This is a genomic window from Paenibacillus sp. FSL R5-0923 (assembly GCF_038009145.1).
GTDB lineage: Bacteria > Bacillota > Bacilli > Paenibacillales > Paenibacillaceae > Paenibacillus_AQ.
Window position 1 is genome coordinate 5,477,208 of sequence record NZ_JBBPAT010000001.1, and the last position, 57,671, is coordinate 5,534,878.

Below are 57,671 nucleotides of genomic sequence, written 5' to 3' on the forward strand. Positions count from 1 at the left end.
CCAGCGTTAACGCCTTGAATTCATTTAAATTAAAAAAGGTCGTCAGAATCATAGAAACTTGTTCTTGGACAAACAAAGAAATCGTCTCATCTTCATGATTGCCAGCAAGATATTTAGGGAAAATCTGATGGTTGTTCACGAGCCTACTATATACACTGAGACTATTTGCCGTCTCCGGACTAAGTGTGCGGTGCTCGGTCCCGTCTGCCACGGTTTGAATCCCGCTCTGCAGCAGGAATACAGAATAACGGTTCTCGGAAGCAGGCACAAAATAAATAGCATGGCGTCCACGTTTCTCTGCCAACTGACGAGCCGCCTCAATCAAGTCATCCCAGGTCCAATAGCTATCCGGCTCAGGAAGATCCGCTTCCCGAAAATGAGCCTTGTTGTAGCACAGCACCACGGGGGAGAAGGAAATCGGATAAGCATACAACTGTTCTTCATGATAGAAAGCTTCAGTCGCGATTGGATATAATTCAGGATCAGGATCAAGCGATTCCAGCAGCTCAGCCGAGCCATTTTCAGCCATTTCCTGAAATTGCGTGCTATTCAGAGATACGGCATCAAGCATCCCATTATTGATCATCTCTACGGCAGAATTCACATGGTCAAAATCATTCAGCGCCAGCGGAAGAATATGAATACCGGGATGCAGTCGATGAAATTCACCAATTAGATCATCCAGCAGAAAGTCCTTGGACAGCGAGGCACTGCAGCCAAAATGAATACGGATTCTCTCCTGCACGGACTCCATAACCTTGCTTCCGACACGGTCAATTTTGACGATAAGGCCTTCTTGGACTAAAACATCCAGCCCTCTTCTGACCGATTTATTGCTTAACTCAAATTGCTTGGCTAGCATACTCTCTGCCGGCAGATAAGCACCTGGCTGTAGCACTCCACTTAGGATATCCGTACGAATCTTACCCACCATATGATCCAGTCGCTCTCGGAAGGAATGACGACCTGATTTATTATTCATGTACAATTCTCCCCGAAAAATTCAAATTTACATCATCTCCCTCTTATTTTGCGTCAACTCTGAATTGAAGTCAAATGGAAATTCCAGCAAATGCCATAAGAAAAGCCACCTGATTAGAGGTGGCAAACTTCCAAATTATCTATACGTAGGAGATTTCGCTATGCTAATTGTGTAATAACGAGATGAGCTGAAACAGATCTTGTTCCTCCAGCAAGAGGAGTAATAGTAAGTGCGGTGGAATTGCCAGCAGGATTCCGAACTGTCAGTATGGTGTTAATGACCGTTGTTTGCACTATAGCCATTTCTACGATTTCTGATGTACCTGTCGCACGTCCAACTACCGTATAGGCCAGATCTGCGCCATTAAGAGTCAAGATGAGTTGGCCTGCTTCGGTTACACTAACCTGAAACAACACCTGATAAGTCCCTATTGCCGCTAAATTAAAAGAACTAGGGCCCGTTCGTGCAATCGTCGTCCCGCTGGTAGGGCCATTTTGAGGAAAACTCACGTCTGTACCCGGTGCTACAGTTGCTGCATTATCAGGGGGCATCAGGGCAAAAAAATCAGCAAAACCCAATACTCCTCCTGCTGCTCCGGTCGCTCCGGTTGCTCCTGCGACTCCTGTCGCACCGGTTGCTCCGGCCGCTCCTGGTGCCCCGGTTGCTCCTGCTGCTCCGGCTGCTCCGGCTGCTCCTGGTGCTCCTGGTGCTCCGGTTGCTCCTGCTGCTCCGGCTGCTCCTGGCGCTCCTGGTGCTCCTGCCGCTCCAGTTGCTCCGGTTGCTCCCGCTACCCCTGGCGCTCCGGCTGCTCCTGGTGCTCCGGTTGCTCCTGCCGCTCCGGGTGCTCCTGGCGCTCCGGTTGCTCCCACTGCCCCCGGTACCCCAGGTGCTCCAGTCGATCCGGTTGCTCCTACAAAACCTTGTGGTCCTATTGCTCCTGCAGGACCAGGTAAACCTTGCGATCCCTGAGGACCTACGACTCCTTGTGCACCCGGCACTCCTTGCGCACCCTGAGGACCAACGGGTCCCGCTACACCCTGTGGACCCATTGCTCCCGCTGGCCCAGGTTGACCTTGCGGTCCTTGGGGTCCTGGGGGCCCACCGGCGGGACCTTGAGGTCCTTCTGCTCCTTGAATTCCTCGTGCTCCTTGGGGTCCTGGTACTCCTTGGGCCCCTTGTACTCCTTGGATTCCTTGTGCTCCTTGAGGTCCTGTAGCACCAACGACTGTTGGAGTGGTAACGTTCACTTCAGGCGGAGGACATGTGACTTGTACAATCTTCTTAATAACTTTTCGACGATGTTCTTTTCTTTTTCTTTTCGAAGGATATACAGTGGCGATTTTTTTCTTATGACATTTTTTATCGTCTGGACAACTCAATACGTACACCTCCCTATAAAGATAGTTCAGTGTACGCATCTTATTAATTTTAGTCATGGACCAATAACTAGTTTTCGCTAGACTGGAATCTATATCCAGAAAAAAGGGCTATAATTATAGGGTGCCGCCCTTGAGCATACTACAATGTCCACACCAACTTGGATTGCTTTTCGTATTTTATCACTAGGACAACTGACATTTCCCTATTAGACCCATATCTATGATTTGGGTCTTTTTTTATTTTTACAAATCATCCCTCAAACTCAGTTTATATCGCTTAATTCGCTTTCTGATTTCATAAAAAAACAGCCCCCAAATCCCGGGGGCTTCTAACCATTAATTATTATATTTTATCAGCAGGCTTACAAATCGCATTGCCCACCTTCACAAGAATATCAGACATCGAAGTCTCATCATTTACATCATAATCATCAATGTTCAAACGAAGCACTGGACAAGCTGTAAACTCGTTGATCCATTTCGAATATCTGCCATGCATATGTTCCCAGTAGGAAACATCCGTTTGAATTTCCATCTCGCGGCCACGTTCATTAATTCGAGTCAGGATGGAAGGCAGGCTGCCTTCGATATAAATCAGCACATCAGGGTGCGGGAAGTATGGCGTCATAACCATAGCTTCATACAAGCTAGTGTAGGTTTCATAATCTGTTTTGGACATTGTACCTTGATCTGCATGCATTTTCGCAAAAATACCGGTATCTTCATAGATGGAACGGTCCTGAACAAAACCACCGCCGAGTTCGAACATCTTCTTCTGCTCTTTGAAACGTTCAGCAAGAAAATAGATTTGCAAGTGAAAGCTCCATCTCTCAAAATCATGATAGAACTTTTCGAGATAAGGATTGTGATCGACCTGCTCTAGCGAGGTTTGAAAATTAAGTCTTTTGGCCAAGGCGCCTGTTAAAGTGGATTTCCCCACCCCGACAGTTCCAGCCACGGTAATTATGGCATTTTCCGGGATATGATATGAATTCATTTCATTAGCTCCTTTATATAAGAGACAATTTCAGTGAAGTGTTCTGGATTCTCCACGAAATCGACTGCATTTCCATCAATGGTAATAATTACGGTCGAAGGCTCCTGAATGGCAAGAGCGGCCATCGCGTCATCATAATCCTTAATTAATTGCTCCAAATATGCAGTATCCATCCCCTCTTCAAAGGGCCGCCCACGTTTTTCAATTCTGGTTAATAACGTATCTAAATTGGCTTTAATATAGAGGATAATATTTGGCTTTGGCAGGTCATCCGTAAGCACATGATAAATTTGCCGATACTTTTCACGTTTCGTTCCATTCAGCGTTCGTTCTCCAAAGATCAGGTTCTTATAAATATGGTAATCCGAAATGACCGGGATCCCTTTATCTATGTATTGTGTAACGGTATCTTCAAGCTGTTTATACCGATTACAGAGAAAAAACATCTCCAGTTGAAAGCTCCAATCGTCCATGTTCTCATAAAATTTAGCTAGAAACGGATTCTCATCGACAATCTCTTTAATGATCGGTAAATTTAACTCCTCTGCTAGCATAGACGCTAATGTTGTTTTTCCAGCCCCGATTGGGCCTTCCACTGCAATAAACGGTGCATGTCTCATTGACGCTGACTTCCTCCTCAGATACGAACCTTTCAATAGCTAATCAAGCATAAACGCCTTAGGCGTCTTTATAAGGACGGTAAGTGTGTATGCGAGAAATATAAGGATAAAGTATAGTGTGAAACTTATACTTTCTTTATTTAAAACAGACTAAATTATTGTATCACATGAGACCTTTCTTGTGAGTGGATAAATATGAAGAAACTTTTCCAGTAGTTCTAGCGTCTAAATGTAAGATAATGGATTAAATCGTGAACATATCAAATTTATCTAATAAGAAAAAGAGAGGTATTCCTATGAAAAAAAAATGGATCAGCATGGTTAGTGCTCTTCTAGTATTAAGCCTCGCCTGTAACGTAAGCGCAGCTGCAGCTGCAGCTGCAGAGAACACAACCACGACTACCAACCTCACTTCGTATGGCGCGGATTATCTGACCAAAACAGATGGTTCCTTCTGGGTATGGGGCGGTAATCGCTCCGTCCCCACGCAAATCCATGACCTGAATGAGGTACAAGCATACTTTGGTTCCCAATATGTAATGAAGAAAGACCTTTCGGTCTGGCAATGGAGAACATCGGCATACTCTGAAGCTGTTAAAGTGACCCCCGTTCAAGAGCTAGACAATCTGGTCGATATGTTCATGACGGGAAATAGAACGATAGCCCTTAAGGGAGACGGGACGATTCTAAGCGCCCCCCTTTCGTCCGATGGACTCACTACCTCCGCGTTCACACCCGTTTCCGGCGTCGATAACGTGGCTGCTGTGGGCGGTTACTATGAGTCTGATCTTCATAAGAGCTGGACACGTTACGTGTTCTTAAAGAAAGATGGAACTATTTCTACTACACGCGATGACTTCGAAAGCTTCGAAACCATCCAGAATTTAACGGATATTATTCAAATCAAAAACAATCTTGCACTTAAGAAGGACGGCTCCATATGGAGTTGGCCAGTCCAAGATTATTACAAGAACCAAGGAGCTCCAATAGATCTATCTGCGACCCTTCTCAAGGGAATCAGTAATATTAAAAGTTTAAAAGGAAATCAGAACAGCCTATTAGCCATTGATGGGGCCTCTCAATTATGGTTCTGGGGTGATACCATTACAGGTTCTTCAGACGGAACAACCTATCATGAACAACCACCGATTCTTCTAAAAGGGATCAAGAATGTAGTTGATGCTTACATCGTAGAGCGCTCTATTGTTGCATTAACCGGGGAAGGAAACGTCTATCAAACTTCTATTGAAAACGAAATGATGCCCGCAGATTCAAAATTTACACTTCTCGAAAAAGAAGTAAGTAGCCTAAAGAAAGGTGGACGACATATCATCATGCAAAAGAAAGACGGCTCACTCTGGGGCTGGGGCGTCAATAAGGACGCACAGCTGGGCTATGGCGACTATGAATTCAGCCATGCCGGGCCCGTTCCAGTGCAAAAGCCTATTTCGATCTCCTTAAACGGAGAATCTATCCCACTCTCAAATGGAGTTATTACTCGAAACGGACAAAATTTCGTCCCGCTTCGATCGCTGTTCGAAAAATTAGGAGCCACAATTACCTATAAAGAGAACATTACAGCTGCGAAAACAATAGATAAACAAATTATGATCACACGAACCACTACAGATAAACCGGCTCTCGCCATCAGTATTAACGGTGTAACTGGAGCGACAATGGTGAACAATAAATCCGTGAATCTTCCTACACTACCCTTCATCGTAAACGGTTCGATGTATCTGCCACTTCGCTTTATAAGTGAGCAGCTCGGAGCAAATGTCGAGTGGCTCCCACAGGAGGAGCGCATCGCCATCACGATGCAATAAGGAGTAATCAAAAAAAGGTGTCCCATCACGGGACACCTTTTTATTAATCTTAAGATAAACGTTCGCTGAAATCTTCGAAAGCGAACTGTTTGATTACTTTGATTCCCTCTTCTTCATTGTAACTAACAATAGAAGGCAGATTCACACCGTTAAACATATGATTCTTCACCATGGAATAATGGGCCATATCAAGGAATACGAGTCTGTCGCCGTATTTCAAAGGCTCCTTGAAGGAATAATCTCCGATAACGTCTCCCGCAAGGCAAGTCATTCCACCTAATCTGTACGTATAAGGAAATTCCCCAGGTTGTCCAGCATCGATAATGTTCGGACGGTACGGCATAGCCAGTACGTCCGGCATGTGGCACTCTGCTGAGGTATCGAGAATCGCAATGTCCATTCCGTTATGCATCACATCAAGAACGGTAGCTACCAGATATCCGGTATTGAGAGCTACTGCCTCTCCCGGCTCCAGATAGATTTCCACACCGTAAGTCTCTTTCATGTGTAGAATACACTTGACCAGGGTCTCCAGATCATAATCAGGTCGTGTAATATGGTGACCGCCACCGAAATTAAGCCATTTCATTCCTTTGAGATAAGGTCCGAACTTCTCTTCGACTACTTTGAGCGTACGCTCAAGTGTATCCGAATTCTGTTCGCACATTGTATGGAAGTGTAGTCCATCAATGCCCTCAAGCTCTTCCGGTCTGAAGTTAGGGAGAGTTACTCCCATTCTGGAATAATTGTAGCACGGATCATACAGCGGAACTTCGATCTCGGAATATTCCGGATTCACTCGAATGCCGCAGCTGATGTGCTTCGGTGCATTCTTAACGCGATCCTTGAATCGATTCCACTGGTCAAAAGAATTGAACACAATGTGATCGGAGTATCCAAGGAGCTCATCAAACTCACTATCTATATAAGCTGGTGCGTACACATGAACCTCTTTGCCCATCTTTTCATAGCCAAGTCTGGCTTCGAACAAGGAGCTTGAGGTTACACCATGCAAGTACTTCCCAACTAACGGATACAAGGAATGCATGGAGAAGCCTTTTTGCGCGAGCAAAATCTTTGCTCCAGTGCGTTCCTGTACAGAATTCATAATCTCAAGATTACGTGTAAGCAATCTTTCATCTACAAGGTAACATGGTGACGGGACCGCGCTGATATCTATATCCATTATCGCGCCTTAGTCTAACAGCGTTGGCGAGAAATCTTCTTGCCAAGGCAGACCATGTTTATTTAAAGCTTCCATGAATGGATCTGGATCGAACTCTTCAACGTTGAATACGCCCGGCTTCTTCCAGATACCTTTTATAATTAACATCGCTCCGATCATTGCAGGAACGCCTGTAGTGTAGGAAATGGCTTGGGAGCCAACCTCTGCATAGCACTCTTCATGATCGCAAACATTGTATACATAATAAGTTTTTGGCTTTCCGTCTTTAGTTCCTTGGATGATACATCCAATGTTCGTTTTGCCTTTTGTTCTTGGTCCCAAGGAAGCGGGGTCCGGTAAAATCGCCTTCAAGAACTGCAGAGGTACGATCTCTTTTCCTTCATACATGATAGGCTCGATAGAAGTCATGCCCACATTCTCAAGCACTTTCAAGTGAGTCAGGTAATTCTGCGAGAAGGTCATCCAGAAACGGATCTTCTTTACACCCTTGATGTTAACGGCCAAAGACTCTAATTCTTCATGATACAAAAGATAAATATCTTTTGGTCCAATTTCCGGAAGATCGTATACTTTTTTCTCGGAAAGCGGTGCAGTTTCAATCCACTCGCCATTCTCGAAATAGCGGCCATTGGCTGTAATTTCACGAATATTGATTTCAGGATTAAAGTTTGTTGCAAATGGATATCCGTGATCACCAGCATTGGCGTCTACAATATCAATGGTATGAATCTCATCAAAATAGTGCTTTTGAGCGTAAGCTGTGAACACGCCCGTTACACCTGGATCAAATCCACTACCAAGCAACGCGGTAAGGCCTGCTTTTTCGAATCTTTCTTTGTAAGCCCACTGCCAAGAGTATTCAAATTTCGCTGTATCTTGTGGTTCATAATTGGCAGTATCCACATAGTGCACTCCTGTTGCCAGGCACGCATCCATGATTGTCAGGTCCTGATATGGGAGAGCGACATTAATAACGACATCCGGCTCAAAGCTCTTGATCAGTTCAATGACTTCGTCCGTATTATCTGCATCGACCTGAGCAGTAGAAATCTTCGTGCGGCCTCCGGCTAATTTATCTTTCAGAGCGTCACATTTCGCGACAGTTCTGCTAGCTATGCAGATCTCTTCAAATACATCCGGGTTCTGGCAGCATTTGTGAACAACAACACTGGAAACACCGCCAGCGCCAATAATTAACGCTTTTCCCAAAATAAAAACCTCCTAAAATTCCATTTGCAAAATCAACAAGGCTGATTATACATAATATTTTTGAATAAATCAATAAAAACCGACAAAAATTGATGTTTATTGTGTAAAATCTTCAAGGATTCTTGTTAATACTCTTGAATGCTCATATTTCCTCGATTATCCACCTATATATCTAATGAAAATCGCTGGAATGGAGTAAATTTCCGGAAACTTGGACAACTAGATTATTCTATCACAAGAGGGGGCTACTTCATACGTTTATTTTAAACTCAATGAGAAACCTCACCACCCTTTCAACTCCGCGTAGAGACGTTCAGTTTCAGTGGCATCCTGAACGGCCATTCACCAGTTCCGATCAACAGCACTGCAATGAATATAAAGAGGGCCGTAATGTATACTCTTACCCGTTTTTGTCCCAATATTACCGTTGTTCCTATGCCCATCCGTTTCAAGATCCTAATTGAATGATCATTGGGGTTATTATACGTTGTCCCATTGATCCAATATTCATCAGCATCATGATTAAGAATTTCGAGCTGTTTTTTATTGGTTTGAATGGATTTGAACAGCGTAAGCTTCGGCATCCCATTCTACCTTAGCGCCTAACATTTCACTCACCAATCTTAAAGGTACATATACACTATCATTAATAAAGACTGGCTTTTGATCTGTGGCTATTACTTTTCCATTCACTGTCGTTTGTCCATTAATCGAATTTAAGATCAGCGTAGTAGATGTAGATTCCTTCACGGCAATAACTGATCTCGAAGGAACGTCCCAACGTACATCCACTCCCATTTGCTGAAATATTCCTCTTAAAGGAACGTAAGTAGAATTGTTGAGCAGTAAAGGAGGCATAGTCAGATCCATTTCACTATTGTTCAACAGGACCTGTATCGATTTCTTCACTGGCTGAGGCGTGTCAATCATAAAATCTCTAACCCCCAACCCAGTCTGTCCAAATTCATTCGTTCCCCATGCAAGAACATGACCGTCTTTTAAGAGCACATAATGATTTCTGTTCCCGCTGGTAATCGAAACTGCATTTTGAATACCACTAATCTGTTTAACATTCATCTTATTCTTATCGCCAACTCTCCACTGCCATACGGTTCCATCGGCTTTTACAGCAGAGTCCGTTGTCATCGATACGACATCAGTGAGTCCTGGAATCTGAATCGGCTGTAAAGTTCCACCCGGATTCATATCTGTGTAATTATTCCATAACCAAACGGTACCATCCCATCTCAAAGCTACTCCATTCCACCCATCAGTATCAACAGCTCTATACTCCCCGCCGCCTTTAAGTAGGGTAGGCTTTAGAACCGCATCCTTTTTAATGCCTCTAGTTTTAGATGAGCCCCATACCCACACCTCTCCGCCGTTCCCAAGTGCCACTGAATTATTCGATCCTGCAGCTATAGCTAAAATGGAGGGTAGTCCTTTCACCTGCACCGGTGTTAGCCCGTTTTTCCCCGAATTATCACCGAGTTCTCCTTGCTCATTGCCTCCCCACGCCCATACCGTTCCGTCTTTGCGAAGCGCTAAGCTAAATGTGTCTCCTGCTGAAACAGAAATCACATCCGTTAGCCCCTTCACTTGAACCGGCTCTAGAAGGACTGTCGAGGACTGCGCTCCAGTGCCAAGTTGTCCATGTTCGTTCCCCCCTACTGCCCACACTGTTCCATCATCTTTCAACATCAAATTATGACGGTAGCCACCTGAAACTTGCTTAACATGATCGATGCGCATTTTGACTGGAGTATACGCTGGTGTGGTTGCCCCATTACCAATAGAGCCGTATCCACCACCCCAAGCCCAGGCTGTTCCATCCGCAGTGATGGCATAAGCGCTTCTATCCCCCGCATCCAGTCCTGTGATGCCAGACAATAACTTCTTTTCATCCGGGAAATTCACAACACTTTCCGCTCTTACGAATAATGGTGAGGCTGTAGCTAGGATAATAGCTGCCCCAACAACTACAATACCTATTCGTCTTATCTGAATTTTAATGCTTGAAATTTGTCTTCCCACTTAAGATCACTCCTTTTAGAATCGGTAGGGTCAAACTGTTGATCTGCAACAATAGAGACCCCCACTGTATTCAATCTTCTTATATAGACTGTGGAATATTATGTAAAGTTGCGAGAAACTGTAATTTTTCAAATCAATTTATACGCTTTAACCTGTAGTTTAGGATTGAAGCTGATTTTAACTGTTTATATGGCATAAATCGCTTGTTGCTGCGCTCTAGGTCTCTCGTCCGTCTTTTGACACACTAAAACTTCAAGAGCATAATAAGCATCGGCATATTGCAACGGATTCCCACAACATACAGAGTTATGCAGGATTTTAGTGTGTTTTGCACCAGAGAGGATGATTACGAGTGAAAAAAGATTTTCAAATAAAAAATAAGCCCTTTCTAATTTTTAGCTTCATCCTGCTCTTAAAATGCGCAGTGGCCTGGTTCGTAGTATTTAGTGACGGCCCTAATTGGAGCATGCTGCTCACAGAGATCCCGTTCTTCTTTATCGTCTTTGGACTCATTGAGTGGATGGCTTCCAAACGGAAGTTTCTGTATTACATGATTGCGAACTTATTAATTTCAGTGATTTATTTTGCCGTCCTGATGTATTACAAGTATTACGGCGTAATTGCTACTTACCATGCTTTGGAACAGGCAGATAAGGTAACCAAGGTCGGAGAAAGCACATACTCCTTGCTGGATCCTTACTATTTGTTCATTTTTGTGGATATTGTAGTCTTCATGTTCTTTATGTTCCGTCCCAAATATATTGCGATCTGGAAAGAAAGAGGCATGAACCGGCGTATGAACCGAACCGCCTTACTTGGGATCATCAGTGTTTCACTTGCGATATGTGTCTTTAATATTTGGCCGAATCATGCCAGTATGAACGAGAACAAAAAGGCAGAGCGTATGGGGATTCTCAATTACGAGGTATATACCATTTTTGCCGACACCACAGAAAAGAAAGAAATGATCGACAGCAAAGAAATTACGCAGCAGTCTGTGGACGCTACAAAGGGAATTACGGAGCCAGTCTCACCAAAGTATTGGGCAGCGGCTCAAGGTAAAAATCTCATTGTAGTGCAAATGGAATCTTTTCAGAATTTCCTACTTGGCTTAAGCATTGACGGACAGGAAGTAACTCCCAATCTAAATAAACTTATTTCAAGCGAACATTATTTCAATAACTTCTATACAAATGCGGGGCAAGGAACAACATCGGATGCTGAATTTGTAGTGAACACCTCGCTATATGTTCCTCATCACGAAGTAGCCACTTCGTCCAACTATATGACTAAGGAGCTTCCGAGCCTGCCCAAGCTGATGAAAGCTAATGGATACAATACGGCCACCTTTCACACCAACAGCGTGGAGTTCTGGAACCGCAAAACCTTATACAAGGTGCTAGGCTTTGATAAATACTACGATCAGTCCTTCTATGGAGATGATGATCATATCGCATTTGGATCTTCTGATGAGGTGCTGTATGCCAAGACCGTTCCTGAATTAGTCAAAATGGATGCTAAAGACGATCCTTTTTACGCGATGGTCATTTCTATGAGTGCTCATCACCCTTATAAAATGCCAGAATCTAAATTTAAAATGACGTTGCCTAAACGGTACGAAGGGACCTTAGTCGGCGACTATGTTTTAGCCCAAAATTATGCGGATTACGCCATGGGACAATTTCTAGACGAACTGAAGTCCAGCGGGTTATGGGACGATAGCGTGATTGTCTTCTACGGAGATCATCAAGGTGTATCCCTGTATTCCCTTGACGGCAATGAGAAATCATTAATGGAGGAAATGGTCGGACACGAGTATGGATATACCGATATGTTCAACGTTCCTTTCATCGTTCATGCCCCGGGCATAAACCAACCTACTGTGTATACCCAAACTGGCGGTCAGATTGACATCTTACCAACTGTAGCTAATCTGTTAGGGATTTCTATGAAGGACCAGCTCCACTTCGGAGAAGATCTGATGAATCAGCAGACCAATCTGCTACCTGTTAGACATTTTCTTCCTACTGGTTCTTTTATTAATGACACAAGCTTGTACTTGACTGGTGTCGATTACGATGATGGAAATAACTATAACCTAATCGACGGTTCTGAAACTGAGGGCGGTTCGACACAAGCGCAATTTGATGCCGTTCAGCGGCTCTTGAATATGTCTAATAGTTATATTCTGCAACGGCCGGATTTATCTTCTACGGATGATGGCGAACAGAGCAAATAATTGATATTTAATAAAAAGAATGCCCTTCAGCCATTGGCCGAGGGGCATTCTTGCGTTTATTAAAATAATTAAACCGTTGTTGCAGGCACACTCTCAAGAATTGCCTCTTGCTCTACAGGTGCGTTAACCAGCATATACACACGAGATTCGTAAGGGCGTAATGCCACTGTCTCGATCTTCTCGGCAGGGTCAACTTCATAGTTATTCAACAGCAACTCACTGGAGTCAAATTCCAAATCAAACGGAAGGTCGAACAGCGCTTCCTCTGAAGTCAGGTTTGACATGACCAGCAATTTCTCATTGCCAAGTGTACGAGTATAAGCGTAGATTCGTTCATCTTCAGGCAGGATCAAATCATAGGTTCCATAAACGGTAATAGGATTAGCGGCCCGAAGTGCGATTAGCTTTTTATAATGATGGTAGATGGAATCAGGGTCCTGCTTCGCACGCTCCACATTAATCTCCGTGAAATTAGGATTGACCTTCATCCAAGGCTTGCCGCTACTGAAACCAGCGTTCTCAGAGTCATCCCATTGCATTGGCGTTCTAGAATTGTCGCGACCGTTCTTCCAGATAACCTCCATGACTTCTTCATGTGATTTTCCGGCTTCTGTCTCTAAACGATACAGGTTCTTCATCGCCACATCATCATAATCATCCATGGAATCAAATCGTACATTAGTCATCCCAATTTCTTGACCTTGATAAATAAACGGTGTTCCTTGCATTAGGAAATACATTGTAGCCAGCGATTTGGCCGATGTCTTCCAATACTCGCCATCATTTCCCCAAGTGGAAACTGAACGTGGTTGGTCATGATTCTCGATAAATAATGCATTCCAGCCTCTACCCTCAAGACCTTTTTGCCAGCGGGAAAGTGCTGATTTCAGCTGCAGAACATCCAAGCCACCCGTAACACTCTTATTCCAAAGAGCTAAATGCTCGAATTGAAAAATCATATTGAATTTGCCCTGCTCCTCGCCTACCCACATTTCCGCTTGATCGACACTAACACCACTCGCTTCACCAACGGTCATAATGTCATAACGATCAAATGTTTCCTGTTTCAGCTCCTGAAGAAAATCGTGAATTCCTTCCCGATTCATATGACCCGCGCCGGACGAAACGAACGGAAGATTATCTGGATTTGGCAGATCAGGAAGACCTGGAATTTTCTTAATATGTGAAATAGCATCCACTCGGAAGCCGTCGATCCCTTTATCTAGCCACCAATTGACCATACCGTATAATTCCTGACGCACTTCAGGATTCTCCCAGTTGAGATCAGGCTGTCTTTTGGAGAAGACATGCATGAAATATTGCTCTGTAGCAGGGTCAAGCTCCCAGATCGAACCGCTAAAAATACTCTCCCAGTTATTCGGTTCCTTTCCGTCCTTAGGATCTCTCCAAATATAATAATCGCGTTTCGCATTGTCCTTGCTGGAACGTGCTTCTACAAACCAAGGATGTTCGTCAGAAGTATGGTTAATGACAAGATCCAGAATCAGCTTCATACCCCGTGCATGAACCTCGCTTAATAGCTGATCGAAATCAGCCATACTGCCGAACTCCGCCATAATATCCTGGTAATCCGAAATATCATATCCATTATCATCGTTCGGGGATTTATAAATAGGACAGATCCAAATGACATTGATGCCAAGGTCCTGTAAGTAATCAAGTTTTGAGATGACTCCCCGCAGATCTCCAACACCATCGCCATTGCTGTCCATAAAGCTCCGTGGGTAAATTTGATACGCTGTGGCTTCTTTCCACCATGTTCTGTTCAATGTATGCAGCTCCTTCGTATTCATATACCCTCTTAGGAAAATATTTTCCTATTTAATTCACGAATTAGTGATTTTCATAATAAAACTTAAGATTATCGACTAAAATACTATCTATTTAGGGTTTATTTAAGGAAATTATTTTCCTATGCGATCATTATAGGATCTTTTATTTTCCCGGTCAATAACAATCTTTTGGATTCTTGAAGCTATCCGTGATATGCTTGCAATATATTCTAGAACGAATACAAGATTGGAAAGTTATGGTGATATTCTTGAAGGTAAAAATTAAAGATATAGCCAAAATGGCTGACGTTTCAATAGCTACCGTTTCAAGGGTTGTCAATAACAGCAAACCGGTAAACGAGGAAGTTCGTAAGCGTGTATTGGAAGCCATGAAACAAATGAATTACCGCCCTAATGTCATCGGTTCAGATGCAGGTAGATCGGATACACCTCTGATTGGTGTCATTATTCCGCAGAACAGTAATACCGTGCTTGATGATTTCAATATTGGCATACGTGATCTCGCCGAGCTATATGGTTATGATGTTTTGGTCGGGTTAACAGACGGAAGTGTTAATAGTGAACTTCATTATTTGAACTTATTCCACCATATGGGGACTGAGGGTTATATATATGTAGGCTCGGTTCCGAGTAAGGAGCATTTGGAGATTATCCAGAAATCCGGGTCACCTTGCGTGTTAGTTGGAGAACAATCTCAGATTGATTCGATCCCTTCTGTCCATCTGGATAATGTTACCGCCTCCTATGAAGCCGTTACTTATCTGATTCAAAAAGGACATAGAAGTATCGGCATGATCCGGGTATCTGGAGATAATGCAGTGGGTGGCGATCGATATCGCGGCTATCAACAAGCGCTTATGGATGCAGGCATTACCTTAAGAGAAGAATGGGTAGTAGAAAGTGGAATGGCCGTAGAAGATGGAAGTGACGCTATGCGCCGGATTAAGGATAGCGGGGAGCTACCTACTGCGGTTTTTTGCTCCACAGATTGGATAGCTGTAGGGGCGATGAATTTTCTGATTGATAACGGTATTCGGGTGCCAGAGGATGTTGCGGTGTTCGGATTCGATAATAGCTTTATCGCTTCTGTCGTTCGTCCCAAGCTGTCCTCGGTGGAATACTCTGGAACGGAGATTGGAATGACTGCTACCCGAACTTTAATCAAGCTGATTAAAGGGGAGACAGGTATTCAGCATCATGCAAATGTAGCTCATTATTTGGCAATTCGTGAAAGTACGGGTTAGGGAAAGCTTCCCTAACCCTATTTTTAAATCTGATAATGGTTATTGTGTAAATCCTACACGGGCGCGTTCCCGTCCTTTAGTATCTAGTGTGATGGAACAGACGGAAGTCATGGGAATATAAAGCTCCTCAAATTCTGTCCGATATTTGATAAACTTCTCAGTTACCGTTTCCAAAATGCCTTTTCTAGCGTTAGAGCCATCTACAAAATAAATGGTTACCTCTTTGCCCTGCAAAGCTTCCAGCATCATTCACTTCACTCCTTCGACTTACAGATTTGTGATAACTTTGTCGATAATCCCGTACTCCACTGCTTCCTCGGCTGACATGAAATAATCCCGATCCATGTCTTGTTGTACCTTCTCCACCGTCTGTCCGGTTCGGTCCGCTGTAATCTGGACAAGCACTTCCCGTAGCTTCAAAATACGTTTGGCTCTAATCGCAATATCACTGGCCTGCCCCTGCGCACCACCATGTGGCTGGTGAATCATAATCTCACTATTCGGCAGCGCATAACGTTTACCTTTAGCCCCAGCTAACAATAGAAGTGAACCAAAGGAAGCCGCCATACCTGTGCAGATCGTATTTACTTGCGGTTTAATGAGCTGCATTGTGTCATAAATACTTAATCCCGCTGTTACGGAGCCCCCTGGACTATTGATATACATGTGTATATCTTTATCTGGATCCTCAGCTGATAAGAACAGCAATTGGGCAACAACACTATTCGCTAATTGATCCTCAATCTCCGCCGCTACAAACACAATTCGGTCCTTTAAGAGCCGCGAATAAATATCGTAGGATCTTTCCCCTTGATTCGTTTGTTCAATGACATAAGGAATGTACGCCATGCGTATGCGACCTCCATCCGTTTATTTTATTTGAAATCTACCCTGTAAACGGATTAGTCTATGGATAGGATACGTTAAGCGGGCAAAATATTATTTTTATTATTGCGTATCTTAATTTGGAGCTCATTCGTTTATTATTAGAAGTAACCGAAAGCACTTTACCGGAAAAGGGGTTATGCAGAGTGACCAGCCTTGAGAAGCTTAGCGCCGGCCATGAACCGGATGAGAATCATACCACGTCTTTGCAAATGGCCCTGAAGCGGTATTGCCTTACACTGACACAATCCCCGTGGGAAGCCGAAGATTTGGCTCAGGATACGTGGGTCAAAGCACTGGGCTATATGAAGACTTCCAAACATTCGAAGCTGAAGAGCGATATGAACGATACAAGTCAAATGAACAATAATTCAGAACATACAAGTCGTACGAATTTCAGCTCGCTAACGAATCATCCGAATCCTGAGGCGCTACTCCTGCGGATTGCCAGAAATACCTGGACAGATATTATGCGGCGAAAAGCCACGTTGTCACGAGTGCTGGAAATGGATCAACCACGGACAGAGGAAGCAGCAGAGTATGGTTTATTTGAGATTGAGGCTGCTTTTCAAGCCTTACAGAAGCATCTGTCTCCACTGCAGCAAGCAGTGTTCCTGCTCCGCGATGTATTCGAGCACTCCGGAAGCGAAGCTGCCGAAATCCTCGACACCACAGAAGGAGCCATCAAAGCTGCTCTGCATCGAGCCCGCCAAGCCCTCCCTGCAGTCAGACAAGAGCTTCTTCAATCTAACGGCCCCTCCATACTGCAGGAGACGGAACTACAGATTGCCTTGAATCGTCTTGCATCCGCCTATGAACAAGGACAAATCGCCGAGTTGATTGAGCTTGTCCTTGCAGATGAAAGTCAAGAAACTGTAATGGCCGTGTCCAGCCAAAACTTCCAGAGCTTCCAAAGCGTTCAACCTTTCCAATCTGGCGGATTCAGCTCTATGGGCTGGAACTATTCCGAGCCAGGAATGCGGATGGTGGCTTAGTCTTTCGTGACGCTATTTCGTAATACTGGAGTAAGCTTAGCCAAATGAAGCACATTACGTTACGTTATAACCGAACAAATATTAGTTTTGAAAAGTGTGAGTTTGATGAGATAGGTATGTTTTGTGAGTTAGGTCAAAAACGAATCTACTGCACTATCTGCAATAGATTCTTAATAAAAGTGACTTTTAAGTCGATTTCTCATCTTTTGATTGTATAAAGTGCAATAGAATCAAATTATGTCCTATATAGTTTAAATTCTATTGCACAAAGTACAATCACACTAATGAAATCTCCTCACATATCTTTATGCTTCATTCATCACCACTCATCACTCTTTAAGGTACAATTCCCCTGCTTTCTATGGAAACCTTTAATTAGACTTATAAATAAACATTAATGTTAGTTAGGAGTGATATCTAATGAGGAAAATTCTTATCTTAGGCGGCACGCGCTTTTTTGGAAAAAGGTTAGTTGAACGATTGCTACAAGATTCCGTAAACGACGTAACAATACTTACACGCGGGGAAACTAGCGATTCCTTTGGAGATCACGTTCACCGTATCCATGCGGACCGTTTCCAAGCAAACGAGCTCGCTCAGGCGGTAGGAGATACACTATGGGATGTCGTGTTCGATAATATTTGTTATTCACCGGACGAAGCGGATCAGGCACGCCGGATTTTTGATGGTAAAACGGAACGGTATATCCTCACCTCAAGTTTATCCGTTTATGATTTCAGTGAAGAAGCGCTGACCGAGGACATTTTCGATCCTGAAACTTACCCTATCCGCCACGGAGGGCGAAATGATTTCACCTATCAAGAAGGAAAAAGACAGGCGGAAGCCGTCTTCATGCAGCAGGCTAGCTTTCCAGTCGCCACGGTTCGCTTTCCAATTGTGCTGGGAATAGATGATTATACGCGAAGACTTCATTTTCATATTGAGCATGTCCGTAATGAGTTGCCTATTGGTATACCGAATCCCGAAGCACATATCTCCTTTATCCGTTCGGATGAAGCTGCTGATTTCCTATATTGGCTAGGCTGTAGCTCTACTATGACAGGACCGTTCAACGCTTGCTCAGACGGTACGGTTAGAATTAAGGATATTCTCACAATGATTGAAGAAGAAACAGAGAAACACGCCATCATCCAGAAGCAAACCGCAGACGAGCATATGTCACCCTTCGGAATTGAACAATCCTGGTTTATGGATACGACAAAAGCCCGGTCGGCGGGGTACAAGTTTCTCAATCTAAAGAACTGGCTCCCAGAACAAGTTAGCTCTCTGAACAAAACCTACGAGTAATATACGCCCTCATCCTCCCTCATTTATCTAAACGACAAAACCTCTGCGAATATTTAAATAATTGCACTCTATACAACTAAATCAGGCCAATCAGGCTTAGGTTCAACTTTAGTTGTATTTTGTGCAATTAAAATCTAGCTAAACACCACTAACAGCCAATTCTCGTAGAAATAATTGCACTAAGTGCAATTAAACACTCATAGCAGAAAACACAAACTTTAATAGCTGCATTAAATACAACTAACCACAAAAAAGGCAACCAGAAGTCTCCCTCTTAGCTACCTTTTAACATTACAGAACTAGCAAATCAAGTCACTCCCTATATGTGTGCATCCGATCAAGAAGCAAACCTCTCCCTACCTATGCGGAGATTGTCAAATAAGAGCGCTCCTCAGGCGTTTCAGCGCCAGGTGAGTCACTGTCATCCCCAGCGATAATCTCGTCTACTATGTCCGAATTAATCTTGAAGACGTTGATTTCCTTGAATAATTTTTGCGAAATCTCATTAATCTCAACAGCTTGGCGGGCAATGTCGTGGATCGCGTTGTCCTGTTGTACGCTAGAGGCATTCACCTCCTGAACCCCTGCCGCAGTTTCCTCAGCAATGGCAGCCACGTTGTGAACAGACTCTGCGAGTCTACGATTCATAGTCTGTGTCATATCTACCTTGTCATGGATTTGCCCAATCTGCTTACTAATCTCAACGATCGACTGATCTATCGCTTCAAAAGACGACAACGTTTCTGCCACTTTTTGATCCTGCTCTTCAAAATTTCCTTTGGTCTCCAGCATATATTGCTGAAATTCATCCATCCCTGCTTGCAGCTCGTTAATAATCTGACTGATATGTACGGAGGACTCTTTGGTCTGATCAGATAATTGTCTCACTTCATCTGCTATGACAGCAAAGCCCTTCCCATAAACTCCCGCCCGCGCTGCTTCAATCGCTGCATTTAGTGAGAGAATGTTGGTCTGGTTTGAAATGTTTGTGATCGATTTGGTAATTCTGGAGATATCCTTCGATTGGTCGCTCAATTTGGTTAAAGCAAGATATACTTTATTCACAGACTCACGTGAGTGCTCTGATACCTCGCGCAAAGCGATGACGGCCTCGGAACCTTTTCTAGTATTGTGATTAGCCGTTTGACTTGTCGAGAGCATAACCTCGGTATATTCCGTAATTTCATGAACTTCCCGTTCCAATTCCTGAATCAAGCTTGCGCTCTGCTCCGATTGTCCGGCTTGCTGCTCAGCGCCTACAGAGATTTCCTGTATTGTGCTTACGATTTCTTGGTTCGTATGAGCGGTAATCGATGAAGATTGTTGAAAAGAGTGCGAATAAGTCGCAAGCGAAGAAGCTACCGATTGGGTCTGCTGAAGCATTTCTCGTACCCGCAACACCATATGGTCGAAATGATGACTCAGACTTCCTAGCTCATCGTTATATGGCGAATTAATCTGCTGCCGCAAATCTCCCTCAGCAATTTTACGTAGAGCATCTTGCAGCTTATTTATAGGGTTCAGGAAGGAATGAATAAGCATCACAGCAATAATAAGTGTGAAAATGAATACTAGTATTGCTGCATAAGCCCCCATAGAACTAGTCAGATTTAACAAATCAAAAGAATAGTCTTGAGCCTTCTCTGCGTTCTCTGCTGCTGCTGTATATAGTTTCTCATTGGTCTCCAGCATAGCTTTATTCATAGCCAATGCCTTCGTATGTAATTCATCAATTCGTTCCAGAACGGCCATGGGATCAAGCTGCTCATCCTTTAGGGTATTCACTAATCCGTCAAAATAGCCTGTATATCCTCCAACTTGATTATGTAACTGTTCTAACTCCTTAGACGCTGGCGAATCTGCTTCAAACTTCACTTTACCCAATTCTTCCATTAGCTTTGTCTGCTTGTCCTTAAAAGGTTGGGTAAACTCTAAATCGCTAGAACCCGCTAGAGAGGTCTCCACACTGTTCATTTCTTGAAGCAGTTGAGTAATGGTGGATACTGTAATTCTTTTTTCCATCTCCATTTTTTGTGTTTCCATAGAGATTTCTACTTGATTGATTTTATAGTTTTGGTATAGCGCTACCCCTAGAAAGAATAGTACCACGGCAGAAAAACTCAAGATCAACTTCCACTTCATTGATAGATGCATAGACCTAGCCTTCAACAATATCATCCTCCGTATAAAGCCTCATATGGCAATAGGTACTTTTTACTAATATCTAAATTGTAGAAGCTGTACATTAAATACCGGACACAGTTTTGTATGAGAAATGTAAATTTTGTCGAGTACACGTTCACAACTATCCTATTGCAATTGACGTAACGTTAAGTGCTAAAATACTTCTCATAGGGCGCCTTATCAATCAATAGAACGGGAGTTGTCTATGAGTGGATTTGTGACCATTGATAAGCTTTCTACGCAAATCGGACTGACGAGTCGGACGTTGCGTCACTGGGAAGCACAAGGATTATTTGAAAGTCACCGTGAGGCTAGCTCGGGTTGGCGAATTTATGATGAGCACGCAATCCTTGCCATTCAAATCACTGCATTATTAAGAAAGCTTGATATTAGTATTAAAGATATCGGAACCGTTCTAAAGAACATGTCCGTACAGTCCTTGTATGAAACACTTCTTCAGCAATCCGCTTCAATTCATAATGAGAAATCCAAGCTAACACAAAAAGATCGCGAAATCCGCTTCTTATTACAATTAATATCCGCACGTACGGAGGAGTCCATAACTAACCATTTGTTATTAGAGCTGAATGAAGAATCATGCAATACATTGGATGATTTGAATGAGAATGAGGAGGTTCTATCTATGACAACAATTAAACACTCTCCACCTATCCATGTAAGATTCATTACACTTCCAACTATGAGATTTGCTTATAACATTGCAGTCAGTACATCCCCAGAGGATGAAGCTATGCTACCTGTCTTGGAATGGTTGGAAGTTAAACACCTCTTGGGGACGGCACGTTTATTTGGCGGGAATACAAATCCGCATCCTAGTGGTGAGAATAACCCTTATGGCTATGGATTCTGTGCCTCCATTCCTGAAAATGTAGAAATACCAAGCCACCTTAAAGAGATGCGGTTCGACGGCGGTCTCTATGCGATGACGGAAAGCAGTGATGATATCTACGGCTCATGGCAAGCACTGATGAGTTTTTTGGATAATAACCCTGATTATCAAGCTGACCACGATTCAAGATTATGTCTTGAGGAGCATATCCGTAACGATAGTCCCAAAGGCAGCGGAAATGAGTATGTATTAAATCTGCTCGAACCTGTAAAAAAGAGAGCATAAAACAAGACGCTCTCCTTTGCCCATCATGGCATTGGAGAGCGTTTTTATTATCATCAAAAAATATGATGATCGCTTATGATTGACTCAGCTTTAACAGCTTCGCTAACATTTGAGCTATTTCTTCACGAGTCGCTGTATCTTTTGGAGCAAAGTTAAGCCCCGTACTTTCTGCAACAGGCTTGCCTGAAATAATTCCTGCCTGCTGAGCAGCTGCGGCTGCTTCAAGAGCATAAGAGCTTATCGACTTCTGATCCGCAAAAGCTGAACTGTCGCCACTTACAGGCAATGTCCAGTTCATAGCTTTCGCTAATCGCACGATCATGACAGAGAGCTGCTCACGAGTTACATTTGCCCGAGGATTGAACTGTCCATCACTTACTCCGGTAACAATTTCCTTGCGATTAGCCCACGCTACCGCTGCCGCATAATAATCGTCAGCCTTAACATCTGTGAAGTTTCCTGCTCCTTCTGCGCCCAGATTAACACCAGCCAATCGTGCTAGGAGCAAGGTAACATCTGCTCTGGTTAGTTGACTCTTAGCTCCGAACTTACCTTCACCAATGCCGGTAATTACATCACGAGCTGCCAAATACGTAATAGAATCTTTAGCAAAGCTGCTGCCAATATCAGAGAAGCTCACTTTGTTGTACCCTACTGCATACGTGGAGAATTGTGAAGTTTGGAAATTCAGTTGTCCCTTTGCTGCGTTATAGCTACTGCCTGCTAGTACAACCGCTTGCCCCGCATTCGTCAAATCATAAGCTACGACTGCATTAGCATCTTCATTTGCTCCTAGTGTATACGGCACTGTTATTGTCGCAAAACCAGCACCTAGGTTAGAGAGACGCTGACTGCCAGCGGAAATCGCCAGGTTTATTACTGGACGACTGCCAACCACAGCCTGAGCTTTGCCTTTCCCATCCGTGTCCACACTGCCGATGGACAGCTTAATGTCCTCACCCTTTGCTGCTGTGTGCACAGCCGAGAGTGCATTACGATCCAACGTTATCGTACCAGCTCCTGCTTCAAATACAACTGACTTTGCAGTACTACCTGTCAGTGCCGCAAAAGCACTCGATGGGAAGTTAAGTAGAACTTCACCTGAAGCTGCATCAACCTTAGAGCGGAATATCAACTGACCATTAGCATTATTCGCCAGAGACTTAAGTCCCTCTGTAACCATATCCAAAGTAACGGAGGCAACTAACTTACCTTCTGCATCCGCTGAAGCCTTAACCTCTACGATAATCTTATTACCTTCTGTGGTTACAGCTGGTGTTGTCGCCTGTTTAACTGGATCTTTAGTCGTTACCGTTGTACCAGGTCCCGGATTTGAAATCACCGGATCTGCTGCGGATACGGTCACAGTAGATTCAGCTACACCATAACCATCTCCGCTATAGGCGGAGATAACCGCTGTTCCCTTTGCCAAGGGAGTGACCTTTCCGTTGTTATCAACGGAAGCAACACTTGGATTCGAAGAACTCCAAGTTACCACATTCGATCCACCCTCAGTAGGAACTACGCTAGCCTCAAGCGTTGCTGAAGCTTCGCCAACCTTCAATGACAAAGAAGTCCGATTCAGTGTTACCTTCGATACATTCAATTGATAAATGGCCACAGTACCACCAACTTCATTCGCTACGAGTACTAATGGCAATCCAGTCGGGCTTGATGTTGCCGAAATAAATTCGATACCTTCTGGACCAGTGTCCGTTTCAATGGTGTTCGCAGGTGTGAATTGACGTGTATTAATATAGTTCACAAAATTCGGTTCCTCTGGATTCGTCACATCATAAGTCATCAGACCACCGATTCGCTCAAGACCAATAAAGGCCAGCGCTTTTTGTCCAACCTTGCCTACCTTGACATACTCAGGCTCCGGTCCTTTTTTGGTACTACGGTTATCCATGGTCGTGTTACTGTTGCTTGCATTGAAATATTCTGGCAGGCGTTCTCCGGTAATCTTTTCAAAGTCGCTGCCACTATCGTAGACCTGTTCCATAGAATCTGCTTCCCAAATGGAAAATGAACGGCCACCGTACAAGTAAATTCCATCATTGCCCATGTCAGACATAACTTCTACACTATCATATTTATCTTTATTTTTATTCAGAAACTTAGCCGCATCTGATTCCGGATCTAATGAGCCCTTCATTTTTTTGACTGAGCTCACGTTCACTTTACTATCCCATTCCGTTGCGTCACCTTCGTTGGCCGTGAACAGATAAGTTTTACCTCCGACCGTGTACTGATCTATACCATCAGGCATATACGTACCGAAGAATGGAACATTTTCTAAATTCACTTTATTATCTTTTACCAGGTCCAGAGCATTGTTAGGAAGGCTTAAATCCTTGAAACCTAATCCTTTAACCCATAGAACCTGCTTGGAGGCAATATCGATGGCAGCAATAGCATTATTCTCTTGAAGCGCTACATAAGCAATGGTCTGGTCATCAGAAAGCACCACAAACTCCGGCTCCAGATCACGTATCGCATCCTTTTTTTCGCCTTTGCCCGTAATCTGTTTAGTTACCGGATCAGCTACTCCACGAATATGGACAAGATCGTCAATTACATCAGGGTTATCGAACTTCACCTGAATCGAAGTGTCCTTGAGCGTATCAATGATCGTTACACTACCTTCAGGATCACCGACAGTCGTGCGTGGTTCAGCTTCGTCCGCTGTCAAAATGTAACGGCCATCATCGGTATACTTCACCATGTCCGGTTGTACTCCAGCTTCATAAGAAGCCAACATTTTACCATCATAATCGAGTACAAGAACCTTACCGTTCTTCATAGCATCTTCTTCTTGAATGGCTACAGCGATCCGTTTAGTAGCGGTGTTGATATCTACACTCGTCAGGTCTCCGTATGTAAATCCATCCACTTCGGATAGCTGTTCTACATTAATACTATATTCTTTTTGCGGATTAGAAGGGTCCTTGAGATTCACAATATCGACTGTTGCAGGGTGAGATGAACCATTAACGAGGTAGAACTTGCCGTTATCACGGTTAAACTTCACGATCTCCGCCACGCCGCCATCTTTATTGGTCACGCCTACAGCATATCCGCCGATCTTAGTTACACTAAGTAGATCTGGAGTCAAAGGTGCTGCGGCTTCCGCCACATTCAGTGGCACTATAGCTTCTGTCTTCTTCCGGGGTGTCGAACTGTCATACACTGCGATACTTACGGTGGCCGCCCCTACTTTCGTAGGAGTTCCACTAATATTCCCAGATGCTGCATCCAGTGATAGTCCGTCCGGTAAACCCGTAGCTTCAAAAGAATAAGGTTGTACTCCCCCATAAACGGACAATGTTACCGAATAAGGCGATCCGAGTTTTGCTTCTGAAAGATTCTGAGTTGCGATGCCAAGATCGCCTACATTTATTCCCCATTGTCCATCTGCGCTGTTATGTGGCTTTGCCAAGGCCAAAGCTGAAGCATCTAAGGCATCAAAGCTAATCTGTTTGAAATCTGCTTTATTGTTGTCTGAATCTACGAAATCAACGCGTCGAACGGACTTTTGTTTAGAAGTACCTTCCGCTTTCCCCGTAGGATAGTCCGTCTCGTATCCATCTATCTTAGCATTATCATCATTTGCTGCTACACCAATCATGTCCACGTAACTACTTGACATTGTTTGAAATGGATTCACAACCTGCAGCAAGTCTGTACTGCTTAGCAGAACAACCTTCATGCCTTTGTTATTAAAATACATCCCCGGCCAGGACTGATCGCCTTTGGCACTGATATCGTTTTTGTGATCCTTGTTGTTGGCATCATCGGTTATGAGATAAGAAGAATGAGCTTTAATGGTTCCGTTCAAATCCAACTTGCTCCATTGTCCAGCGAGCTTAGGATCCGAATATTGTACAGACCAACCTACTAAACTCACATCGGAATCGGTTGGGTTATATAATTCAATGTAACCTTTCGAGAAAAATCCACCTGATGCATCGGCAGTGTTGCCCCCACCATAAACTTGATTAACAATAATATGAGGAATCTTCACATGGTATTGACCGTCTGCCGTATAAGGCGTACCTGATTGAACGGATGCAGCCACTGCTGGACCTGCCATCCAAGCGGAACCTAACAACATCTCAGCTGTTAGCATAAGAGAAACAATAGCTTTACCTGTGGGTTTCAAGTAGATTTTCACTCCTATTGATAGTTTCTATCAATATAGAGTAATAGTATTACCTAACCTGCAGATTTGCGTAATGGTGATGTAAACATTCTCTATGCAGTAGCAGGAGTAATTTTCACAAATATAAATCGTGTAAGAGGCCCGACTAATAGAATTTGCAGTGGAAGTGCAACAATGAAATTCTTACCTATCGCAGACAGATAAGCCATCGGTAGTTCTGAGGTGAACCCTACATGAAGAACTGCGCCATAGAAGGACATAAACAGCACCATTCCGGTCACCATAAAAAAGGAGATGAACATGATTTTTTTGATCATCGGATCATTCTCTTTTACCAGCTTATGTGCGATCCCTTTCGCAACTTTCCCTACAACAAAGACATCCAGAATAAATGCAACTACAAACGCAGGTATGTAGCCGATGATCACATCTTTAACTAACGTACCTGACCAGCCCTCCATCAGCGCTACATTGTAAATGCTCATACCCAGCACCATCAAAGCACACATGATGAATGTAAATAATAATGCTTCTTTTTTGTTTCTTCCCATCTTCAAGCTCCTTTTATCTTTCAGTATTGTCAACCTGGATTACAATATCACAGCCATTCCAACTAAGTCAACCAAGTTGACAATGAATACAAATGACTTATACTTGGATAATGAGCGATGATTTAGGAGTGTTCACATGGATAACCATCTGCAAGAAATGAATCTTATTGATTTACTTAGTGAGAAACATCTAGCCCTACGTAAAATAGTGACTGACCAAGACCCGGATCAAATTAATAAGACTGAATCCCATATCCTAGCAGTTCTTGAAACACATCAAATGCTCACGATCTCGGAAATCAGTAGAATTATTCATATTTCAAGACAGGGTACGCATAAAAGTATTCAAGGACTGTTATCCCGCAACTATGTAGAAGCCGTGGAGGTCAAAGGAAATCAACGTGACAAAAACATCATTCTTACCCAGAAGGGTATCGAATGCAATCAAAGAATGATGATCACCAAAATCGAATTAGAGCAAAGAATCGCTAACAAGCTTGGGGCAGCAAACGTAGAGCATCTCAAATCTTTGTTAAAAGAGGAATGGCTCTAAGCTCCAGCAAAAAAAAAAAGACGCAGGGCTCTCCACTCTGCGTCTTTAAAAATCTTCAATTATTTTCCGGGAAATTGTCGTTAATTAGCTTTCAAAGCACTCTTTGCCGCGCTCTCCCCGCCAAGACGACCCGAGGTAAAGGAGTACCCAATACCAACGCCGTTTCCAACATAAGTATCGTTAAACAACACGCCTTCAGATTCAAGACCTACAGCAAACAATCCTTTCACTGGCGTCCGTTTATCATTCAGAACTTGGAACTTTGTATTTACTAGCAAGCCCCCAACAGAACCCAAGTTATTGATTTCAGCAATGATTGCATAATATGGACCTTCTTCACCCATAGGTTCTAAATACTCAGCAGCTTTACCAAATTCAGAGTCAACACCAGTTTTTGTCGCTTCTTTATAACTATTGTAATTTTCTACAAACACGTCAACATCCATTCCTGCATTCGTAGCTAATTCTTCAATCGTATTTCCTTTGAAGCCATCTCCGTTCTCCACCATCGAATCAAATACTTTCCCGACATTTGCCCAAGGGTTCTCAAGTGTAAATTGATCCGTAAATTCAGCATAGAATTCCGGTGGCATTCCTGGAAGACTTGGTGCATGAACACCGTTCATTCCTTTGGTCTGAAGTGCTTCCAATTGGGATTTCGAGACAATAACCATATGATAGGGTCCATTAAATGCACTTGTATTCGCTGCTGCAACCGAAGTTAGAGTCGCTGCTTCATCTCTGAATCTTGCGCCAGAAGTACCTACATTCATGAAATTCGGAAGATAAGTCAGCATTAGTGGATAACTTGCTTCAAAAGGCTCATATTGTGCTATTAGGCCTTGTGTTGCTCTAGCTAATGTTTGGTGAAGCATTTGTCCACCGAAGTTGTCCGGTACCTTAGCTCCAGCTTCCCATGCCATTTCGAGACCTTCCCCTACGTTTTGTCCTAATCCACCGTTAACCCCTTCGAAACCAAAAGCCTCTTTAACCATCTCTTTATTTGCAGCATAACCACCCGTTGCCATTATGACACTCTTCGCTGAGATTTCTAGCGTTGTACCGTCTGCTTTCTCAGCGACTACTCCCGTAACTTCTCCAGCTTCATTCGTAATCAGCTTCTTGGCAGTCGTTTCTGTGATCACTTGTCCGCCATGTTGTTCAACCGATTCGGACAACATTTTCCGAAGGGTCTCTTCACGGGTTTCATAAGCCGGCAGCACATGTAATTGTTCACCGAAGAAGTTCAGGAAGCTAGTTTTATATCCTTTTTCGGCTAACCAATCGTAAGTTTCACCGGATTTAGTAACATATTGTCTAATCGCTGCTGCATCCACTCTCCAGTGATTGTTGACAATCCAATCTGCAATTTCTTTTTCCACATTTACTTTTAGATTATTACTAGTAGCAGCAGAGGAGTTGTAGAACTTACCTGCCCAAGACAGATTACTTGCTCCCCCGATGACACCAGTTTTTTCTATAATAATAACCTTCGCACCTTTATCAGCTGCTGTAACCGCCGCAGATACACCGGATGCTCCAGCGCCCACTACAACAACGTCGGTTTCCAGTTTTTCTGTTTTCCCTTCACCGGCTTTTTTGACACCTCCAGCTTTGAGGACTTCAAGATTACCTCCACCTTTGGTTACGGCATCCTCTACAGCGGCAAGCATGGCTTCACTGGAAAGACTGGCACCACTAACAGCATCAACCGCCAAGGTTTGTCCTTCTAGAATTTGTTCTTTCATTTTTTCAAGTGCGCTATCGCCTAGGCCCCCTGTTTCCGATTGGCTTACAATCTTAATATCTTTAATTTTATCGGGCTCATCCATAGTTACTTCTACCTTAATAATTCCCTCTTTACCTTCCGCTTCCCCAGTGAACGTACCCGCTTTAAAGGACGATGACGACGAATTAGCCGACTCCCCATTTCCCGTACATCCGCTCAGCATGGAAACGATCAGCACCATACAAAAAGATAACATGAGCATTTTCTTGACGAAATTTCTGTTACGCATTCTGTTCTCCCCCAGTGTCTAAAATCTTATAACCTGAAACTGAAAACGTGATAATTTTCACAAACTTAATTGTTAATCAACAACGTAATCCGACAGGCTATATACCGAAGTGTAAACCTTGGTGCAGCACCAAGGTCAATGTATACTTTTTGTCCAACTAGAAAAAAACACCCGCTCAAAGAGCAGATGTTTAATAAGAGAAGCTATTGGATTGGGATATTCACTTCCAAATAAGATCTATTCTGGCCTTCGATTTTCTCAGTAAGCAATAATTTCCCGACCACATCTCCCGCTATGGCATAATGATTAGCCTCGATATAGTCGATCATGAACTGCAAAGAGTTCTTCGTGATATATTTTTCATCCGGACATAATATGGTAGCTGAGATACAATGACTTGGGCTAATATACTCTGCATATTCTTCGCTATCCATTTCGAATTTTTGCGCTTCTTCCTCTAGTAAGGTAAGGCCCCAGCTGTAATCAAAATTATTGTTTTCGCTGACAAAGTTATCTGTATCTTCAATTCTAAAAGAATAAAATGCATAAGGAAGTAAATCCATCCAAGTGTTGACCAAGCTTTTAACCATATCATTTTTTATTAATGCATTCTTATCCGTTTGCTTTAGTCTGTACATACCTGGCAGTTGTTTAAGTTTACACGTATATAAAGAGGACTCTAATCCCCTGAGTTCTTTATGAATTTCATTCATCTTATTAAGCAGCATCGTCTTCTGCTTGATCTCTTCTTCTAAATTCAACGCTGTTTCTTGCATCCTACCCATAACTTGCTTTAAAGAAGACTCCTTCATGAGGTTTGCCACTTCCGGTAATGGAATTCCCATACTTCTGTACCATCTACTCATAAGCAAATCTCTTGCATCTAAATCATTAAAATATCTGTAATTATTGCTGTTATCTTTAGTGGGTCTAACAATATCATGTTTCTCGTATAACCTCAGCGTATCCGCAGTCACACCGAGAATGGAAGCAAATTCCCCTATGCAATATTTCAACTGATGTCCCTCCATCCATATCATGCATACCCAGCCACATGAAATGATACACAGAAGGACCATTTTTAGATATGAAGTAGTTCATTTCTTACGATTCTAATGTATGCAAAAGATCACGCCAGACCAAACCAGTGAACTAATGTAAATCCAACTAAGGACAACAAGACCGAACCTATAAGCCCTGCTGCAAAAGACTTCATCCCCAGTCGTCTAAATGCCGCCAAGTCAACGTTTAAACCAAGTCCAGCCATCGCCATAGCGATTAGCATATAAGCTATCGTTACAATTCCATTTGCCACTGATGCTGATACGATCCCTAATGAATTCACACCACTGACGAGTAAGAAGCCTAGAATAAACCAAGGAATAGGAATGCTTTTCCATGAGGCTTTAGACTGTCCACCTTGCACTTTTCTTTCTGCACGATTGGTCCAAACCCCAATTAAGATAGCGACAGGAACGAGTAAGGCCACCCGAGTCAATTTGACGATAACCGCCATATCTACTGCTGCACTCCCACCTGCATCTGCTGCTGCAATGACGTGAGCAATTTCATGTAAGGTCGCTCCAGAGAAAACCCCATAGCCTAGATTCGATAAGCCTAGTAAAGGATACAAAAATGTGTATAGCAACGTGAATATTGTACCTAAAATTGCAACTATCGCTGCGCCAATCGCAGTTTCGTCGTCTTTGGCTTTGATTTGTGGAGCAATCGCCACCACCGCTGCCGCACCGCAGATCGCTGTTCCACAGGCTGTTAAGATACTGAGTCGCTTATCAACCTTGAATAGTCGGGCAAGTCCGTATACAACAGAGATCGTAAATACGATCACAATCACAGCCAGTAGAAATACCCGTGGACCTGCAGCAACAATATCCATTAAATTCAACCGCATACCGAGCAGGATAATCCCTAGACGTAGCAGCTTTTTGCTGGAAAAATCAGTGCCATGGGTGATCGTACCCGGCACTCCAACTGTTGCCCGCCAAATAATTCCGATTAAGATAGCAATGACCAATTGGCCCATAATAGAGAGAAAAGGAAAGCCTGCTAAATATTTTGCGACTAATGCAATGATTAAGGTTAACCCAATGCCAAGTGCAAAACCAACTTGTTTCTTATTGTTCGATTGGTATAATCCCTGTGAATCCCCCATGTCGTGTACACCCCTTGTATGAATCTCTAGATGACGGAGGTATGTATTTCCCTTCCCCCATGAATCAACAATAATACGCCATGGCTCGAAAGTTAAATACCAATATACTATCCGTAAGATTAGTATTCCTTATGCTTGAATCCATGCAAAAACTCATTTATGTACATGAGCGCCATTTCATTATTAAATGTTATTCGCTCTCCCCATCTGCGACTGACAATGATCCGGCATACACTTATCCAATCCATGACCGAATTAGTGAATTCCTGCTAAAGTACATCAAATGTTCTGATATCCTCTTTCACATCGGTAAATACTGCAAAAATACAGCAATCCCCCCGCTTATCACTTGAAAATGAATTCTGACGCAAGTATTACTGCAGATCCGCATGAATAAGTCGGTTAGCGATTGCTTATATCAATAAAAGATGTATTTTTGCAGGTTTATCCTCTACCCGTCATCTCAATTAGCTACTTTATTTCCTCACATTCACACAAAAAAACTCCTTCGAGAAGGAGAATACCGAAGCATCCACCTCTCCAAAAGAGCAATTGTGTTCCTATATTAATTTTTTAAAATTTACACTTCAAGCTTCTGGAGCTTAGTTCCCTTCGGGAGTACAGAAGTTATATACTCGTGAACGGGATGTTGTCCTTCAGCTTCCGCAAGTACCGTCACAATTCCTTGGTCCGTACCCGTTCTGATCAGACGTCCCATTCCTTGTTTAAGTCTTAGCAGCATGTAAGGTAAATCCACATCTTCAAAAGGATTGGAAGTCTCCGCACGTTTTGCCATAAATACAGGGTCAAGCGGAGGATAAGGCAGCGACCAAATGATCACATTAGATAGTGAAGGTCCTGGTATATCTAATCCTTCCCACAGCGTCACCGCACAAAGCACACTATGCTCATCCCGCTGAAAAGCTGAGATCAGATAGCTGATCTCCTGATCCCCTTCATAGAGGAAAGAATACTTGCTGGATTCTGCTCTCTGCGAGCTGAGCTGCTTGAACTGCAGAAGTTCTTCTCGAGTACGGAATAACAACAGGGCTCTTCCTTCTGTCTGCTGGATAAGCTTCAGGGAGATCTTCATTTTCTCAGCAAAATCACCGCTCTGAAGCTCAGGTACATAGATATTCATCTGGTGCTCATAATCATAAGGTGAGTCTACAGAGAAAGACAGGAAGTCGTGTATTCCAAGACTATCCTTCAAGTATTGGAATGATTTATCCACGGATAATGTAGCCGAAGAGAATACGATTGGCATTTTTTGCGTGAATAAGCTGTCTTGAAGTACTTCCTTAACATTACGCGGCATGACCGATAGCGTTAAGCCATCGCTATCTTCTGTCGCCCAGCAGATTAATGCACCTGAATCCTCAAACAACCTCAATGCGATCTCTATGGTCTCCAAACGTTCTTCCACAATCCGCAATTGATATTCATCAATCGTGTACAGTCCACTTTCGAATACTAATTCTTCTTCAATAGCGGCAATTACACTACGCATGCGATGCACCTCACGGATTAGCGATGCATTTAGCTCAATGCTTTTTCGATCCGATCCAGGAATGGTGCGGCATTGACGACGAATGTGTTTAAACATTTGCTCACTTTGCATAATCGCTTCATCGATAAGAACAGCAAGCGTTTCACGAATCTCATTCTGTAACAGACGAGAGATTAGTTCTTCAAAGACAACATGCTTCATTTTATAGCCTAACGCCTTCATGGCGGCAGATTCTAACAAATGCCCTTCGTCAAACACAACTGCACAATGCTCTGGAAGCAGAGGAATTTGACCCTCTCGTTTACGCGCTTCATAAGTCCAGACATGCTCCATGTAATAATCGTGGGAACAAATGATCAGATCGCTTGATTTCCGGTAATGATCACGGGACAACGTTTGTCCACAGCGATGACGCATATCACAAGTAAAACAATCCTGAAACGTATCCCAATTGATCTTATTCCATTGTTCATCATTCAGATCTGGATAATCCCTACGGTCGCCGTAGGCATGGAACTGCTGCATCGGTGCATGAGAATGTACAAAATCAGGTAAAGTACCATACAAACTCTCCAGCGGCAAGCTCCCATCATCATTGTTGCGAGCATGATCCAGCTTTTTCAGACACATATATTTATCTGGAGATTTCGCTAGTCTGGCATCAATATTCATATTCAGATGCTTCGCAAGCTTGGCAATATCCCCCTCTGGCTTCACCAACTGCTCAATCAAGGACTCGTCCGCACAAGCGATAATCGCAGGTTTACCCATATACCGCGCATAACAAATGCTATATAACAAATACACTAAAGTCTTACCCGTACCGACCCCTGCCTCAGCAAAAATCGTCTTCTTCTCAGCAAAAGCTCGCTCCACCTGAAACGCCATGTAAATCTGTTCATCACGAACTTCAAATCCTGCCTCAGGAAGAATTTCATAGAATACATCGCCGACCCATTCCCCTACTTGCTCCATAAAAGGTCTGGTCCGATCATATTCAAAAGGATACTGTGTCGCCAACAAGCCTACCTCCAATATTTGATCAGGCATATCACGTTATGCCATGAAAAATAGAATCAACGGAAAAACTCTATTATCTCATAAGATTGGAGTAATTACAAAGTAGTTCATTCGAAAATATGTTAGATATCGAGTTTACGAGTACCAATCCATTTCACCATTTCAGGATCCCGATGTGAAAAGAACAAACTCTGATTCGTATCTAACGTAGCAATGGATGCCATATCCTCTTGGCTTAATTCAAAATCAAAGATATTGAAGTTTTCGATAATTCTTTCTTTACGAACTGACTTCGGAATCACAACGATTTCTCTTTGTGTGAGCCACCGTAAAATCACCTGAGCCACGGATTTATTATACTTTTCAGCTATGGATACCAGTAACTCATTCTGGAACAAATTATTTTTCCCTTCAGCAAAAGGTGCCCATGACTCGATTTGAACATTATTTTCAGTCATAAATTCCGCATTTTCGATTTGCTGGTTGAAAGGATGCGTTTCAACCTGATTCACAGCTGGGACTACTTCATTATGAAGAATTAAATCAATCAAACGATCCTCATGAAAATTACTAACGCCGATAGCACGGATCTTGCCCTCACGATATAATTCCTCCATAGCTCGCCATGAGCCAAACACATCGCCAAATGGCTGATGAATTAAATACAAGTCCAAATAATCAAGCTGTAATCGGTTCAGTGATTGTTGAAATGCTTTCTTTGTGCGCTCATAACCCGTATCTTGAACCCAAAGCTTCGTAGTGATAAATAATTCCTCTCTTGCCACGCCACTCCGTTTAATCGCCCTGCCAACTCCTTCTTCATTTAGATAAGAGGCGGCAGTATCAATCAGGCAATAACCTGCCATAATAGCGTCATAAACGCTTTGCTCACATTCATTTGCATCTTGAATCTGATAAACACCAAAACCGAGTATAGGCATTTCAACATTATTGTTCAAAACTACTTTTTGCATAATATTACCCTCCAAGTTTTCAATGATTATTTGTAAATCCTCTTTCTGTTTGCATATCCTTATTATGTACCTGATGATAAAGCTACCGTTATCCCATTCTTGCCAAATGTTTGCCTAATTCTCTCACTAACACTTATGTAAGGGATGAATATAGACTATAATCAGACTATAAAGAGATAACGAAATGAGAGGATCAAATGCCTGAAATAATGACTAAACAGCAGAATGAACTCGTAAAAATCATTGACCATTACACAGAAAAAGATGGTGTTCACCAAACTGCTATTCCCTCTTTATTTTTCATGCGTGACTCGAATGCGTCCATACCAAAGCATGGAGTTTACAAACCTTCCTTATGTTTGGTGGTACAAGGGGCTAAGGAGGTATGGCTGGCACAGGAGCGTTTTAGATACACCCCCTCCGATTACCTCATTGCATCCGTTCACCTGCCAGTTACCGCCCAAGTCACTGAAGCCACTTCCGATGTTCCATACTTAGGGTTCAAGCTTGAATTTACACCAAGTCAAATTTTAGAGGTTTTACAGGAATCTGAAGTTCGAGTTTACGCTAAAGAAAATCCTAAGCGAGCTATGTTTGTTAGCCAGATGGAGTCTTCCTTAATGGATGCGGTCCTACGGTTAGCTCGTTTGTTAGATCAGCCTAAAGACATTCCAGTGTTAGCTCCATTATTTACAAAAGAGATTCTTTATCGGGTGCTACAAGGGCAAAATGGGATTGCATTGGAGCATATTGTAATGGAAGGAAGCTCAACTCATCTAATCAAAGATGTTATTGAACATATCATGAATAACTATGCTAGTTCTTTTAAGATTGAGGAGCTTGCCGAAATAGCGAATATGAGTGTTTCTTCGTTTCATCGGTACTTTAAAGAAGTAACTGCAATGAGCCCTATTCAGTTCCAAAAACATCTGAGACTTCAGGAAGCCCGCCGGTTATTACTAACCGAGTCAGCAGATGCCACCGATGTGGCATTTCGAATAGGCTATGAAAGTCCTTCGCAATTTAGCCGTGAGTATTCCCGCATGTTTGGTTTTCCTCCTAAACAGGATGTAAAGCGTCTGAAGGCATAACACGTTTAGATAAAACCTAATCTTAAATAGTAACTGACCCAAATAAGGGCGAGCATAGCTAACTGTAAGAAACGATAACTTAGTAAGACTAGTAGGCAGCCGGTCACACGACAGCCAGATGCCGCAAGCTTGCAGGTCGATCAATACCTCGTCGGGTGCCAATAACGGAACTTCCGTCGTTGCGACTCTGAAATTCTGCGGTCCAAAGACTCTAATTTGTTTCATATACCCTCCGTTCAATAGCAACAAGCTTGACGAGTCTGTGAGTCGGATCTTCAAGCAAATTAGGATTAACAGAACACTGCTTAAAGCGAATGGGAACATCATTCTTCTTAGACAAAATAAAAACTCCCCTTCAAGTAACGGTTATTAATTAAACCTTTGTCTACTTGAAGAGGAGCTTATCAAAATCGGTAGCCTGTTACGTAATTTATAATAGTGAGGTTACGAACTTCACCTCCGGAAAGCCGCTATTCGGTCCTTTCATTAAGATTCCGCCTTTATTTTTCAGATACATATCGAAGAAATCAAGCATATAGGCATTAATAACGGAGTTTGCTCTTTCGGGAGCAACCTTTCCGGTAACGCCCAGTATTTTGAATATCGGAGTAATGAACTGTACGTCGGTGAAATTCAAATGCTCCGTATTTTCGATATAGAGAACCTGTCCCCCTTCGTCGACTGTCTGGCGCATCCGTTCAAGTTCTAACTTTTTATCTTCCGTTACTTTATCCTCCCACTCTCTTGTTGAGCCCATACGGTTAAGCTCTGAATCCGTGTAGACCCGGTTATCCATCACCATTTTTAATTTTTCAAATTCGCTTTCCGAGTGGATGAACAAAAACGGCTTACGCAGACCCTCTCTTTCACGCAAACGATAAAGCCCTCCATCAAAGTCTATTCCAACCGCGATTCGCGGATCGTAAGAGGCGTCATAGGCCGTCGCTCCGCCGATGGAATGACCGAATACACCGACATTACCGAGATTAATTCTCCCTTTTAGATGACTTGGAATCTTCCCCGATTGGATGAGCTCGAATTGGTCCAGCACAAACGCCACATCGTCGGTTAAAACTTTACCCAACTTGTCGCGATTACCTCTTTCCGTCTGGTAATCATGGTCAGGCGAGAATAAATCGTTAGTTGTGCTGGTCGTGATTCGACCGTCTGGAAACTTGGTTGCAAATGTATTGTAGGTGTGGTCAATCACTGCCACGATATATCCGTGACTCGCGAGATATTCAGCTTGCGCCGTGTGGAGGAACCTGGAAGAGCCGAAGCCGGGATTCGCAAGGATCAGTGGGTATGAAGTCTGTGCAGAAGAGATTTCAGCCTCCGAATAAGCATGACTGGATACGTACTTTAGGTGTTGTAAAGTAAACCCGGGAAGGCCATAGTTCATAGCCATATAACGTAAAATCTGGGTATCTGGAATAAAGGGAGCGTACTTGCCGGTGCCATCTTGAGCCGGATACCATACCTGAACCATCAACTCTCTCTTGCCTGTCGCGGTTTTGCTAAATGTTTCCTCCCGGTTTTGGTCTATGAAATGAAAGATTTTCGTGCCTACCTGCAACTCGCCGGTTGGCGCCGGAAAGTCGAATACAGGAAACACATATATGAAGCACCCCGTTGCTATTAGCCCAATCACGATAAAAAGGCGGCCCAGCACCCTACGAATTCGCGAGGCAGTCCGAGCGACTTTCGGCTTTATGAAAACGTCTTTAAGCGAAAGCATAAGCATCAGGATCGTAAATCCGTATAAAAATACAAGTTGAACCCTGTATCCTTCGACAAGCAAATGTATCACTAAAAAAATGGAGCCTGCTCCGCTTGTCAGGAGCAAAGCAGATCTTCGAATACGTTGATTTAAAATGAACAGGAGTGCCAAAAAACTGGCACTTGTAAAGAATAGCAGCATTTCAAAAAACCTCACGACCAACTCCCCCTTAAAAATAATCCTATCAATGGATTAGTATAGAGGAGCTGTTAGGTTGATGCCATTGATCTAGATGACAATTCATTGATCTAGATGACATTTACCTAACACTTTTGTAAGGTTTCGTGACGATGGCGCAGTGCAATATGCTGTTATGTAGGGGAAAGAAAAGCCCCCTCCGCCGCATGTCATGCCCAAGGGATATTGACAAATTTAATTACTGAACATGTATTTCTGATTTGATATCATGTTGACTTAAAAATTTCATTAAATCATTACTAAGCTGCACAATCTCATTGTTAGCATTATTCGCATAATCCGGCAACATCATATCCCTAACCATTTTAGTTCGTAGCCATGTCATAAAGAAAAGGTCCAAAAATAAGTTTGGAAATTTAAGCACCATTTTAAGCATTGGTGGATCAATTGAAACGCCAGCTTTTTGTGTTGATCTTAGATACGCTTTTAAAGTGAATGTTATTTTGCGTGCTGTCTTTCTAGTTCTGGCTGTTTTTTTGTCAATGATCTTATTCTCAGAATGCAAAAAGCTCAACATGGCAATGTCTGATACGGAATGTGTGATCAGATACGCTTGCATATCTTTTTTAATAACGTAGGGAAGCTTTGCAGTTTTAAATAATTTTGCAAGGTTTTCTATGCGTTCTGTCACTACACCATTAATTTCTCCAAATGCAGTTGCCGCTATAAACTTTGGTAGAAATCGAGCATGCAATACTCCATCTTTAATCTGTCCGCCGAAGCCGGGAAAAGCTGGTAAAAGTCTATCCCCTACGATATCCAGCCACAAAGAAAATCCAATTGAATTACTAGTCATCGTAACTATATTTTTGCTTTGATTATCTTTTAGCGCTAACAACGCTGCTTCGGACCGATCATAACGAACGGTAACGAAAATAAAATCGTATACATCGTCATTTTCGAGCGTATCAATGACATTCACTTGTATCGATCTAACTGTACCTTTTTCTATATACTGCAGGCCATTTTCTCTTAATGATTTATATCTATTCGAATGTGCAAACAGGCTAACGTCAAACCCTGCTTCAATAACCTTAATTGCGTACATGCTCCCGATGACACCTGCACCAAAAATTAAAATTCTATCTCGTTTTGCTGACATATAAACCACCCCTACTTATTAATATTCCCTTTTGATTATCCGACAACATGTTGTATGATGTGATTATAAATCTTCATTATTCCTTGATCAACCATCAGTTTTTTATGATTTGTCGGATGATATTCTTATTCACTAATAGGAGGGAAACATGAAAAAGCAACCCCAAATAACGGAGAAAACAAAACAAAAGTTTGTAGAAGTTTTTTGTGAGTTATATAGCCAAAAGCCGATTGAGAAAATTTCGATTCAGGAAATTTCGAATAAGTCAGGATATAACCGCAGCACCTTTTATCAATACTTTACTGACATTTACGAATTGTTAGACTCTGTTGAAAATGACCTATTGAATGAAATGAAAAAAGAATTGGCAAATAAAGAGCTATCGATGGATAAGGTTCAAGATACGCTCTATTGTCTGGATAAAAAAGAACATCTCCTGGTTCTTAATGCCCTTTTGGGTGATTATGGAAGTGCCCGTTTTTTAAAACGCTTAAAAAAAGAAATCACTTTGGATCAATTAGAATTAAACGTTCCGCAAAACCAATCCTTAACACCATACTTCATTGAGTTTTACCTGACAACTGCCCTTTCTTTATTTCGTCTTTGGCTCCAGCGTCAAAAGGATTTATCGTCAGAAGAATTTTTCAAGTTAGTAGAGAACCTATATTCAAAAGGGATTACACCCTATTTTAAAGAGTGAGTCTGTCATTCAAAATAAATCCATATGTTGTATAACAATAAAAAAGCGCGCATAGGCTTGTTTACACAATATACTCCATAAAGACTGACCTACTCTTAATGGTCCGCATTCTGTAAATACAGACTTCTGCAAGTTTTTCTTCAGAGAAATTGCCTCTATTTGTGATACGGTTCACCGCGCTGTCTGTAACGGCAAGTTTTTGAGCCATCCTTTGCGGGAGTGTCAATATTTTTTCAAATACGCAGTCCCGCCGACACGTGCCCACCAGCAAATCCGGTCAACTAATAGCCGAGATATTGGATATATTCCGCCTGACATGTGATGGGGTCCAAGCTAAACAAGCCCGGCACAGTGTTTCGTGCATGGGCTTGTTTTGTTATTTGGGATGAGAACCCCATATTAGGCTTTACGTATGCTAATGGATCAGCTGCCATAAACTTCGAACTCATAAAGAGAATACCAGTCGCCTGTGCCTCGATCTGTCGCATGCATCCTTATATACCTTGCATTTACCGGTTCAAAGTAGATATCGTCTATACCACCGTCTCCATTCGTTGTCATGTATATATCCGTCCAGTTGGTTGCATCGTTCGACACCTGAATCTTATAGCCCTTAGCATGAGCATACTCCCAGTTGAGTTTGACATTGTTGACGCGGGTTTCCTGTCCGAGGTCTACATAGATCCATTGCGGATTTGAATACAGGCTGGCCCATCTTGTCGTTACATTACCATCCACCGCTTTATCGGCCGTTAATGTGGATGTCTCGTTGGAAGAGGATGTTGCCGATTTGTTTAAAGCTAGATTCGGTTTGCCATAAACCTGGAATTCATATAAGGAATAACCATAGAAGGAGTAAGCTCTTTGGGTTCCGTACATTCTTACATACCTTGCATTTACGGCAGTAAAGAATATATCGTCAATCCCCCCGTCTCCATTCGTTGTCGTATACACATCCATCCAGTTGACAGTGTCATTCGATACTTGAATCTTGTAGCCTTTGCCATAGGCAAGCTCCCAATTCAATATAACTCGATTTATGTTATAAGCCTGCCCAAGGTCGATCGTAATCCATTGCGGGTCTGCAAACTGACTGGCCCATCTTGTCGTCACGTTACCGTCAACCGCATTATTCGGAGAAAGAGCTACCTCTTGATTGGAAGATGACGTAGCTGTATTATTTAACGCCAAATTTGTTGTAGTAGCGGATCCGACGCTGTCTCCATATACTTGAAACTCATAAATAGAGTAACCATAGCTCGTGCCCCTCTCTGTTGCGTGCATTCTCACGTATCTTGCCGTTGTAGGCACAAAGCCTATATCGTCTACACCTCCGTTGCCTGTCGTTGTCGAATACACATCGGTCCAATTGACCGCATCATTCGATACTTGAATTTTGTAGCTCTTGCCGTAAGCATACTCCCAGTTAAGTTTAACGCGTTTGATGTTATTAGCTTGCCCGAGATCGACGTAAATCCACTCTGTACTTGAATACTGTTGGCTTGACCACCGTGTACCCGGCAAATTGTCAACAGCTTTAGCAGCGGATAGAGAAGAACTTTGGTTGGATGAGGCTACTGCCGATTTACCGCTTGCAAGATTAACTGGAATGGTATACGTTCCTTTAACAAATTTGTAGATATCTTCATACATCTGTCTCCCGTCATAAACTCCGTTTACACCGTTGTTATTCTTGTTTTTATACAAGTTGTATATCCCAAAAATATCTTGATACCAACCCTTGACCGCTCCCGTCATGTATCCGTATTCTACGCCGGCCTTTAAGTAATTATCGAATCTGTTTTTAAAATCGGGGTCGAACATCGCTCTTTCGTCAAACTCCATTTCGATGCCCTTATTATATGTTTGAGCTTGGGTCGATACATTCGTCATTCTCGAATAATCAGTCTCCGGAACGAAATAGTGATTGGGCTGCTGGATGCTAAAATCGATTGCATAATTATTCCGGTTGTTGCTTTGTCCGGCACCAAAGTATGGAATCCAGGCAAGTTTCAGACCAAGCGTATGAAGATAGTTACCAGAGTTATTAATTGCATTTACTTCACCCGGATTGCCGGGATCAATATCTTCATGGAACCAGTAGAAGCCTTTTAATTCAAGGTTGCTGTATTGGGCTTGATTCCATCTGCTTAATACGGTGTCGATATACCATTTGGTTACCTTCGTCATATTGCTAGGCATCGAATTCAGATTTTCGCTGATTCCGTCGTTATCGACATCTCCGAAATTGGTGATTTCGCTATTAGGATAAGGCAGCATAATATATACTTTGGATTTGTAATTTGTTAGGTTTAGTGTGGTTGCAACTTGCTGGGTTGCTTGGTTGAGGGCATCGAGCTGTTGATTAGAGGTGAAAATGCGGTTTATATACCATTCCCAATCCGCCTTATAGGTCCACTTGGCAGGGTCCGCTGTATCACCAAAATCTCTATAGTCAGATGTGTTGATTCCTAGAAATAGAAATGAATCGAAAAAGGTGTCATCCATCACATTATTACTGTTGTAGTGCGCAACATAGGGCAAAAGCGTATTCTTGTCATACGTGCCGATTTCTCTTCCCTCGTATGTCGTTCGTCCACCGTAATATCCAGTATAAAGCAAGGCCATGTTCTTCACATTCCCAGATGCCGCGGTATTTGGTGGGAAATATCCTGTTGCAGCAGCAGCGGCAAGCGGCTGTTCTAAGTTAGACTGGGGTTGTTGCTCGAGATCAGGATCGGACTTTTCTTGTTGTCCCTGCTGATTAGGAACTTCAAGTAAAGGCTGTTGATCCTCCTGCCCCTGCGAAATCTTCGGCGACCTATCCCCTTCTCCCTTCACTACTGATGGTTGAACAGAAAAAACAATCGATAAGATTAACACAAATGATAACAGCAAGGAACTTCGTCTTGGATACCTCTGACTTCGCTTCATCTTTCATCCCCATTTCTTAGGTTTAAATGAATTTTAACAAGTCTGGTACATGGTCTTGATCCGAGTGTCCATTTTATCCAAGCTCCAAACGGCCCCTTTACGACTAATTCTATGAGGCAATTTTATGCTTGAAAATAGATATCTGTTTACTTTCATATACACCTTTTTACAAATCAAAAAATGAACCGATGCACCTTTCTCTTGTTTCTTCGAAATGTGACCTACGCACATATATTCAAACCCATACGCCGCAAGGAATTCCAAAAAAAACTTGCCCTTATTTGTGGTACGGTTCTCCGAGATTGATCTTAAACCTCCTACCCATTAGCTTAATGAACCACTCCATTTATTAACAATTATATTGCATATTCCACAAAGAAAAATCTAATGCCATTTTTTTGCGCTATTTTAATCAAATCGGAGCTAACTTTAGAAGAATTAAATAATTTTTATTCAAAGTATCGCGAGAATGAGTGGAGCTACGTAGTTGAAAAGCAAGTGAGTAATAACATTACCTTTATTGAACATCGTGATTTGAAATTCAAAGCATTGAAAGCAGAGGAACAACTAATCAGCTATTATATTGTTTATACTTGGGGCAGTAGTGACTATCCATTAAGTGATCTTGATATACGAGGGCATTAACACTTAAAGCAACAAGATATTTTTTTAGTATTAAGTAAAAGGGCGGAGAAGAAATGCATTGGAAAAAGTATTTTATTCTATTGCTACCAACGATAATAATTGGGCTATTTTTATTTTACATTCTTCCAGCAATCCAAAGGCCTTATGTTTTAATAGTTCCTATGGTATTTTGGTTGATCTATTACTTTTGGAGATATATTGAAAGAAAACAAAAGAATAAATGATAAAGCGCTCATTCATTAAAAAACGGCAGCCTAGGACTTTGTTTCACTCGTCCAAGACTGCCTCTTTTTTATAGACTAGTCAAAATTACAGTATTACTTCCAAAAGTCCGTCCCAGGAAAAACAAACTCTTTATCTAGCGCTTCTTCCCCATCCTTAAAGCAATCCGCCCAGGGAACACGTTGCTTTCGCACATTAGCAGCATCCTTCACGCCAAACTCCTGATATCTTACAGTTTGCTCATTCGCTGAGTTATTCCAGTTGTCCCAGCCCAAAGGATGAATATGCGAACCCATCTGACAACCCACAAATGCAGTCTTAGCGTACTCGCGCCAAGGGCGTCCTAGATACACCGGAGCAATATCACGCACTGCTGTTAAGAAGCAATTTTTAAAAATAAAACCATGTGACTGTCCCTCGGGTGTGGAGGCAGCTGTTATATACCCTGTATTGTTTTCATAATGACGTAAACTGCGGATCTCACATTGATCGAAATAAGCCGTTGCACCGCCAAAAATAAAATCAACCGTTCCTTCTATATAACAATGCTGATACAACTGGCGATAATGGATATGATGATCTCTCAGTGGAATGCCTCCGAATGCCCCTCGCTCTCGTGGAGCAGGCGGCAAAGGTCCTGTAAATAACGTGTCTTGATACCCTTTGAAGGTACAATGTCTGAACACGGTTTGGTCGCAATGTGCATAAACGGCTACCGCCTGACCAATATGTTCTCCCTGCCCAGCACTGTTGGTAATCACCAGGTTCTCTAAGACCAGGTCGGTACCTCCCAGAAATAACGTTGGTGTAGCAAACGTATTGATTTCTTCACCCGCTTCATCACGCTCTTTGGCATAACGATTCATGGTTATTTCCACGGTTCCAAGTCCAATGATCGTAAGATTAGAACGGTAAATTCTAACTGTCTCATGGTAGACACCTGACAAAATATAGAGCGTATCCGCTTGGCTAATTGGCTCACGCTCTAGCGAATTTATCGCCTCTTGAATCGTGTGATAATCGCAACAGGATTCTTTGCCTACTACTAGCATCGGTGGCTAAGTTCCTTTCTATGGATTTTAGAGATGCTTCGCCAAAAATTGCTGCCATAAAGTCCGCATTTCCAAGGTCTCCATATGCCCACCACTAGAAATGACAGGTTGCCAATGTTCTGATTTCCCTGCCGTTTGATAAGCTTCGGACAGCCCTCTATCCAAGAGTGCTACTCCTTCAGTGGGACATAGCCGATCATTTCTGCCTACTAGGCTCATTCGCGGGCGGGGAACGATCCGCTTTTGAATATCGAGCGTTGTGAAATACTTCAATAACCCGGGCACATAAGAATAGTAACCATGGTGATCTAGTCCTCTTACCGCAATTAGGGTATGTGCATCTACTTGACCACAAATATCGACAATCACCCCGACTCGTTCGTCTAATGCAGCCAGCCACCATGCCATCAAACCACCCATGGACATACCGATTGTTGCGATTCGTGACGTATCAATATCCTCACGTTGGCACATGTAATCTAGCATACGAATATTGTCATATAGCATCATGCCCCACATGACCTGCCCCTGCCACAGCATTTCCTTCACTAACTCACTCTCAGTTCTGCCACCACGCTCATTAAATCCCCACATGTCGATACAGCAAGCAGCGTAACCCATCTCTGTTAAGACTTTAGCAAAAGAGGGCTGTTGCAAATAGGAACTACTCTGAACAAACTCGTTACGTCCATTCGCGTAATTCCCTCCATGAGAATGATTAAAGATAACTAGTGGAAACGGCCCTTCCTTATCCAAAGGGATTGCCACATAAGCCGGCACCTGTTCAATTCCATTAAGATCCAGTAAAAGAGATACCAGACTATATCCGTCCCGCTCCTCTTGGTTCATCACAGTTACGGCAATCGGCTTATCCGACGGAAGATCGCCCAACAGTTCCTTCAGTTTATCACGCTCCATGGTTCCCTCCCTTACGGACACACATTCTGTTCTGTGGGCGAAACTGTAACTTGTTCTACTAGTTTTTCAGGCTTGCTCGTGTTCTTCGAATGACAATTCATGATCTCAATCGCTTCGCCATTTTCAATATAAAAAGCAGGCCCTTCATGATTCTCGATGCTCACCTGATGAAATTGCACATCCCTTGCATTGCCCAGAAAAAATCCGCGATTGTTCATGTTCTCGATCCCTGTCATCATATCCGGATGCCCGGGAATTGCATTACGGGCCATGGAGATATCAATATTTGTAAAAGTAATCTCCGATACATACTGCTCTGCAAGTCCATATAAGAATCCCGCAGATGCATGTACATTACGTGCGGTAATATTGGCGAAATGAATTCGTCTAAAGCATGGCGTTTCATCTGTAATCGGATAAGGGTTTTTGTCCCACACATACTTCTCTTTCCCGCGAGGTCCACAGAAATAGTATAGATTTAGTGTGAACGGACAAATGACGTCTTCCATTACAATATTACTGATCCGAATATCTTCAATCGTCCCTCCGCGTCCACGTCTTGATTTCATTCGTATGCCACGATCGGTTTGTTTGAATACACAGTTACTAATGGTTACATTACGAATATCTCCGCTCATTTCACTTCCGAGTACAACTCCCCCATGCCCATGAACCATGGTACAATTGGTGATCGTAATATTCTCGCATGGAATGCGCTCTTTTGTATCTTCAGTTCCCGCTTTGATAGCAATGCAGTCATCACCTACATCAATATTACAGTTACTAATCCGAACATTCGTACAAGATTCTGGATTAATACCATCTGTATTCGGAGAATCAGCCGGGTTCAAAATAGACAGATTATCAATCGTCACATTGTAGCAGCCCACAGGATTAACGGTCCAGCTTGGAGAATTCACTAGCGAGACATCCTTAATCGTTACCCGCTGACAGCTATCAAATCCAATCAAAGTCGGACGGGGGTACTTGAGCTCTTCCCGACGATTCCGAAATACATCCCACCATGCTTTGCCATTACCATTAATAGTTCCATTTCCGGTGATCGATATATTGACTAAACCTTTGCCATGAATACAAGGCGTATGAACCTGCTGCTTCACCCCTTCCCATCTGCATTCCACCGCAGGATAATTCACCGGATTCGTACTGAATGAAAGAATCGCTCCTGGATTTAAATTTAATTCAATATTGCTTTTCATAACAATCGCACCCGTATAGAAAGTACCTGCTGGCACATAAACGGTTCCTCCACCAGCCTCACTTGCCGCTTCAATCGCATGCGCAATCGCCTCTGTCGCTAACATCCCGCTATTCTTAAGCGCCCCAAAATCCTCAATATTATATACGGACATTTTATAGCACTCCTATTCTATATCAGATCCAGCCTCTTAATTGTTCGTACTCCACACAGGCTTGCAAGAAAGCACCGACACCCTTTTGGTCGTTAGTGACAATAGGCTCACTAATGTAATAAGCGAACGTGCCGTCGCGTTGATCTGCTCCACCTAACCCTGCTACTTGGCAATTCTTATTTAGATTGACCCATCCTTCTTTGGTCTCAAGAACAAACTCTGAGATAAGTCCTTGGAAGGCGAGATCTAACGGTTCGTACCAACTAGCCTCTAATACACCTAATCGAATACCTTTCGCCATAGCATACACAATCATGCTAGAAGCGGAAGCCTCAAAGTAATTCCCTTTGCGTTGCCCCAGATTCACTACTTGATACCAGACGCCAGATTCAGGATCCTGATATTTCTTCACAGCTGATAAAGTATCGTTTAGAATACGCACCAGCTCTGGATAATCGGAATGCTCACTCGGCAATAACTCTAGAACATCTACTAAAGCCATAAGATACCAGCCAAGTGAACGCGCCCAAAAGTTTGGAGAGCATCCTGTCTTGCGGTCACACCAAGGTTGAAGACGCTGTTCATCCCATGCATGATATAGCAGACCAGTTTCCGAATCCTTCGTATGCTTCTCACACAAGATAAATTGTTTCGTAACATCTTCAAGCCCCTGCCCTTCTTCAAAAGCTAGCAAGTAGGCTAAATAGAAAGGCGCGCCCATATAAAGACCATCTAACCAGATTTGATAGGGATAAATATTTTTATGCCAAAAAGCACCTTCCGAGGTTCGCGGATGTGTCTCAAGCTGCTTTCTAAATAAGGTAGCCGCTTGTTTATATTTTTCCTGCTTGGTTTCTTTATATAGCGTAAATAATAATTTCCCGTTGTTAATGTGATCGATATTGTATTCATCTAGGCGATAACCCTTAACGCTGCCATCCTCCTGAATAAAGTTATCCATCTGATCTTGAATAAATTGCAGATACTTCGCATCACCGGTTTGCTTCCAAAGCCATTCAAATCCATTCAATACGACACCATAGTCATACGTCCAGCTTCCGTTGTAGCCTTTATCCTCAAAGAGCTTTGGTGTCCTCGCCATGATTGAGTCTGCTGTGCGGATTGCCCAATGTGATCTCTTCATCCCAACCCCCTGATTATCATTAAATTTAAGAATAACTTTCCCACAAAATAATAGGACTTGATTCTCAGTCCCAGAGAATCAAGTCATTGTCTAGTAAGAATTCAATCGAATCACCCTTGGATTAAGCTCTCCATCTCAACACAAGCCATCACCAACGCACCTACGCCATGTAAATCATTTTTAACTTTAGGTCTAGTGACGTAACTCTCGTAATCCCCAGCCGAAGTACCGATACAAATGTCCGGCAAAATCAACCTATCCTGCTCATCCCACTGAATGATTTGGATTAACCCTTCATACCCTTTTCTAGCCGCGGCTGTAGCGACTTCCACATCGCTTACAATGCCATGCTTCACTGCTTTGGCAATCGTGTAGACGAATAAACATGAACCTGAGGTCTCCAGCCAATTATCCGGCTCATGCCCCTTATCTACGACCTGATACCAAAGTCCACTTACCGGATCTTGATAACGAATAAGGGCATCAACAAAATCACGTAAAGTAGAAGATAATTCAGCTCGGGCTGGGTCTTGGACGGCCAACAGATCAAGAAATTGCGACAATGCGAGACCATACCAGCCCAGCGATCTGCTCCAGAATTCCGGTGAGCACCCTGTTTCCGGGTTTGACCATGGCATCCGGCGGCTCTCGTCCCAAGCATGATACAATAACCCGGTTGTCTCATCTTTCATATACTTACGCATTAACATCTCTTGATGGAGAACTGTATCACGCAAGCTAGGATCGCCATAGACATTAGCATATTTTAACGAGAATACGCCTGCCATATAAAGCCCATCTAACCACATTTGGTTAGCATATTTATCCTTATGCCAATACCCACCTTCAGAGGTTTTGTTTAACGTAAGCAATAAATTCCTCAGCTTCTCCGCAGCAATGCGATACTTGAGTTTACCTGTCCGTTTATGAAGATTAAACAGCAGTTGTCCAGCTTGAACAGCATCCAGCTCATCGCGGGCGAAATAAAAGTTACCATATTCATCTACCAAATCATCCACGTATTCCTGAATATAGTTAATATAGCGGTCTTCTTGATAAGCATTCCACAAAAGCTCCATCCCACACAGAAATACACCTTGATGGTAATGCCAACGATGTGCTGGAGGAAGCTCTCCCGCTCTGTAAGTATCCATTAAAGAATCGCATGCCTTTTTTGCCCAATCCATTGGTGTTGTTGGTATCCTGCCAGTCATCTCCAAGCTCCTTCCAAAGAATAATCTCTCTCTTCCTCTTATTAGCCCTTCATAGAACCTAACATGGCACCTTTGGCAAAATGCTTCTGTATGAATGGATATACACAAACTATTGGTAAAGTAGCAACAACGATAACAGCCATTTTAATTGTTTGGTCTGGCGGTGGAACAGTTGTATCCAGTGTAGAGCTGTGATCCATACCGCTGGCAAGGACAACAATTTGTCTGAGCAGAACCTGTATTGGCCACTTCGAACTATCATCCAAATACAGAATCGCATTCATGTAAGTATTCCAATACGTAACCGCATAGAACAATCCGATAGTCGCTAACGCAGGTAAGGATAATGGCAATACAATTCGAAATAATATTCCGAAGTCGTTGCAACCATCAATTTTGGCCGACTCCTCCAGACCTTCAGGTATATTTTGGAAAAAATTTCTCAAAATGATCATGTTAAACGCACTAATTGCTGAAGGAAGAATAAGCGCTGCATAACTGTCTATTAGTCCCAATTCCTTTACCACGAGGAAGGTTGGGATCATTCCACCATGAAAGAGCATCGTGAATACAACCATAAAGTTAACCACTTTACGTCCGTCCAGATCTCTTCTGGTAAGAGCGTAGGCCATCAAAGAAGTTATAAACAAACTGAGGAAAGTACCGACTGCCGTAACACCAATGGAAACACCCATGGCTTTAAATATTGTATTCGTTGAAAAGATGAACTTGTATGCTTCCAGACTCCATACCTTTGGGATCAGTACAAACTTACTAGAAGCTAGTTCTGCACTCGTTGTGAAAGAGCCTGCTACAACGTGAACAAGGGGGAGCACAGTTATTAAAGCAATGATCGCAAGCAGCGTGAAGTTTATAGCAGAAAAAATTCTGCCACTGATTGTTTTATCTTCTACCATTTCTATTCCTCCCACAACATATCAATAAACGCCTTCTTCTCCCATTTTCTTAGATGCTTTATTCACCAACATAACCATGATCAGGCCGACAATTGATTTGAAGAATCCAATGGCTGTACTGTAACTAAACTGCCCCTGTCTCAGACCAGCAGTATATACATACGTATCGATAATTTCCGCAACTTCTCGATTCATGGAGTTAAGCAGCAGAAACACATGTTCAAATCCAAGATCCAGAACGGAACCAATTTTCAGAATAAATAATGTGATAATTACGCCTCTAATCGCTGGAAGTGTAATATGCCAGACTTGTCTGAGTCGTCCAGCTCCATCCATACGTGATGCTTCGTAAAGTCCTGGATCAATGGCAGCTATGGAAGCTAAATAAATAATCGTTCCCCAGCCTGCTTCTCTCCAAATCACCTGAATAATATACATGGGCCTGAACCATCCAGGATTCAGCAGGAAATTAATTTTTTCAAATCCGAAATAGGAAAGTAGCTCGTTGATAATTCCTCCATCCATCGTAACCATTACAAAAGAAATGGAGACGATGATAACCAACGACAGAAAATGGGGCAAATAGAAGATCGTCTGAAAGGTTCTTTTGAAAAAGCTGCCTTGAAGTTCATTTAACATCAGGGCAAGAATAATCGGCATTGGGAAATAGATAAGAATGTTTAATCCGAAAAGCACAAGTGTGTTCACTAAAATATTTAAGAAATCCGGCTCTGTGAACAACCTGCTGAAATGCTTCATTCCTACCCAGTTACTGCCTGTTATTCCTTGATAAGGTTTGTAATCTTGAAAGGCGATAATTAGTCCGTACATAGGAAAATATTTAAAAATAATAAAATATAGCACTCCCGGTGTTAGCATGACGTAGAGCCATTTATTTCTCCACAGACGCTTTTTAAGTTCACTGCTGCTCTTGTAAGTCTCACGCTTTATTTGTGGAGCTGGACTGGGCTGTGCGGTGAGTTCCTGCATGATTCTCTTCCTTTCTCCTTCTTTATTCAAACTCTTTATTTCTCCATGTGACTATGAAGAGAAAAGGTTGTTGAAACAAAATCAACAACCTTTTCAGCTAGGTTTTATTTCTTATACAATGCGTTGTACTCATCAATAATCTTAGCTCCGCCACGGTTCTTCCAGTTCTCAACTTCTTTTTCGAACCCTGCTTTGTCGATCTGTCCATAGATATATTTATAAGTTGCATCGGTAATAATCTGTTGAAGCTCGACACCTTTTTCTGTGTACGTAGCCGAATCCATCGCAGCTGTTGGATCTGGTACCCCCACCTTGACATTCTCAAGAACCAATTGATCCGCATGAATTCTTCCTGGCAGCGTGTTATAGTTCTCGTACATTCCATTGGTTTCAGCTTCGCCGATAACGCTGTCCTTATATCCTTTTACTTCACGTTCAATCAATTCTTTGTCATCTGTAGCTTTCGCTTTACCGTCTTCAACGGTATAGTGAGTACCCTCGATTCCCCAATACATCAAATTAGCTACTTCTGGGGTCATCATTTGATCAAAGAAAGCAAGAATCTTCTTGAGTTCTGCCTCATCCTTTACAGCAGATTTTGGGAACAAGACAACATTGTTATAGCCTGGAATCATCCATTGAGCATACTTTCCATCTGGACTTGCAACCATACTATGCGCATCCAAAACAGCATCAGGGTTATTCTTAATAGTATCTTTATTGAGGGAATCAATATCTTGCATGGAGCCCCCAATATAGAGTCCACCCTTTCCAGCCTTAAACATATTTACAGCATCTGTTTTACTGGTAGCAGCGAAATCTTGATTAATGTATCCGCCATCACGAGCTTTTTTGAAGAAGTCCATCGTGTCGAAATATTCATCGAATGTAAATTCAGGCGCTAATTTTCCATCCTTCTCTCCCCAGGTGTTCGGTGTTCCGAACCAAGAAGAGACAGTTTTGAAAGCTCCATAGGTCAACTCATTACGGTCAATAATACCTGTAGTATCTTTCTGTCCATTACCGTCTGGATCTTGTTCCGTGAAGGCCTTAGCCATTTCGAATAATTCATCTACATTTGCTGGTGCAGCAAGTCCTAATTTATCAGCCCAGTCTTTTCTGTAAATGATACCTTGACGTGCTAGAGGGCGGCCGATATATAAGGTGTACAGCTTGCCGTCCACTTTCGTGTTATTCAGAATTTCTGGTTTCAATTTACTCAAATTAGGAAACTCGCTTAATAGCGGACCTATTTCCCAGAATTGTCCGTCTTTTATCGCTTCTTTCATCTGAATGAAGGTTGTCTGATTCTTCAAGTACGTCACTTGCGGCAGTGAGCCGGTTGCAAAAGATGAATTAAGTTTTTCTTCATAAGTATCAGCCGGGAAAAATTGATAGGTCAGCTTCGTGTTGGTCAATTTTTCAAGTTCAAGCTTAATCGTATCAGGCGGGGTCTCTGGAATATTTAACGGAAGCATAATCTTAATTTCTGTTGGTCCTGCTTTCACTTCTTCTTTAGGTGCTTCTGTCTCAACCGGCTTAGCAGTGCTCTCACCACTTGCAGTTTCAGAACTTGCTTGATTGTTGTTGTTACCACCACATCCAGCTAACAATGTGCTGAACGCTAACAGTGCCGTCAACAACATGGTGAAGGATTTCTTCTTCATACCATTTTGACCTCCATAATTTGTATTGGTTACGAGTTCCACGTTACATCGTCGGCAAGGTTACGAAAACAATCATTTCCCCATAAAGGCCCGTTCTTAAAGGGATCTGAGCAAATGATTATGGTGATAACACAAAAAAATCCACCGCGTCATCCGCAGTGGATCAAAGATTATCTAACCTATTTACTTTTCTATCCCAAGCTCAGCCTCACCATATTCCTTAATAATCTGATCTCCTCCGCTAGCTCTCCATTTCTCAACTTCCTTCTGGAATCCCTCAGCGGTTATATTGCCTAGTATGTAATTGTACGTAGCATCCACAATGATTGTAGACAATTCCACATTTTTCTCATCATAGGTGGATGAGCTTAAAGACACGGTCGGATCGTCGACCAGAAAAGATTCATTATCTTTACTTAGCTGATCCGCAAGTGAGGTCAATTGCTCCTTCTGAGCCACCTCCATAATGTTCTTATTACTAATATCTGCAATCATCAAAGAATATAACGGATTTACTTCTTGCACCCGCAGTTCTGAGGTTTCCTCGGGAAGAATGATTTTTCCTCCCTCAAGCTTATAATGGCGCCCTTCAAACCCATACATCATTATATTCGCTACATCTTTATCCATGGTTCGATCAAAGAATTCGAGTACCTCGAGGAGTTCATCCTCCGTAGCAATGGCTTTTTTGGAGAAGAGATAGAGTCCATTATAATTGGGTATCGACCACACCTTATATCCTTCAGGCCCTTCGATCCGATTGATTAACGTAAGTTCTGCCTTTGGATTCAAATTCTGAGCTTCAATAGACAGCCGCTTTACATCTGTCATACTGCCAATAAATACACCAGCAATACCATTAATGAACTTATCACGTTGTACTTCTTTGCTCGTTAAGGCGAAATCCTGATTAATAATTTTCTCATCATATAATTTCTTCATGAAATTCATGGTGTTCATATACTCAGCGGTCACAAATTCAGGAACGAATTGATGATTCTCTAGTTTCCAATTATTCGGGGTGCCAAAATACGAACTTAATGTCTTGAATACCCCATACACAAGATCATTTCGATCAACTAATCCGAAGGTATCCTGTTTGCCATTCTGATCTGGATCGTTGTATGTAAATTGCCTCATAACTTCATACAGTTCATCCAGTGTTTGTGGATTACTTAAATGGAGATTGTCGAGCCAATCCTTACGAATAATCACCCCCTGTCTGGAAGAGGGGCGTTCCGTATATAGGCCATAGATCTTACTATCTACAGAAGTCTGCTTAAGAATAGCGGGGTTCAGTTGTTTTAGATTGGAGAACTCCTGAAGATAGGGGCCGATCTCCCAAAAGGCATCCGAACGAATAGCATTTTTCACCAGATTGTAGTCTGAGAATTTTACAAATGTGACCTTTCCCAGGGAATTGGTCGTAAGCGCCGTGTTCATCTTATCCGTGTAGACCCCCTCTGGAACCCACCTTATATCGAGCTTCACACCTGTCAGTTTTTCGATCTCTGCCATAATCTCTTTCGAAGGCTGTTGTGGAAAATGAAGGGGTGCCAAAATTGAGATGCTAGGGGAAGATACTACTGGGCCGGCTTCGGCAGATTCCTTATCGTTGCAAGCGCTTAAAAAAGAGAAGACGAGCATGGTAAATAAGCAGAAATACAGCGTTGCCCTTTTACCCATAGATACTTTAAACATTTCTGTGGCCTCCTAGGTATTGTAAGGATTATCACTCTATATCTTGAAAATTTTACAATTTATAAGCATAATTAGAGCTAATGATTATCACAGAACGAGATGATTATTGTTATTTCATACCAAGTTACATACACTTAGATCAAGTGTCTACTTCTACATAAGTAAAGGTGCTGAGTCCCGTGAGACCATTAAGCTTTCTAAGTAAGCTAACGATGTTTGCCTTTGTAATTAGCACGCTGCCTGTATTGTTCATCGGTTCTTTTTCATATTTCACATCTTCAAAAGAAATTCAAAAAAACGTTAACAACAGCAAAATGGAATTAATCTTACAAATCACCTCAAATGTAGAACATAAGTTAACAACTGTCAATCAAACATTAAACCAAGTGATCAATTCTAGTGTATTAAAAAAAGCACTAAACAACCCTTTAAATGAAACCGATTTCATTTTATACAATGATTTAAGAAACGAAATTCGCAATATGCAGTCCTTCGATACGAAGCTGGAAGATGTCATCTTATTAAATCAGCAGCAAAATTGGATGATCAAAAATTCTGGTGTTTATCGCTTAAATGAGTACAAGGACCATGCGCAGCTCACCAACCTGATGAATATTGCCGAAGATACCTCGTGGATCCTGAACCCGTCCTCCATATTTTACAGTGAGGAAAGCATTAACGTCACAGGCTGTAACTACAGCATTAGTCTTATCAAGAAACTCCCAACCAATAAGCTGCAAAAATATGGGCTTGCCTTAGCTAATATTCCTGTCTGCAGTCTTCAGGATTTCATTAACTCGGATGTACAGCCACTCGATGATATTATCGTTCTGGATAAGACAGGTCGATTCCTGCTCCATCCGGACCGCAACTTGATCGGGAAACCAATGAAAGAAGGCGGATTTACAGAAGATTCTTTCATTACTAATCCATCTAAACTTTCAGGTCAGTTTAAGACCAGGATCCACAAGAAGGATTACTCCGTCACTTACATGCGCTCTCAGATGAATGGCTGGGTCTATCTTTCGGTTACATCCATGGAAAGTTTAACGAAAGAATCCAAAAAAATTAGCCTGTTTACGATATTCGTGTGTAGCTTTATGCTTCTATTGTCTATTCTCTTGGCATGGATCGGTTCAAGACGGATGTACACTCCCATTGAAAGACTACTCAATCAAATGGGCCAACGCAAACCGGACATTAAATCCAGACACACGAATGAATTTCAGATTATTGGAGAACAAGTTCATTCTTTATTCCAATCCAAATCACAGCTTGAAAAAGAAGTCCGTCAGCATATCCAACAGGTGCGTACCTTCTTCCTAATCAATGCTTTCCATGGCAACGTTAAGAAGCGCGATCTGCATGAAGAGCTGGAACAATTCGGCTACCATAAGCAGCTCGAAGAATGGAAGACGATGGCTGTGATTACGTTGTCGATTGATTTTGCCGATGATTCCAGCTATGAGAAAAAAGATCTTAATCTCTTATTATTCGCTGCCCACAATATAATCGAAGAGTTAGTCTGCCCTGAACAACGACTGGCACCTGTAATTATGGATCATGCAGTAGTCGTCTTATTGGGGAGTCCAGACAGTGATACCGAGTCTTTTCACAAGACATTATATTCATTAACGGAGAAGCTGCAGCAGGAAATAAACAACTACCTAAAGCTTCAGGTGAGCATTGGTCTGAGCCTTCCCTTCAACACCTTCGATAAATTATCCACGGCTTACAGAGAGGGACTCGAAGCACTGAAGCATCGGATCAAACTTGGTAAAGGTGTCATTATCCAGTATGAAAATATTAACTCTGGCAAGCACTATCTGAATTTGAACTACCCTACTCATAAAGAAAATGACTTACTGGACGCTATCAAATTAGCTGAAACAGATAAAGCAAAGGAACTCATTCATTTGCTCTTCAAATCTATCTTTGCTCATGAGCTTTCACCACAGGAATACCAGATCCCGTTGACGCGCTTACTCAATAATTTACTCATTATGATGCAGGAATCCGGTATTAGCTTAAATCAAATTTATCATGCTAATGGTTCCATATTTGAGGAGCTGCATGACCTCCATACTGTAACGGAGATTGAAGATTGGTTCTGGAGCATGGTCATTTATCCGATGATCAAGATTTTTAACAGCAGACAAAATGCTCAATACCACAACATCTCAGAGAAGATCATCGATTTGATACAACATGATTACGATACAGACCTTACTTTAGAAGAATGTGCTTCACGTCTGCATTATAATGCCAACTATATCAGCAGCGTCTTCCGTAAGGAGACCCAGTACTATTTCAGCGAATATTTAACGATGTACCGATTTAAAATGGCGAAAAAATGGCTGAAGGAAACTGATATGCCCATTAAAGATATTGCAGCCAAATTAAGATATAACAACTCTCAGAACTTCATTCGCTCTTTCCGTAAGCAGGAGGGCATGACACCCGGACAATACCGGGATCACAACGCTGGCACAAAACTTAAATCCACCTTTGACGAATCAATGTAAAAAGAGAGAACTGTTGTTCAGGTGGAACAAGCATAAACGCCTTCGGCGTCCTAATATGGACGGCAAGCGTTTAAGCGAGAAATATAAGACATAAAGTATCGTGTGAAACTTATACTTTCTTATATTTTCACAAAAAAGAGTCTCTCTTTTTTTTCGAAATATGTTAACGTGTGCATATCGCCTTTTAAGGAGGAATTGGAACATAATGTTGAGCTTTCGTGTACATTCCAACCATGCAGAACAAACCGAGCTCTCTCTGGAAATCTCACTACTCACCCTTTATCCTCTTGCAACGCCTGGGAGACCGCCCAACACAAGCTGAGCTTCACGCCTACTCCTCAGAATCACAGATGACTTCTCTAACACCTCCAACTTTTATATGGACTACAGTAAATGATGCCAGCGTTCTTGTGGAGAAGAAGGACGGCATGGTTTAGGGCTTGCTAAAGAACATCCTCATTGCCAGCAATGGCTTTCCCTTTCTGAGAAATGGCTAA

General features: G+C 42.5%; 44 protein-coding genes (1 of these 44 only partly in view). 12 read left to right on the forward strand and 32 right to left on the reverse strand.

The features are described 5' to 3' along the window. From MKX35_RS24695 to MKX35_RS24710, 4 genes are all read right to left on the reverse strand, one after another. Positions 1 to 982, reverse strand: the 5' portion of a protein-coding gene (locus MKX35_RS24695) for an extracellular solute-binding protein (protein WP_076298587.1). It extends 428 nt beyond the left edge of the window; only the first 982 of its 1,410 coding nucleotides appear in the window; its start codon is at positions 980 to 982; its stop codon lies beyond the left edge, outside the window. A gap of 158 nt (positions 983 to 1,140) precedes the next feature. Next, the gene (locus MKX35_RS24700; RefSeq protein WP_076298588.1) at positions 1,141 to 2,361 is read right to left on the reverse strand and encodes a collagen-like protein; all 1,221 of its coding nucleotides are present in this window, start codon (positions 2,359 to 2,361) and stop codon (positions 1,141 to 1,143) included. A gap of 343 nt (positions 2,362 to 2,704) precedes the next feature. Continuing rightward, positions 2,705 to 3,358, reverse strand: coding sequence for a deoxynucleoside kinase (locus MKX35_RS24705; protein ID WP_076298589.1), 654 nt, complete (start codon positions 3,356 to 3,358; stop codon positions 2,705 to 2,707). Beyond that, positions 3,355 to 3,978 (reverse strand): deoxynucleoside kinase, encoded by a 624-nt coding sequence (locus MKX35_RS24710; protein WP_042186703.1) that lies wholly within the window; start codon positions 3,976 to 3,978, stop codon positions 3,355 to 3,357. Before MKX35_RS24710 ends, MKX35_RS24705 begins: the two co-directional genes overlap by 4 nt. A 296-nt stretch (positions 3,979 to 4,274) precedes the next feature. On the opposite strand from MKX35_RS24710, the gene MKX35_RS24715 reads away from it, so the two are divergent. Continuing rightward, complete coding sequence (locus MKX35_RS24715) at positions 4,275 to 5,804, forward strand: stalk domain-containing protein (RefSeq protein WP_081382755.1); 1,530 nt, start codon at positions 4,275 to 4,277, stop codon at positions 5,802 to 5,804. Positions 5,805 to 5,853: 49 nt separating this feature from the next. Here the strand turns inward: MKX35_RS24715 and nspC are convergent, their stop codons facing one another. The 4 genes from nspC to MKX35_RS24735 all read right to left on the reverse strand — a co-directional run bounded on the left by nspC (position 5,854) and on the right by MKX35_RS24735 (position 10,233). After that, positions 5,854 to 6,990, reverse strand: a complete 1,137-nt coding sequence (gene nspC, locus MKX35_RS24720; protein WP_042186699.1) for a carboxynorspermidine decarboxylase — start codon at positions 6,988 to 6,990, stop codon at positions 5,854 to 5,856. Positions 6,991 to 6,999: 9 nt separating this feature from the next. After that, positions 7,000 to 8,199 (reverse strand): saccharopine dehydrogenase family protein, encoded by a 1,200-nt coding sequence (locus tag MKX35_RS24725; RefSeq protein WP_042126167.1) that lies wholly within the window; start codon positions 8,197 to 8,199, stop codon positions 7,000 to 7,002. Positions 8,200 to 8,492: 293 nt separating this feature from the next. Beyond that, the gene (locus MKX35_RS24730; RefSeq protein WP_076298590.1) at positions 8,493 to 8,783 is read right to left on the reverse strand and encodes a hypothetical protein; all 291 of its coding nucleotides are present in this window, start codon (positions 8,781 to 8,783) and stop codon (positions 8,493 to 8,495) included. Beyond that, positions 8,743 to 10,233, reverse strand: a complete 1,491-nt coding sequence (locus tag MKX35_RS24735) for a stalk domain-containing protein (RefSeq protein ID WP_076298591.1) — start codon at positions 10,231 to 10,233, stop codon at positions 8,743 to 8,745. The genes MKX35_RS24730 and MKX35_RS24735 overlap by 41 nt, the downstream gene beginning before the upstream one ends. 352 nt (positions 10,234 to 10,585) lie before the next feature. Here MKX35_RS24735 and MKX35_RS24740 point away from each other — a divergent pair, with 352 nt between their 5' ends. Beyond that, a complete protein-coding gene (locus MKX35_RS24740) occupies positions 10,586 to 12,472 on the forward strand; it encodes an LTA synthase family protein (protein ID WP_076298592.1) in 1,887 nt (628 codons plus the stop codon). A 68-nt stretch (positions 12,473 to 12,540) separates the two neighbouring features. Here the strand turns inward: MKX35_RS24740 and MKX35_RS24745 are convergent, their stop codons facing one another. Further along, positions 12,541 to 14,262, reverse strand: coding sequence for a glycoside hydrolase family 13 protein (locus tag MKX35_RS24745; protein WP_076298626.1), 1,722 nt, complete (start codon positions 14,260 to 14,262; stop codon positions 12,541 to 12,543). A gap of 272 nt (positions 14,263 to 14,534) precedes the next feature. Between MKX35_RS24745 and MKX35_RS24750 the strand changes: the two genes are divergently transcribed. Beyond that, positions 14,535 to 15,530 (forward strand): LacI family DNA-binding transcriptional regulator, encoded by a 996-nt coding sequence (locus tag MKX35_RS24750; RefSeq protein WP_256716226.1) that lies wholly within the window; start codon positions 14,535 to 14,537, stop codon positions 15,528 to 15,530. A 39-nt stretch (positions 15,531 to 15,569) separates the two neighbouring features. Here the strand turns inward: MKX35_RS24750 and MKX35_RS24755 are convergent, their stop codons facing one another. Both MKX35_RS24755 and clpP read right to left on the reverse strand, forming a co-directional pair. After that, positions 15,570 to 15,779, reverse strand: coding sequence for a hypothetical protein (locus MKX35_RS24755; RefSeq protein ID WP_231573413.1), 210 nt, complete (start codon positions 15,777 to 15,779; stop codon positions 15,570 to 15,572). An 18-nt stretch (positions 15,780 to 15,797) separates the two neighbouring features. After that, a complete protein-coding gene (gene clpP / locus MKX35_RS24760; protein ID WP_076298594.1) occupies positions 15,798 to 16,379 on the reverse strand; it encodes an ATP-dependent Clp endopeptidase proteolytic subunit ClpP in 582 nt (193 codons plus the stop codon). A gap of 116 nt (positions 16,380 to 16,495) precedes the next feature. Here clpP and MKX35_RS24765 point away from each other — a divergent pair, with 116 nt between their 5' ends. Together MKX35_RS24765 and MKX35_RS24770 are read left to right on the forward strand one after the other, a co-directional pair. After that, positions 16,496 to 17,410: an RNA polymerase sigma factor gene (locus tag MKX35_RS24765; RefSeq protein WP_341044448.1), complete on the forward strand. Its 915-nt coding sequence runs from the start codon at positions 16,496 to 16,498 to the stop codon at positions 17,408 to 17,410. A gap of 420 nt (positions 17,411 to 17,830) precedes the next feature. Then, positions 17,831 to 18,718 carry an NAD-dependent epimerase/dehydratase family protein gene (locus MKX35_RS24770; protein WP_076298596.1) on the forward strand — a complete coding sequence of 296 codons (888 nt, stop codon included), beginning with the start codon at positions 17,831 to 17,833 and terminating at the stop codon, positions 18,716 to 18,718. A gap of 360 nt (positions 18,719 to 19,078) precedes the next feature. Here the strand turns inward: MKX35_RS24770 and MKX35_RS24775 are convergent, their stop codons facing one another. After that, positions 19,079 to 20,872, reverse strand: coding sequence for a methyl-accepting chemotaxis protein (locus tag MKX35_RS24775; protein ID WP_076298597.1), 1,794 nt, complete (start codon positions 20,870 to 20,872; stop codon positions 19,079 to 19,081). Positions 20,873 to 21,107: 235 nt separating this feature from the next. Here MKX35_RS24775 and MKX35_RS24780 point away from each other — a divergent pair, with 235 nt between their 5' ends. Further along, a complete protein-coding gene (locus tag MKX35_RS24780) occupies positions 21,108 to 22,037 on the forward strand; it encodes a MerR family transcriptional regulator (protein WP_076283252.1) in 930 nt (309 codons plus the stop codon). 73 nt (positions 22,038 to 22,110) lie between these two features. Here the strand turns inward: MKX35_RS24780 and MKX35_RS24785 are convergent, their stop codons facing one another. Then, complete coding sequence (locus MKX35_RS24785; RefSeq protein WP_143759324.1) at positions 22,111 to 26,202, reverse strand: choice-of-anchor I family protein; 4,092 nt, start codon at positions 26,200 to 26,202, stop codon at positions 22,111 to 22,113. A gap of 92 nt (positions 26,203 to 26,294) precedes the next feature. Next, entirely contained in the window at positions 26,295 to 26,753 is a 459-nt protein-coding gene (locus tag MKX35_RS24790) for a DUF2798 domain-containing protein (RefSeq protein ID WP_076298598.1), read from the reverse strand. A gap of 136 nt (positions 26,754 to 26,889) precedes the next feature. Between MKX35_RS24790 and MKX35_RS24795 the strand changes: the two genes are divergently transcribed. Then, positions 26,890 to 27,306 (forward strand): MarR family winged helix-turn-helix transcriptional regulator, encoded by a 417-nt coding sequence (locus tag MKX35_RS24795; RefSeq protein ID WP_076283253.1) that lies wholly within the window; start codon positions 26,890 to 26,892, stop codon positions 27,304 to 27,306. Positions 27,307 to 27,386: 80 nt separating this feature from the next. Here MKX35_RS24795 and MKX35_RS24800 read toward each other — a convergent pair whose 3' ends face one another. From MKX35_RS24800 to MKX35_RS24820, 5 genes are all read right to left on the reverse strand, one after another. Then, a complete protein-coding gene (locus MKX35_RS24800) occupies positions 27,387 to 29,324 on the reverse strand; it encodes an FAD-binding protein (protein WP_076298599.1) in 1,938 nt (645 codons plus the stop codon). 203 nt (positions 29,325 to 29,527) lie between these two features. Then, complete coding sequence (locus MKX35_RS24805; protein ID WP_076298600.1) at positions 29,528 to 30,340, reverse strand: MerR family transcriptional regulator; 813 nt, start codon at positions 30,338 to 30,340, stop codon at positions 29,528 to 29,530. Positions 30,341 to 30,453: 113 nt separating this feature from the next. Further along, complete coding sequence (locus tag MKX35_RS24810) at positions 30,454 to 31,497, reverse strand: YeiH family protein (RefSeq protein WP_042186676.1); 1,044 nt, start codon at positions 31,495 to 31,497, stop codon at positions 30,454 to 30,456. 580 nt (positions 31,498 to 32,077) lie between these two features. Then, positions 32,078 to 34,057, reverse strand: coding sequence for an ATP-dependent DNA helicase (locus MKX35_RS24815; RefSeq protein ID WP_076283257.1), 1,980 nt, complete (start codon positions 34,055 to 34,057; stop codon positions 32,078 to 32,080). A gap of 92 nt (positions 34,058 to 34,149) precedes the next feature. Further along, positions 34,150 to 35,001: an aldo/keto reductase gene (locus MKX35_RS24820; RefSeq protein ID WP_076298601.1), complete on the reverse strand. Its 852-nt coding sequence runs from the start codon at positions 34,999 to 35,001 to the stop codon at positions 34,150 to 34,152. Between the two features lie 197 nt (positions 35,002 to 35,198). On the opposite strand from MKX35_RS24820, the gene MKX35_RS24825 reads away from it, so the two are divergent. Beyond that, positions 35,199 to 36,092 carry an AraC family transcriptional regulator gene (locus MKX35_RS24825; protein ID WP_076298602.1) on the forward strand — a complete coding sequence of 298 codons (894 nt, stop codon included), beginning with the start codon at positions 35,199 to 35,201 and terminating at the stop codon, positions 36,090 to 36,092. Between the two features lie 211 nt (positions 36,093 to 36,303). Here MKX35_RS24825 and MKX35_RS24830 read toward each other — a convergent pair whose 3' ends face one another. The 3 genes from MKX35_RS24830 to MKX35_RS24840 all read right to left on the reverse strand — a co-directional run bounded on the left by MKX35_RS24830 (position 36,304) and on the right by MKX35_RS24840 (position 39,172). Next, the gene (locus MKX35_RS24830) at positions 36,304 to 36,432 is read right to left on the reverse strand and encodes a hypothetical protein (protein WP_256716227.1); all 129 of its coding nucleotides are present in this window, start codon (positions 36,430 to 36,432) and stop codon (positions 36,304 to 36,306) included. Positions 36,433 to 36,522: 90 nt separating this feature from the next. After that, positions 36,523 to 38,028, reverse strand: a complete 1,506-nt coding sequence (locus MKX35_RS24835) for an alpha/beta hydrolase family protein (protein ID WP_076298603.1) — start codon at positions 38,026 to 38,028, stop codon at positions 36,523 to 36,525. A 220-nt stretch (positions 38,029 to 38,248) separates the two neighbouring features. Continuing rightward, positions 38,249 to 39,172: a ketopantoate reductase family protein gene (locus tag MKX35_RS24840; RefSeq protein ID WP_341044449.1), complete on the reverse strand. Its 924-nt coding sequence runs from the start codon at positions 39,170 to 39,172 to the stop codon at positions 38,249 to 38,251. A gap of 148 nt (positions 39,173 to 39,320) precedes the next feature. On the opposite strand from MKX35_RS24840, the gene MKX35_RS24845 reads away from it, so the two are divergent. After that, positions 39,321 to 39,872, forward strand: a complete 552-nt coding sequence (locus MKX35_RS24845) for a TetR/AcrR family transcriptional regulator (RefSeq protein ID WP_076301174.1) — start codon at positions 39,321 to 39,323, stop codon at positions 39,870 to 39,872. A 423-nt stretch (positions 39,873 to 40,295) separates the two neighbouring features. Here the strand turns inward: MKX35_RS24845 and MKX35_RS24850 are convergent, their stop codons facing one another. Beyond that, positions 40,296 to 42,806, reverse strand: a complete 2,511-nt coding sequence (locus MKX35_RS24850) for a DUF4855 domain-containing protein (protein WP_076300827.1) — start codon at positions 42,804 to 42,806, stop codon at positions 40,296 to 40,298. Between the two features lie 498 nt (positions 42,807 to 43,304). On the opposite strand from MKX35_RS24850, the gene MKX35_RS24855 reads away from it, so the two are divergent. Next, positions 43,305 to 43,451: a hypothetical protein gene (locus tag MKX35_RS24855; protein WP_223178916.1), complete on the forward strand. Its 147-nt coding sequence runs from the start codon at positions 43,305 to 43,307 to the stop codon at positions 43,449 to 43,451. A 317-nt stretch (positions 43,452 to 43,768) separates the two neighbouring features. Here MKX35_RS24855 and MKX35_RS24860 read toward each other — a convergent pair whose 3' ends face one another. From MKX35_RS24860 to MKX35_RS24900, 9 genes are all read right to left on the reverse strand, one after another. Next, on the reverse strand, positions 43,769 to 44,725 hold the full coding sequence (locus MKX35_RS24860) for a pectinesterase family protein (protein ID WP_076300826.1): 957 nt from the start codon (positions 44,723 to 44,725) through the stop codon (positions 43,769 to 43,771). A gap of 27 nt (positions 44,726 to 44,752) precedes the next feature. After that, complete coding sequence (locus MKX35_RS24865; RefSeq protein ID WP_076300825.1) at positions 44,753 to 45,643, reverse strand: dienelactone hydrolase family protein; 891 nt, start codon at positions 45,641 to 45,643, stop codon at positions 44,753 to 44,755. Between the two features lie 11 nt (positions 45,644 to 45,654). Then, positions 45,655 to 47,016, reverse strand: coding sequence for a glycoside hydrolase family 28 protein (locus tag MKX35_RS24870; RefSeq protein WP_076300824.1), 1,362 nt, complete (start codon positions 47,014 to 47,016; stop codon positions 45,655 to 45,657). Between the two features lie 22 nt (positions 47,017 to 47,038). Then, positions 47,039 to 48,160, reverse strand: coding sequence for a glycoside hydrolase family 88/105 protein (locus MKX35_RS24875; RefSeq protein WP_076300823.1), 1,122 nt, complete (start codon positions 48,158 to 48,160; stop codon positions 47,039 to 47,041). A 110-nt stretch (positions 48,161 to 48,270) separates the two neighbouring features. Then, the gene (locus tag MKX35_RS24880) at positions 48,271 to 49,374 is read right to left on the reverse strand and encodes a glycoside hydrolase family 88/105 protein (RefSeq protein WP_076300822.1); all 1,104 of its coding nucleotides are present in this window, start codon (positions 49,372 to 49,374) and stop codon (positions 48,271 to 48,273) included. A gap of 41 nt (positions 49,375 to 49,415) precedes the next feature. Further along, entirely contained in the window at positions 49,416 to 50,291 is an 876-nt protein-coding gene (locus tag MKX35_RS24885; protein ID WP_042186649.1) for a carbohydrate ABC transporter permease, read from the reverse strand. 21 nt (positions 50,292 to 50,312) lie between these two features. Beyond that, on the reverse strand, positions 50,313 to 51,281 hold the full coding sequence (locus tag MKX35_RS24890; protein WP_042186647.1) for an ABC transporter permease: 969 nt from the start codon (positions 51,279 to 51,281) through the stop codon (positions 50,313 to 50,315). Positions 51,282 to 51,385: 104 nt separating this feature from the next. Further along, complete coding sequence (locus tag MKX35_RS24895; protein ID WP_042186645.1) at positions 51,386 to 52,948, reverse strand: extracellular solute-binding protein; 1,563 nt, start codon at positions 52,946 to 52,948, stop codon at positions 51,386 to 51,388. A 183-nt stretch (positions 52,949 to 53,131) separates the two neighbouring features. Further along, complete coding sequence (locus tag MKX35_RS24900) at positions 53,132 to 54,649, reverse strand: extracellular solute-binding protein (RefSeq protein WP_076300821.1); 1,518 nt, start codon at positions 54,647 to 54,649, stop codon at positions 53,132 to 53,134. 179 nt (positions 54,650 to 54,828) lie between these two features. Between MKX35_RS24900 and MKX35_RS24905 the strand changes: the two genes are divergently transcribed. Then, positions 54,829 to 57,174: a helix-turn-helix domain-containing protein gene (locus MKX35_RS24905; protein WP_042186641.1), complete on the forward strand. Its 2,346-nt coding sequence runs from the start codon at positions 54,829 to 54,831 to the stop codon at positions 57,172 to 57,174. 233 nt (positions 57,175 to 57,407) lie between these two features. Beyond that, entirely contained in the window at positions 57,408 to 57,611 is a 204-nt protein-coding gene (locus MKX35_RS24910) for a hypothetical protein (protein ID WP_341044450.1), read from the forward strand. Positions 57,612 to 57,671 lie beyond the last annotated feature (60 nt).

What these genes read in the sequence shown, in the direction of transcription:
- MKX35_RS24895 (WP_042186645.1), bottom strand. Translation starts at nt 52,948, where the DNA reads ATGAAGAAGAAATCCTTCACCATGTTGTTGACGGCACTGTTAGCGTTC.
- MKX35_RS24900 (WP_076300821.1), bottom strand. Translation starts at nt 54,649, where the DNA reads ATGTTTAAAGTATCTATGGGTAAAAGGGCAACGCTGTATTTCTGCTTA.
- MKX35_RS24790 (WP_076298598.1), bottom strand. Translation starts at nt 26,753, where the DNA reads ATGGGAAGAAACAAAAAAGAAGCATTATTATTTACATTCATCATGTGT.
- MKX35_RS24775 (WP_076298597.1), bottom strand. Translation starts at nt 20,872, where the DNA reads ATGCATCTATCAATGAAGTGGAAGTTGATCTTGAGTTTTTCTGCCGTG.
- MKX35_RS24870 (WP_076300824.1), bottom strand. Translation starts at nt 47,016, where the DNA reads ATGTCCGTATATAATATTGAGGATTTTGGGGCGCTTAAGAATAGCGGG.
- MKX35_RS24880 (WP_076300822.1), bottom strand. Translation starts at nt 49,374, where the DNA reads ATGACTGGCAGGATACCAACAACACCAATGGATTGGGCAAAAAAGGCA.
- MKX35_RS24815 (WP_076283257.1), bottom strand. Translation starts at nt 34,057, where the DNA reads ATGCCTGATCAAATATTGGAGGTAGGCTTGTTGGCGACACAGTATCCT.
- MKX35_RS24865 (WP_076300825.1), bottom strand. Translation starts at nt 45,643, where the DNA reads ATGGAGCGTGATAAACTGAAGGAACTGTTGGGCGATCTTCCGTCGGAT.
- MKX35_RS24860 (WP_076300826.1), bottom strand. Translation starts at nt 44,725, where the DNA reads ATGCTAGTAGTAGGCAAAGAATCCTGTTGCGATTATCACACGATTCAA.
- MKX35_RS24800 (WP_076298599.1), bottom strand. Translation starts at nt 29,324, where the DNA reads ATGCGTAACAGAAATTTCGTCAAGAAAATGCTCATGTTATCTTTTTGT.
- MKX35_RS24910 (WP_341044450.1), top strand. Translation starts at nt 57,408, where the DNA reads ATGCAGAACAAACCGAGCTCTCTCTGGAAATCTCACTACTCACCCTTT.
- MKX35_RS24710 (WP_042186703.1), bottom strand. Translation starts at nt 3,978, where the DNA reads ATGAGACATGCACCGTTTATTGCAGTGGAAGGCCCAATCGGGGCTGGA.
- MKX35_RS24850 (WP_076300827.1), bottom strand. Translation starts at nt 42,806, where the DNA reads ATGAAGCGAAGTCAGAGGTATCCAAGACGAAGTTCCTTGCTGTTATCA.
- MKX35_RS24770 (WP_076298596.1), top strand. Translation starts at nt 17,831, where the DNA reads ATGAGGAAAATTCTTATCTTAGGCGGCACGCGCTTTTTTGGAAAAAGG.
- nspC (WP_042186699.1), bottom strand. Translation starts at nt 6,990, where the DNA reads ATGGATATAGATATCAGCGCGGTCCCGTCACCATGTTACCTTGTAGAT.
- MKX35_RS24885 (WP_042186649.1), bottom strand. Translation starts at nt 50,291, where the DNA reads ATGGTAGAAGATAAAACAATCAGTGGCAGAATTTTTTCTGCTATAAAC.
- clpP (WP_076298594.1), bottom strand. Translation starts at nt 16,379, where the DNA reads ATGGCGTACATTCCTTATGTCATTGAACAAACGAATCAAGGGGAAAGA.
- MKX35_RS24840 (WP_341044449.1), bottom strand. Translation starts at nt 39,172, where the DNA reads ATGTCAGCAAAACGAGATAGAATTTTAATTTTTGGTGCAGGTGTCATC.
- MKX35_RS24730 (WP_076298590.1), bottom strand. Translation starts at nt 8,783, where the DNA reads ATGCCGAAGCTTACGCTGTTCAAATCCATTCAAACCAATAAAAAACAG.
- MKX35_RS24780 (WP_076283252.1), top strand. Translation starts at nt 21,108, where the DNA reads ATGAGTGGATTTGTGACCATTGATAAGCTTTCTACGCAAATCGGACTG.
- MKX35_RS24845 (WP_076301174.1), top strand. Translation starts at nt 39,321, where the DNA reads ATGAAAAAGCAACCCCAAATAACGGAGAAAACAAAACAAAAGTTTGTA.
- MKX35_RS24820 (WP_076298601.1), bottom strand. Translation starts at nt 35,001, where the DNA reads ATGCAAAAAGTAGTTTTGAACAATAATGTTGAAATGCCTATACTCGGT.
- MKX35_RS24825 (WP_076298602.1), top strand. Translation starts at nt 35,199, where the DNA reads ATGCCTGAAATAATGACTAAACAGCAGAATGAACTCGTAAAAATCATT.
- MKX35_RS24795 (WP_076283253.1), top strand. Translation starts at nt 26,890, where the DNA reads ATGGATAACCATCTGCAAGAAATGAATCTTATTGATTTACTTAGTGAG.
- MKX35_RS24810 (WP_042186676.1), bottom strand. Translation starts at nt 31,497, where the DNA reads ATGGGGGATTCACAGGGATTATACCAATCGAACAATAAGAAACAAGTT.
- MKX35_RS24715 (WP_081382755.1), top strand. Translation starts at nt 4,275, where the DNA reads ATGAAAAAAAAATGGATCAGCATGGTTAGTGCTCTTCTAGTATTAAGC.
- MKX35_RS24705 (WP_076298589.1), bottom strand. Translation starts at nt 3,358, where the DNA reads ATGAATTCATATCATATCCCGGAAAATGCCATAATTACCGTGGCTGGA.
- MKX35_RS24755 (WP_231573413.1), bottom strand. Translation starts at nt 15,779, where the DNA reads ATGATGCTGGAAGCTTTGCAGGGCAAAGAGGTAACCATTTATTTTGTA.
- MKX35_RS24890 (WP_042186647.1), bottom strand. Translation starts at nt 51,281, where the DNA reads ATGCAGGAACTCACCGCACAGCCCAGTCCAGCTCCACAAATAAAGCGT.
- MKX35_RS24875 (WP_076300823.1), bottom strand. Translation starts at nt 48,160, where the DNA reads ATGAAGAGATCACATTGGGCAATCCGCACAGCAGACTCAATCATGGCG.